This window comes from Williamsia muralis, assembly GCF_051487485.1.
Taxonomy (GTDB): domain Bacteria; phylum Actinomycetota; class Actinomycetes; order Mycobacteriales; family Mycobacteriaceae; genus Williamsia; species Williamsia muralis_B.
In genome coordinates, this window is sequence record NZ_JAHVCV010000007.1 from 112,539 (window position 1) to 170,209 (window position 57,671).

At 64.6% G+C, this 57,671-nt stretch carries 53 protein-coding genes and 1 pseudogene (1 of these 54 only partly in view); 30 read left to right on the forward strand and 24 right to left on the reverse strand.

The features are described 5' to 3' along the window. Positions 1–42 precede the first annotated feature (42 nt). From KXR83_RS19445 to KXR83_RS19455, 3 genes are all read left to right on the forward strand, one after another. A complete protein-coding gene (locus KXR83_RS19445) occupies positions 43–690 on the forward strand; it encodes an FMN-dependent NADH-azoreductase (protein ID WP_437426219.1) in 648 nt (215 codons plus the stop codon). Between the two features lie 112 nt (positions 691–802). Continuing rightward, positions 803–2,149 (forward strand): DUF6461 domain-containing protein, encoded by a 1,347-nt coding sequence (locus KXR83_RS19450; RefSeq protein WP_437426220.1) that lies wholly within the window; start codon positions 803–805, stop codon positions 2,147–2,149. Between the two features lie 322 nt (positions 2,150–2,471). Continuing rightward, entirely contained in the window at positions 2,472–3,665 is a 1,194-nt protein-coding gene (locus KXR83_RS19455) for a hypothetical protein (protein ID WP_437426221.1), read from the forward strand. A gap of 135 nt (positions 3,666–3,800) precedes the next feature. On the opposite strand, the gene KXR83_RS19460 is transcribed toward KXR83_RS19455, so the two are convergent. Then, the gene (locus tag KXR83_RS19460) at positions 3,801–4,010 is read right to left on the reverse strand and encodes a hypothetical protein (protein ID WP_437426222.1); all 210 of its coding nucleotides are present in this window, start codon (positions 4,008–4,010) and stop codon (positions 3,801–3,803) included. An 83-nt stretch (positions 4,011–4,093) separates the two neighbouring features. After that, a complete protein-coding gene (locus KXR83_RS19465) occupies positions 4,094–4,591 on the reverse strand; it encodes a MarR family winged helix-turn-helix transcriptional regulator (protein ID WP_437426223.1) in 498 nt (165 codons plus the stop codon). Positions 4,592–4,688: 97 nt separating this feature from the next. Here KXR83_RS19465 and KXR83_RS19470 point away from each other — a divergent pair, with 97 nt between their 5' ends. From KXR83_RS19470 to KXR83_RS19480, 3 genes are all read left to right on the forward strand, one after another. Continuing rightward, complete coding sequence (locus KXR83_RS19470) at positions 4,689–5,624, forward strand: NAD(P)/FAD-dependent oxidoreductase (protein ID WP_437426224.1); 936 nt, start codon at positions 4,689–4,691, stop codon at positions 5,622–5,624. A gap of 161 nt (positions 5,625–5,785) precedes the next feature. Beyond that, positions 5,786–6,298: a hypothetical protein gene (locus KXR83_RS19475; protein WP_437426225.1), complete on the forward strand. Its 513-nt coding sequence runs from the start codon at positions 5,786–5,788 to the stop codon at positions 6,296–6,298. Between the two features lie 91 nt (positions 6,299–6,389). Beyond that, complete coding sequence (locus KXR83_RS19480; protein ID WP_437426226.1) at positions 6,390–6,962, forward strand: hypothetical protein; 573 nt, start codon at positions 6,390–6,392, stop codon at positions 6,960–6,962. A 68-nt stretch (positions 6,963–7,030) separates the two neighbouring features. On the opposite strand, the gene KXR83_RS19485 is transcribed toward KXR83_RS19480, so the two are convergent. Further along, the gene (locus tag KXR83_RS19485; RefSeq protein ID WP_437426227.1) at positions 7,031–8,512 is read right to left on the reverse strand and encodes an SDR family oxidoreductase; all 1,482 of its coding nucleotides are present in this window, start codon (positions 8,510–8,512) and stop codon (positions 7,031–7,033) included. 111 nt (positions 8,513–8,623) lie between these two features. Beyond that, positions 8,624–9,310 (reverse strand): histidine phosphatase family protein, encoded by a 687-nt coding sequence (locus tag KXR83_RS19490; protein WP_437426228.1) that lies wholly within the window; start codon positions 9,308–9,310, stop codon positions 8,624–8,626. Between the two features lie 80 nt (positions 9,311–9,390). Here KXR83_RS19490 and KXR83_RS19495 point away from each other — a divergent pair, with 80 nt between their 5' ends. Beyond that, positions 9,391–10,266, forward strand: a complete 876-nt coding sequence (locus tag KXR83_RS19495) for a TIGR03621 family F420-dependent LLM class oxidoreductase (RefSeq protein ID WP_437426229.1) — start codon at positions 9,391–9,393, stop codon at positions 10,264–10,266. On the opposite strand, the gene atzF is transcribed toward KXR83_RS19495, so the two are convergent. From atzF to KXR83_RS19520, 5 genes are all read right to left on the reverse strand, one after another. Beyond that, positions 10,263–11,924: an allophanate hydrolase gene (gene atzF / locus KXR83_RS19500; protein WP_437426230.1), complete on the reverse strand. Its 1,662-nt coding sequence runs from the start codon at positions 11,922–11,924 to the stop codon at positions 10,263–10,265. The two genes, KXR83_RS19495 and atzF, sit on opposite strands and share 4 nt — an antisense overlap. After that, positions 11,921–13,924, reverse strand: coding sequence for a 5-oxoprolinase/urea amidolyase family protein (locus tag KXR83_RS19505; protein WP_437426231.1), 2,004 nt, complete (start codon positions 13,922–13,924; stop codon positions 11,921–11,923). The genes atzF and KXR83_RS19505 overlap by 4 nt, the downstream gene beginning before the upstream one ends. Before the next feature lie 3 nt (positions 13,925–13,927). Then, positions 13,928–14,587: an urea amidolyase associated protein UAAP2 gene (locus tag KXR83_RS19510; protein WP_437426232.1), complete on the reverse strand. Its 660-nt coding sequence runs from the start codon at positions 14,585–14,587 to the stop codon at positions 13,928–13,930. A 58-nt stretch (positions 14,588–14,645) separates the two neighbouring features. Beyond that, positions 14,646–15,506 carry an urea amidolyase associated protein UAAP1 gene (locus KXR83_RS19515; protein WP_437426233.1) on the reverse strand — a complete coding sequence of 287 codons (861 nt, stop codon included), beginning with the start codon at positions 15,504–15,506 and terminating at the stop codon, positions 14,646–14,648. A 64-nt stretch (positions 15,507–15,570) separates the two neighbouring features. Beyond that, complete coding sequence (locus tag KXR83_RS19520) at positions 15,571–17,133, reverse strand: amino acid permease (protein WP_437426234.1); 1,563 nt, start codon at positions 17,131–17,133, stop codon at positions 15,571–15,573. Between the two features lie 219 nt (positions 17,134–17,352). On the opposite strand from KXR83_RS19520, the gene KXR83_RS19525 reads away from it, so the two are divergent. Next, positions 17,353–17,970, forward strand: a complete 618-nt coding sequence (locus KXR83_RS19525) for a TetR/AcrR family transcriptional regulator (RefSeq protein ID WP_437426235.1) — start codon at positions 17,353–17,355, stop codon at positions 17,968–17,970. A 110-nt stretch (positions 17,971–18,080) separates the two neighbouring features. Here KXR83_RS19525 and KXR83_RS19530 read toward each other — a convergent pair whose 3' ends face one another. Then, a complete protein-coding gene (locus tag KXR83_RS19530) occupies positions 18,081–18,755 on the reverse strand; it encodes a response regulator (protein WP_437426236.1) in 675 nt (224 codons plus the stop codon). After that, positions 18,752–19,987: a sensor histidine kinase gene (locus KXR83_RS19535; protein ID WP_317712315.1), complete on the reverse strand. Its 1,236-nt coding sequence runs from the start codon at positions 19,985–19,987 to the stop codon at positions 18,752–18,754. Before KXR83_RS19535 ends, KXR83_RS19530 begins: the two co-directional genes overlap by 4 nt. A 161-nt stretch (positions 19,988–20,148) precedes the next feature. On the opposite strand from KXR83_RS19535, the gene KXR83_RS19540 reads away from it, so the two are divergent. Next, the gene (locus KXR83_RS19540) at positions 20,149–20,553 is read left to right on the forward strand and encodes a VOC family protein (RefSeq protein ID WP_062796745.1); all 405 of its coding nucleotides are present in this window, start codon (positions 20,149–20,151) and stop codon (positions 20,551–20,553) included. 14 nt (positions 20,554–20,567) lie between these two features. On the opposite strand, the gene KXR83_RS19545 is transcribed toward KXR83_RS19540, so the two are convergent. Then, positions 20,568–21,608 (reverse strand): sigma-70 family RNA polymerase sigma factor, encoded by a 1,041-nt coding sequence (locus tag KXR83_RS19545; protein WP_317712313.1) that lies wholly within the window; start codon positions 21,606–21,608, stop codon positions 20,568–20,570. 123 nt (positions 21,609–21,731) lie between these two features. On the opposite strand from KXR83_RS19545, the gene KXR83_RS19550 reads away from it, so the two are divergent. Together KXR83_RS19550 and KXR83_RS19555 are read left to right on the forward strand one after the other, a co-directional pair. Continuing rightward, entirely contained in the window at positions 21,732–22,535 is an 804-nt protein-coding gene (locus KXR83_RS19550) for a DUF72 domain-containing protein (RefSeq protein WP_437426237.1), read from the forward strand. A gap of 69 nt (positions 22,536–22,604) precedes the next feature. Then, entirely contained in the window at positions 22,605–23,567 is a 963-nt protein-coding gene (locus tag KXR83_RS19555) for a YihY/virulence factor BrkB family protein (RefSeq protein WP_399510358.1), read from the forward strand. 22 nt (positions 23,568–23,589) lie between these two features. On the opposite strand, the gene KXR83_RS19560 is transcribed toward KXR83_RS19555, so the two are convergent. The 3 genes from KXR83_RS19560 to KXR83_RS19570 all read right to left on the reverse strand — a co-directional run bounded on the left by KXR83_RS19560 (position 23,590) and on the right by KXR83_RS19570 (position 27,195). Next, entirely contained in the window at positions 23,590–24,813 is a 1,224-nt protein-coding gene (locus KXR83_RS19560) for an SfnB family sulfur acquisition oxidoreductase (protein WP_437426238.1), read from the reverse strand. Next, positions 24,810–25,928 carry a dimethylsulfone monooxygenase SfnG gene (sfnG, locus tag KXR83_RS19565; protein ID WP_437426239.1) on the reverse strand — a complete coding sequence of 373 codons (1,119 nt, stop codon included), beginning with the start codon at positions 25,926–25,928 and terminating at the stop codon, positions 24,810–24,812. Before sfnG ends, KXR83_RS19560 begins: the two co-directional genes overlap by 4 nt. A gap of 88 nt (positions 25,929–26,016) precedes the next feature. Then, entirely contained in the window at positions 26,017–27,195 is a 1,179-nt protein-coding gene (locus tag KXR83_RS19570) for an LLM class flavin-dependent oxidoreductase (RefSeq protein WP_437426240.1), read from the reverse strand. Positions 27,196–27,888: 693 nt separating this feature from the next. Between KXR83_RS19570 and KXR83_RS19575 the strand changes: the two genes are divergently transcribed. Further along, complete coding sequence (locus tag KXR83_RS19575) at positions 27,889–29,076, forward strand: ROK family protein (protein ID WP_174548728.1); 1,188 nt, start codon at positions 27,889–27,891, stop codon at positions 29,074–29,076. Between the two features lie 55 nt (positions 29,077–29,131). Here the strand turns inward: KXR83_RS19575 and KXR83_RS19580 are convergent, their stop codons facing one another. The 3 genes from KXR83_RS19580 to KXR83_RS19590 all read right to left on the reverse strand — a co-directional run bounded on the left by KXR83_RS19580 (position 29,132) and on the right by KXR83_RS19590 (position 32,052). After that, on the reverse strand, positions 29,132–29,986 hold the full coding sequence (locus KXR83_RS19580) for an ABC transporter permease (RefSeq protein WP_437426241.1): 855 nt from the start codon (positions 29,984–29,986) through the stop codon (positions 29,132–29,134). Next, the gene (locus KXR83_RS19585) at positions 29,983–30,966 is read right to left on the reverse strand and encodes a daunorubicin resistance protein DrrA family ABC transporter ATP-binding protein (RefSeq protein ID WP_023962413.1); all 984 of its coding nucleotides are present in this window, start codon (positions 30,964–30,966) and stop codon (positions 29,983–29,985) included. The genes KXR83_RS19580 and KXR83_RS19585 overlap by 4 nt, the downstream gene beginning before the upstream one ends. A gap of 279 nt (positions 30,967–31,245) precedes the next feature. Continuing rightward, the gene (locus KXR83_RS19590) at positions 31,246–32,052 is read right to left on the reverse strand and encodes a VOC family protein (RefSeq protein ID WP_437426242.1); all 807 of its coding nucleotides are present in this window, start codon (positions 32,050–32,052) and stop codon (positions 31,246–31,248) included. 150 nt (positions 32,053–32,202) lie between these two features. Between KXR83_RS19590 and KXR83_RS19595 the strand changes: the two genes are divergently transcribed. From KXR83_RS19595 to ehuA, 8 genes are all read left to right on the forward strand, one after another. Beyond that, positions 32,203–32,604, forward strand: a complete 402-nt coding sequence (locus tag KXR83_RS19595; protein WP_031333395.1) for a TOBE domain-containing protein — start codon at positions 32,203–32,205, stop codon at positions 32,602–32,604. Next, positions 32,604–33,392 carry a molybdate ABC transporter substrate-binding protein gene (gene modA, locus KXR83_RS19600; protein WP_437426243.1) on the forward strand — a complete coding sequence of 263 codons (789 nt, stop codon included), beginning with the start codon at positions 32,604–32,606 and terminating at the stop codon, positions 33,390–33,392. The genes KXR83_RS19595 and modA overlap by 1 nt, the downstream gene beginning before the upstream one ends. A 74-nt stretch (positions 33,393–33,466) precedes the next feature. Further along, positions 33,467–34,195 (forward strand): ABC transporter permease, encoded by a 729-nt coding sequence (locus KXR83_RS19605; RefSeq protein WP_437426387.1) that lies wholly within the window; start codon positions 33,467–33,469, stop codon positions 34,193–34,195. After that, complete coding sequence (locus KXR83_RS19610) at positions 34,192–35,259, forward strand: sulfate/molybdate ABC transporter ATP-binding protein (RefSeq protein ID WP_437426244.1); 1,068 nt, start codon at positions 34,192–34,194, stop codon at positions 35,257–35,259. Before KXR83_RS19605 ends, KXR83_RS19610 begins: the two co-directional genes overlap by 4 nt. Positions 35,260–35,620: 361 nt before the next feature. Continuing rightward, on the forward strand, positions 35,621–36,433 hold the full coding sequence (ehuB, locus tag KXR83_RS19615) for an ectoine/hydroxyectoine ABC transporter substrate-binding protein EhuB (protein WP_437426388.1): 813 nt from the start codon (positions 35,621–35,623) through the stop codon (positions 36,431–36,433). Between the two features lie 24 nt (positions 36,434–36,457). Next, positions 36,458–37,189, forward strand: a complete 732-nt coding sequence (gene ehuC, locus KXR83_RS19620) for an ectoine/hydroxyectoine ABC transporter permease subunit EhuC (RefSeq protein ID WP_437426245.1) — start codon at positions 36,458–36,460, stop codon at positions 37,187–37,189. Further along, positions 37,186–37,830, forward strand: a complete 645-nt coding sequence (gene ehuD / locus KXR83_RS19625) for an ectoine/hydroxyectoine ABC transporter permease subunit EhuD (protein WP_437426246.1) — start codon at positions 37,186–37,188, stop codon at positions 37,828–37,830. Before ehuC ends, ehuD begins: the two co-directional genes overlap by 4 nt. A gap of 37 nt (positions 37,831–37,867) precedes the next feature. Further along, positions 37,868–38,629 (forward strand): ectoine/hydroxyectoine ABC transporter ATP-binding protein EhuA, encoded by a 762-nt coding sequence (gene ehuA / locus KXR83_RS19630; RefSeq protein WP_437426389.1) that lies wholly within the window; start codon positions 37,868–37,870, stop codon positions 38,627–38,629. 23 nt (positions 38,630–38,652) lie between these two features. Here the strand turns inward: ehuA and KXR83_RS19635 are convergent, their stop codons facing one another. Further along, complete coding sequence (locus tag KXR83_RS19635) at positions 38,653–39,606, reverse strand: adenylate/guanylate cyclase domain-containing protein (protein ID WP_437426247.1); 954 nt, start codon at positions 39,604–39,606, stop codon at positions 38,653–38,655. Next, positions 39,603–40,847 (reverse strand): TetR/AcrR family transcriptional regulator, encoded by a 1,245-nt coding sequence (locus tag KXR83_RS19640; protein ID WP_437426248.1) that lies wholly within the window; start codon positions 40,845–40,847, stop codon positions 39,603–39,605. The genes KXR83_RS19635 and KXR83_RS19640 overlap by 4 nt, the downstream gene beginning before the upstream one ends. Before the next feature lie 158 nt (positions 40,848–41,005). Here KXR83_RS19640 and KXR83_RS19645 point away from each other — a divergent pair, with 158 nt between their 5' ends. Then, a complete protein-coding gene (locus tag KXR83_RS19645; RefSeq protein ID WP_099383417.1) occupies positions 41,006–42,214 on the forward strand; it encodes an acetyl-CoA C-acetyltransferase in 1,209 nt (402 codons plus the stop codon). Positions 42,215–42,259: 45 nt separating this feature from the next. Then, on the forward strand, positions 42,260–44,437 hold the full coding sequence (locus tag KXR83_RS19650; RefSeq protein WP_437426249.1) for a 3-hydroxyacyl-CoA dehydrogenase NAD-binding domain-containing protein: 2,178 nt from the start codon (positions 42,260–42,262) through the stop codon (positions 44,435–44,437). Positions 44,438–44,468: 31 nt separating this feature from the next. On the opposite strand, the gene KXR83_RS19655 is transcribed toward KXR83_RS19650, so the two are convergent. Beyond that, positions 44,469–45,299: an SGNH/GDSL hydrolase family protein gene (locus KXR83_RS19655; RefSeq protein ID WP_437426250.1), complete on the reverse strand. Its 831-nt coding sequence runs from the start codon at positions 45,297–45,299 to the stop codon at positions 44,469–44,471. Between the two features lie 318 nt (positions 45,300–45,617). Here KXR83_RS19655 and KXR83_RS19660 point away from each other — a divergent pair, with 318 nt between their 5' ends. The 6 genes from KXR83_RS19660 to KXR83_RS19685 all read left to right on the forward strand — a co-directional run bounded on the left by KXR83_RS19660 (position 45,618) and on the right by KXR83_RS19685 (position 52,390). Then, on the forward strand, positions 45,618–46,886 hold the full coding sequence (locus KXR83_RS19660; protein WP_437426251.1) for an ABC transporter substrate-binding protein: 1,269 nt from the start codon (positions 45,618–45,620) through the stop codon (positions 46,884–46,886). A 144-nt stretch (positions 46,887–47,030) separates the two neighbouring features. Then, a complete protein-coding gene (locus KXR83_RS19665) occupies positions 47,031–49,052 on the forward strand; it encodes an ABC transporter permease (protein ID WP_437426252.1) in 2,022 nt (673 codons plus the stop codon). Next, complete coding sequence (locus tag KXR83_RS19670; RefSeq protein WP_437426253.1) at positions 49,042–49,875, forward strand: ABC transporter ATP-binding protein; 834 nt, start codon at positions 49,042–49,044, stop codon at positions 49,873–49,875. Before KXR83_RS19665 ends, KXR83_RS19670 begins: the two co-directional genes overlap by 11 nt. Positions 49,876–50,021: 146 nt before the next feature. Further along, positions 50,022–50,735: an ABC transporter ATP-binding protein gene (locus KXR83_RS19675; RefSeq protein WP_437426390.1), complete on the forward strand. Its 714-nt coding sequence runs from the start codon at positions 50,022–50,024 to the stop codon at positions 50,733–50,735. A 47-nt stretch (positions 50,736–50,782) separates the two neighbouring features. Further along, the gene (locus KXR83_RS19680; RefSeq protein ID WP_437426254.1) at positions 50,783–51,475 is read left to right on the forward strand and encodes a TetR/AcrR family transcriptional regulator; all 693 of its coding nucleotides are present in this window, start codon (positions 50,783–50,785) and stop codon (positions 51,473–51,475) included. A 63-nt stretch (positions 51,476–51,538) separates the two neighbouring features. Beyond that, positions 51,539–52,390, forward strand: coding sequence for an alpha/beta fold hydrolase (locus tag KXR83_RS19685; protein WP_099383425.1), 852 nt, complete (start codon positions 51,539–51,541; stop codon positions 52,388–52,390). 36 nt (positions 52,391–52,426) lie between these two features. Here the strand turns inward: KXR83_RS19685 and KXR83_RS19690 are convergent, their stop codons facing one another. Then, on the reverse strand, positions 52,427–53,134 hold the full coding sequence (locus KXR83_RS19690; RefSeq protein ID WP_437426255.1) for an ANTAR domain-containing protein: 708 nt from the start codon (positions 53,132–53,134) through the stop codon (positions 52,427–52,429). Positions 53,135–53,375: 241 nt separating this feature from the next. Here KXR83_RS19690 and KXR83_RS19695 point away from each other — a divergent pair. Then, a pseudogene (locus KXR83_RS19695) lies at positions 53,376–54,297 on the forward strand (L,D-transpeptidase). A gap of 79 nt (positions 54,298–54,376) precedes the next feature. Here the strand turns inward: KXR83_RS19695 and KXR83_RS19700 are convergent. Next, on the reverse strand, positions 54,377–56,386 hold the full coding sequence (locus KXR83_RS19700; RefSeq protein ID WP_437426256.1) for a M13 family metallopeptidase: 2,010 nt from the start codon (positions 56,384–56,386) through the stop codon (positions 54,377–54,379). Between the two features lie 31 nt (positions 56,387–56,417). Further along, the gene (locus KXR83_RS19705; RefSeq protein WP_437426257.1) at positions 56,418–57,092 is read right to left on the reverse strand and encodes a PAS and ANTAR domain-containing protein; all 675 of its coding nucleotides are present in this window, start codon (positions 57,090–57,092) and stop codon (positions 56,418–56,420) included. A 546-nt stretch (positions 57,093–57,638) separates the two neighbouring features. Here KXR83_RS19705 and KXR83_RS19710 point away from each other — a divergent pair. After that, on the forward strand, positions 57,639–57,671 hold the start of the coding sequence (locus tag KXR83_RS19710; protein ID WP_437426258.1) for an ABC transporter permease. Its footprint extends 843 nt past the window's final position; only the first 33 of its 876 coding nucleotides appear in the window; the start codon lies at positions 57,639–57,641; its stop codon lies beyond the right edge, outside the window.

Genomic DNA, 57,671 nt, shown 5'->3' on the forward strand with positions numbered 1-57,671 from the left:
AACTTGCACGTTCAAGTTGCCAGCTCACCCAAGGAGAACCCCATGACCCTCTTCCGTCTCGACGCCAGCATCCGAGTCGAAGGATCACACAGCCGCGCAATTGCCGACATCGTCGAGCAGGAGTGGAAGGCGGGGCATCCCGACGACCGGATCGTCCGGCGCCACGTCGGCACCGAGCCGATCCCCGCGACGACCTGGGCTACAGCTGCCTTCGCCGGCTACACCCCTGAGGATCAGCAGTCGCCCGAGCAACGCGAAGCGCTCGGTGTCGCGGCCGAACTGGCTGATGAGCTCATCGCCGCCGACGCTCTGCTGTTCGCTGTGCCGCTGTACAACTTCGGAGTGTCCCAACACTTCAAGACCTGGGTAGACACCGTCATGACCGACCCGCGCTTCAGTCCGGCAGCCGCCCCGGTTCTCGCGGGCAGGCCTGCCGTCCTCGTGACGGTCCAAGGTGGCAACTACGCAGCCGGGACACCACGCGAGGGCTGGGACCACGCGACCGGTTGGATGGGTCGCATCCTCGCCGATGTCTGGAGCCTGGACCTCGAGATCGTCGAAACCGCGTTCACCCTCGTCGGTGAGAACCCGGCGCTCGATGAGTTCACGAATCTCGCCGCAACGCTTCGTAGCGAAGCCGAGCAGCTCGCTCGAAAGCACGGACAGGCGCTTGGGGCCGCTCGCGTTTGAGGTCAGAGATGCTGCGCGGGCAGCGATGTCGTGGGTCAAACCCACAGTCGTGGCTACCCACGCACGTGCGTGTTCTTCAGCGGCGTCAGGTGCGGTTCGCTAGCGTGGTCTTGTGGGGGAGCAGTTGATGGTCCAGACCTTGTCGGTGTCGATGGATTATGGGTATTTCGTGTTGTGTGATGGTGGTGATCCGCCGGCCAACGACATCGAGTTGCTGCGCCGCGCGCAGGCGCATCCTCCCAGCGCGAGTGATGGACGCAGCGTTCTGATTTCGAGTCCGCACCAAAACAACTTCGACATGATCATCGAGGTGCAGGTCTGGGACGAGCGGCCGCCGGAGGACCGGGATGCCTGGCAGCAGGTGAGCGAGAACCTGCTGCGCATCGCCGGCGCGGAACTGATGTATGTGTCGCCGACGATGGGCGAAGCCTCTTGCGTCGTTCCTCCTGGCCGTTACCTTGCGGAGGTCAGTGGCCGTGGATTTGTGAACTACGGGTGGCCTGGGTCGACTCAGCCTGGCGACCAGTGGAGAGTGCGACTGTGGCCCGCCGGCAGCGATCGGCCGCGCCCGGCCCAACAGTGGCACCAGCCTGGGTACGGAACCCCGCCCCCGGTGCCCTACCCGCAGCCTGCCAGCGGCACGATCACACCGGTGGCCGATTCCCCCGGCTACATTCGCGAGGCGGGCGTCGAGGACCTCTCCGATGAGCAACGCCGCTTCCGCGAGGATTACTACCGCCGGGGCGAGACCGTTCAGGCGCGCGGCGGGGAGTTGGTCACCAAAGACGATTTCGGTTGGTGGACCGAACAATTCGGCTGGTGGGAAAACGCCGGCTACTGCATCACCCTCTTTCGCGATCTGCCGGCATCGGAGGTGCTTGCGGGACTGCGTGCTGAGCCCTGCGGCCTCTCTCACGGCATCGCTGAACTCGCCGAAACCTCCGCGCGGCTGCGGGCCGAGCAGGGTGGTCGCCAGCTTGTGGTCGGTGTGGCTGATCTGGCCGACTGGGCCGGCTGGACCCTGATGGTCGAAGTAGGTGGCAACATCGGCGATACGCGCCGTTTGATCGGCCCCCTGTCACCGGGACGAATGATCGTCTCGAACTGGCGCAGCAGCGACGACCGTGCTCGGTTCAGTTACTGGAACGACCGAACTCTGATGTTCGGATTTGATCCCCACCATCCCGACGATCGTCACGGCGCTGACCGGGACGGGATCTGGTTCACAATGATGCAACAGATCGGATTGGACCTCGGCCAGCCTGCGGGGTCGGCGGGCACATTCGCACTGGCCGAACGCATACCCTCGATCAGCGGGTCCACACCGACCACATTCACCGACTCCACCTTCCTCCTCGGTCGGGTCACCTTGCCCGACAATGACGACCTCCGCCACTACGACGACCGTTTAGAGGCGGGGTGGATGCATCCCTACGACTGGGATGACCACAGAGAATAAGCCAGGCAACCGGCTTCTGGTCTGTGGCGGGGTTTTCGCCGGCGGCGTAGGCTGCCGATCATGAACTCGTCGCCACGTCGAAAGAATGTCTGCGTCTAACCCCGCACCGCGGAACCAGATTCCGACCGTCTCAGACCTCGTTGGACAGATTGCACTCCAGATTGGTGCTCGTACTCTGTTGCCGTTGAACCTCCTTAACACGATCCGCGTGCAAGGGTCGTCAGTTACGGTTCCGGACACCCAACTCAAGCTCAAAATAGCCGTTCACCACGTCGCCGACTACGGCTCATTTGCGGCCGGTTCAGGACCCCAGGCGGTAACTGTGACCATCTATCCCTTCCCCGCGGGACTGACCTCCACCGAGGCAACCCGCGACAGCGCGAGCACTCTTATTCCAGACGCCGAAGCAGAAGCATGGCTCCGAGTCCTCATCGGCGACGACCTAGCCGACTACGCCTACCACCTCCACACCAACGTCCAACCCAGACGTGATCGCACCCCGGTGCACCGGCACCAAAAGATCTTCGCGTCCTTCATCGACCGGCGCGGCCGCAACATCCTCGCGCCAGACAACTTCCGATGGCAACGCCTCAGTCACACCAGCCAGCAACTACCCCGCAAACTCGAACCATCAACGCACAACACCCAACTGATCAGACCGCTCGCCGAGTCCGGGCCGTTCACAGACGCTGAATTGGTTCGCGACCTCCGAACGAACCCCGACGGGACATGGCGAATACAACTCACCGGCGAGGACCTTGACCAACTCACTCCGGTGGCCCGCGACGCCGTCGAGCACGCCTACCAACTGTTCCGAATACGGGGCGCCATCGACACCAGACTGTGCCCCGAGCGTCTCATCGCCACCCCACAAGACGTGCAACTGCACTTCAAGTGGACACGAAACCCGAACACCTTCGCCATCACCACCAAGCTGCCCCAGACTGAGGCGGACCTCCGATCACCGGCCAACACCCCCGCCGCCTGGGCGTCCTATCAGGCTCTGTTCTGGATGGAAGAACTCGGCACCGGCTGGGTGCGATGGGCCCAGCGCACCCGCATCAACGACGTCATCCACCTCGGCCGCCGCCACGAGCCCGCGCGCGACGGCTACAGCCCCGGTGGACGGCTTCGGCCCCGAGTGGACAACCAAGGACTGGTGTCCATCCCGCACGGCGAGAACCTGGCCATGAACGCCACCACCAAGTTTCGGGCCGATCAACTCATCGCATGGCACCACGAGCTCGACATTCGCGAGAAGCCATACGCGCTCGCGGCCCACGCGGTCATCGCCTGGACCGACACCCCAGGTGTCGCATCACTGAACATCCTCGACGCACTCCCCACCACCCCTACCCGCAGCATCCGCCGGGCAGCGTTCCACGCCATCCACGACGCCGCCGACGCCGGCGCGCGGCTCATCACCACCACTCTCACCGCACCAGTACTGGCCGAGCTCGGATTTGCCACGGATACCGATGGCCAACGCGTCCTGGATGTACTGACGATGCCCTAAAGACGCCAGCCTCACGTCACCCATGCGGCGCTTACACGGATCCGCGAGTGCGCCCCCGTGTAAGCCTGGGCTATGTTTCGTCACTGGTGAGAGGGATCGGCAATTCCGAGCAATAACAATGGGCGCCCGAGCTTTTCATCCGTTTCGACGACGTTTGGTCACCAATCGCCAACCGCTGTTGAGCGCCAGTGCGGCCCCTACGAAACCGATCAGTGTCGGTGAAAAAATCTCGGGCTCGCCTGCGTGAGTAATGCCCCAGAACAGACCGAATGCGACGCCGCCGAGACCAATCACTAGGGCAACAAGATGGGCCGAATTGACCCGGGTGCGGCCGACGGTATGCATGCCTCCACACTCGCACGCCGCGGAGATGGTCGCTAATAAAGATTGTGTCAAGGAAGGTTGACAACCCGCTGGCAGGGGTGGTTTCAACCACCACGTGCGTTGTGCACGGTTGCTGTCAGGGTGGTGAGCGATTCGACGATTCGGTCACGGTCAAGTCCGAGTTTTGACAGCAGTTCGCCGTGGGCGTGGAGCTCGCGCGGGAACAGTTCGTCGACGAGCTTTGAGCCGTGTTTGGTGAGTTGCACAGTTGCCGAGCGCCGGTCAGTGGGGTGTGGTCGGCGCTCGAGGATGCCCCGCTTTTCGAGGCGGGTCAGCGTTTTGCTCACGCCCGCTCGTGACATGCTGAGGCGCTCAGCAAGTCGGGCGGCAGTCACTGATTCGACGCTGTAGCGAAGCGGCACAAGTAATCCCATGTCAGCAGAGGTCAGGCCACTGCCCTCGTACGCCTGCTCGACGGCACGATCGAGCGCAGCGGTGATCGCATTGATCAGTGCAACGATCTCCATCGCGGACGTGTCAAGATCCGGACGGTGCTCTTTCCACGCTCGAACGGTCTGCGACCGCAACGTCTCGTCCACCATGCCCACCTGACGCAGTTGTTAACCAGTTAACAATAATGGTAGCTTCGCCAGGCTGGTTCCGGTAAGTCCCCAGCCTGACTCCAGCGAAAGGTTCGGTATGAAGCATGACGTCCTGATTGTTGGGGGAGGGACTGCCGGTTTGAGCGCCGCCCTGGTGCTCGCGCGAGCGTGCCGGCGGGTCATGGTCGTAGACGCCGACCGACCACGTAACGCGCCCAGCGAACACCTCCATGGCTACCTGACCCGCGACGGAATGAACCCCGGTCAGCTGCTCGACATCGGCCGGTCCGAAGTACTCGAGGTCGGGGGCGAGATCCGCCAAGGCTGTGTCACCGCGCTGACAATAGAAGGCCCCCAGCGCTTCATGGCGAGGCTCGACGACGGTTCGACCGTCGAAGCCCGTGCTGTCCTGATCGCCACAGGGTTGCGCGACGAGCTCCCGAACATTGCTGGGATACAGGAGCATTGGGGAAAGCAAGTGGTGCACTGCCCGTATTGCCACGGCTACGAGGTGCGCGGTACAGCACTTGGCGTTGTGGGCGGCGATAACCGGCCATTCAGCATGCACCAGGCGGCGCTGGTTCGGCAGTGGTCCCACGACGTCGTGTTCTTTCCCAACACCATCACCATCGACCCGATCGAACACCAACGCTTGGCCGCCCGCGGCATCCGCATCGTCGAAGGTCAGGTCAACGAGGTCCTTGGGACAGGCGACGGACTCGACGTCATCCTCGCCAACGGTGAGAGGGTTCGCCGTTCAACCGTCTTCATCGGCCCCCGCTTCACCCCAGCAGCCGACCTACTGCACTCACTCGGCTGCGCACACGATGACTCCGGCTTCCCGACCACCGACAGCACCGGACTCACGAACATCCCCGGAGTGTGGGCTGCCGGCAACGTCAACGACTCCCCCGCCCAACTCATCAACGCCGCCAGCGCTGGCTCACGCGCAGCCATCGCACTCAACCACCACCTCCTCGCATACGACATCGACCATGCCGTCACCGGTATGGCCGCTCAGAAGAGCTGCTAAACAACGGATCTGAGCCGAGAATGTATTTATGTCGGCGCAGGGTCTCCCTAGCGGTCGGTACGGAAGAAGGCGAGCTGCTTAGCGCCTACCTCAGCGAGCAACGAGGTAAGCCGTTTGACCGACCACATCGAGAGATCACCTGCCCTGAAACACTTGTGGCCATGACCCGGCACCGTGCCTTTTCGCCCGCTCGCATCCTCGGCCACTGCGCGTGGTGGATCTTCGTCGTAGCTACATTGTTTGCCGGCGGCATCACCTGGACGGGCGTAGACCGTTACGTCCCGTTCGTCCCGGTGCTGCACGGGGCAGGGTGGATTGATATCCCGTCCACTGACGCTCCCGTGGTGATTGTCGATTTTGCTGGGACAGTGCACGACCCGGGAGTTGATCCCGAGATTGTGTCGGTGGTGGCGTTAATGGTGGTGCTCATCGCCGCTACGGTTGAGGCGATTTCAGTTCGGCAGGTTTTACCAGGGATGGTGACTGTTGCAGCGCCGTGCGTGGCGCTGGGATTGCTGTTGCTCGCCACTCCCGGTGTCCTGCAGAGCGTCAGCCTCGACACGCTCGCGACCATGGGCATAGTGCTGATTGCCGTTGCTGTGCGCGAAGTATGGGCTCGCCGGTTCGCCCCAAGCCCATCGACGTTGCCGCCCAACTCCATGGACACCGCCTAGTGACCGACCGGAAGTGACAGGCTGCGTTTGTGATTGACCACCATCCGGATACCTTCACAAGTTCTGCACAATTCTCCGATACGGTCCTCTGGTGACCGAACTCGCGCAGCTCAAACGGCCTGTGCCTCGGTGGTGGCGGATCTGGCAGGGGCCGGTGCTAGGAATCCTCGCCGCTGTTACGTGTGCGGTTGTCTTATGGGCTGCGATGGCTCCTGTCACGACTCTCATCTACGTCGTATTCGCCTTCTGGGCGTTGGTGGTCATCGGCATAGCTTGGCTGGTCTTCGCAGTTGTCGGATGGCTGCGATACGGAACGGTCCGCCGCAGCCTCATCGCGCCGGTACTTGTCGTCATGACTGCCGTGCTGGTTGTCTTCTCCGTCCCGTTTCATGTCGGGTTTGCGCTGTCGAAGAACCGTTTGACGGAACTTGCGGCGACGTGTCAACCCTCAGGAGCAGACAACCGGGCTGGCGTTTATGCCATTCGTCAAGTGGTCGCGATAAGCGATTCCGGAGGCCTCTTCTACACCGACGGCGGATTCATGGACGAAGTCGGAGTCGTCTACCTGCCCGGCGGCCCTACGGACACATTTCGAGCGCAATCCGAATCAATCGAACTCAGCCACGTATCTGGCGACTGGTATCGGTTCTCCGCAGGCTGGTGAGGGTTTCGACCAAACCACCCGCTGGAATGAATGCGTCCAGGCTCCTCCGGATCCGATCGTAAGTCAGATCAGACTGATCTTTCGGCCTCGCGCAGGATGTTCCTCATCATCGTGCGGTACACCGCGCGATGAGCAGGCAAGTGGGCATACCAATAGACACGTCCCACGATGCCACGCGGATAGAAGACCGTGCGCAGTTCGAGTTCACTACCGGATTCGGTTGCGGTGATACGGAACTCGAGCCACGAAGTACCGGGTGACCGCATCTGTGACCGTAGCCGCAACGTGTGTTCGGGCTCCACTGTCTCCACGCGCCACCATTCGAGGTCGTCGCCGGCGGCCGGCGTGCCCTGCCGGCTCGGGCTGCCGGACGATCCGGGTCCACCGACGGCCTTGTCGATTCGGGCGCGCAATTTCCAGGCCGGCGCCGTTCCGTACCAACCCTTTTCGGAGCCCAGCCCTTCGATCGCCTTCCACACAGCTGCCGCAGTCGCGACGGTGTGGCTGGTGTGGGCATCGACGTACGCCTCTTCACCGGCCCACTTGGGATCTGAGGGAATCGGTTCGGATGGGGCACATGCGGGCGACGCGTTCGACCACGGTGTCTCCACATCGCCGCGACCCACCCGGGCCAGAGCTAATTCGACTGAGGTGCGGTACGGGGTCAACCCGTCGGCCGGAGGTGCGATGACGTCGTTGATGTCGTGTTCGGAGACGATCGCGTCGTGCTCGAGCGACTCGACCAGTGGCCTGGCGAGTCCGCCGGGGATCGGGGTGACCGTCCCGACCCAGTTGCTCGCCAATGACGGTGTGAGGAAGGGGAGCACGATCATCCGTCGCTTCGCGAGACCTGCGACCTCGGCGTAGATCTGCATCATGTCGCCGTACTCGAGAACGTCGGGACCGCCGATGTCCCATGTGCGCGATTCGGGAACCTTCGCGGTGGCGGCCTCCATCAGGTAGTGCATCACGTCCCTGACGGCAATCGGCTGGATCTTGTTGTGCACCCACTTGGGGGTGGTCATCACCGGAAGACGCTCGGTGAGGTGCCGGATCATCTCGAATGACGCCGAGCCCGAACCGATCACCACGCCCGCCTGCAACACGATGGTCTCGATGCCCGAAGACATCAGAACCTCGCCGACCTCGGTGCGTGAACTCAGGTGCTCGGACAGTTGGACACCGGAGGGATGCAGCCCGGAGAGATAGACGATCCGGGACACCCCCGCCTTGCGTGCGGCCTCGGCGACGTTCTCCGCCGAACGGCGCTCCTCAGCGCTGAAGTCCTTGGAGTTACCCATCGAGTGCACGAGGTGGTAGACCACGTCGACGTCGGTGAAGGCATTCTCCAGCGACGCTTTGTCGCTGAGGTCGCCCTTGATCACCTTCGCGCTGCCGATCCAGGGAGCGCCCTTCAACTTGTCCGGGGTCCGTGCCAGGACCCGCACATCGTGGCCACGTTCGATCAGGCGTGGTGCAAGGCGGCCGCCGATGTAGCCGGTGGCGCCGGTGACCAGAGCGCTGGGTGTCGAACTGGTGGCGGGCTGCATGAGCGCTCCGATGGTTGGGATTCGGGTTCGTCCCGAGACCGTGATCGTCTCGGTTCAAGAGTTACTGACGACGGAATGCCCAGGTCGAGAGATCTCAAACGCGAAGGTGTTCTAACGCATGGTGACGAGCGGCCGTTTCCCCTGATCATCAGGAGTATCGGCGTGTGCGTGATCATTCACCGACAAAACGTTGATACCGGTGCTGCCCACGATGAGCTTGGTGATCGACGCGTTGACCATGGTGCGGGCGATGACGGGCCAAGTCTGCGAGTCCACACCCCACAACTCCGCGACGACGGCCGCGATGGTGCCCGCCGAGGACGCCGCGAGCGCGACCTGACCAGGGCCCGCGAACGTCGCGATCTCCTTGAGTGCCTCGCGGATCGACTCGCGGTATTCGGCATACGAACCGGCCCCCGTGCTGTGGCCGTCGGCAGCCCAGGCCAGCAGCGCCTTGTCGAGGTCGCGCTGAAAGTCGCGCTGAGCGTCGGCGGCCTCGGCCGACGTGCCCACGGGTGGCATGTCCCGGCTGGTCAGGTGAGTCAGGTCGTATTCGTTCCAGCCCGCATTCACGACGGGCTCGGGAGCAGTCCCATCCTTGAACTGCGCGACGATCTCCTGCACTGTCTCCAACTGCCGAGCCAGATTTCCCGACGCCGCGAAATCGAGCCGGCCCACGCGCCGCGCGAGATGCTTGCCCACGTTCCGTGCCTGCTCGCGCCCGAGATCGGTCAGACTCCCGTAACCGTTCTCGTCATGACCGGCCTGACCGTGACGCACCAAGTAGATGACACCCATGGGCATCATCTTGCCGTGCGGTGGGCCGCACCCCGGCATCGGTCGCGCCGAGGTGCGTTGATCGTCTCTAATGGTGAGTCATGAGCAGTTCTCGAGACTTCCGGTTCGGGGTGAACTTTCTGGCCCGAGGGACGGCCGATGAGTTCCTGGCCCAAGTGCGGCACGCCGAACGGTGTGGTGTGGACGTGGTGTTGCTTCCTGACCATCTGGAACTGGGTGCGCCGTTCCCCATGTTGGTCGCGGCCGCAGCTGCCGCACCGACCGTTCGGGTGGGCAATTTCGTCCTCAACGCGGGCTTCTACCGGCCGGCTCTGCTCGCCCGCGACATCGCCGGGGTCGACCAGCTGACGGGTGGACGCGTGGAGATCGGACTCGGCGCTGGCTATGTGGAGGCGGAGTTCGAAGCAGCGGGTATCCCGTTCGGGTCGCCCGGACAACGTGTCGACCACATGCGCGACATGGTGATCGAACTGAGACGACTCCTCGGTGATCCGGCTCGCACGCCGCCCTCGGTGCAGACCCCACCTCCGATCATGGTCGCCGGCACGGGAAACCGGGTGCTGACGATCGCTGCCCGCCATGCGGACATCGTTGCCCTTGCGGGTCTCGCCGACGACGAGGCGCTCGCCGAGCGCGTGGAATACATTCGGCGCCAGGCGGGTTCGAGGTTCGGTGACCTCGAACTGAACCTGATCATCTTCGACCTCGCCATCGACCGAGAGCCCGACGTCGACACGTTGCGTCACCACAACCGCGATGCCACCGATGGCGAACTGCTGCGCCAACCCAACGCGCTGCACGGGTCTCACGACGAGGTGGTCACCCGCATCCGGCAACTGCGAGAGCAATTCGGGATCACCTACCTGACGCCGATCGAGCCGTCGTCGGCAGATCTGGACGCGTTCGGCCGGGTGATCTCAGAACTGCGTCAAGGTCCGGCGGAAGCGAACCCCTAGCGTTCGAGCCAATGGGTGGCGGTCAGTGGTTCGGCCTCACCCACTGACTGGTGGTCGCACCCGAAGCCCACGGTCCAGCGACCGTCCGAGAGTTGGACCGGCCCCAGCATCATCGGCGACGGGAGTTCACCGAGGAACTCGCCGAGTGCTGCCGGCGAGAGAGCCCACAGCTCACCGCGAATGGATGTGCCGGCCAACTCATCGCGGACGAGCCCCGGCTTTGCGGGCTCGGTGTCGAGGGCGACGAGCCGGTACGCCTCCGCTGTCGCGGCGTATCCGGCCCAACGCGCACCTTTGTCGGTGAGCTGACCCATCAGTGGCTGACCGCGCAGATGCGCGCCCACCACGAACACCTCGGTGGCCTTGGCGCCCGCCCGTTCGGGCCAGGAAGGGGCTGTTGTAGGCGATCCCGTGCCGATCCGGCCGGCGATGTCGAGCACCACTGCGTCATCGTAGGCCCGGCCCACCACTGTGACGCCGAATTGTGCTGCCGAGCCATCGCTTTCGATGACCTCGCCCGCCGGGACGGACACCGCGCAGAGGTCGAACAGGTTGCAGAAGTTGGTGTAGGTCCCCATCGTCGCGTTGACGCCGACGGGATCGGCCTCCACCTCGGCCAGCGTCGGATGCATCGGGGCAGTCGGGATCAGCAGTGCGGTCGCGTCGCCCAGCACCGACATGGCGCGCTCGCCCAGAGCCTGTACGCGGCGGCGATCCGACAACAGGTCGGTGGCGCTGAACCGGTCGGCCGGGCCGATGATCGCAGCGACCGTCGGGTCCACGAGGTCGGAAGAAGATGCCACTGAGATGAATTCGCCCACCGCGTCAAAACGCTCGGCGACCAGGGCGCCTTCGTACAAGAGCTTGGCCGCCGCCAGGAAGTCCGACAGATCGATTCGCTTGATCCGCACACCCGCGTTCTCGGCGTGTTCCACCGCGGTGTGGAAGGCCTCCTGCCACCGTGCATCGAGAGCGGGCAGCGTGGCCGGCACGGCGACGACTGGGCTGTCGGGAGCAGCGAAATGCGTTGACGCCGGCCACGCAGCACCTCCGGCCATCACCCCCATCGCGCGATTGGCGAGGTCCAGATCCGCGGCGAGGATGGTCACACAGTCATAGCTGGCGCAGGCCGGCACCACACCCGCGGTGCTGACCACTCCGATGGTGGGCTTGATGCCGACGATGCCCTGCAGGCCGGCGGGCACCCGTCCCGATCCGGCGGTGTCGGTGCCGATCGCGATGTCGACGAACCCCAGTGCAACAGCCACGGCCGAGCCCGAGCTCGAGCCCCCGGATATGTGGTCGGGTCTGCGTGAATCACGCACGGCTCCATAGGGACTGCGCGTGCCGACCAGACCGGTCGCGAACTGGTCGAGGTTGGTCTTGCCGATGACCACCGCTCCGGCGGCGCGAAGGGCGGCGACCGATGCGGCATCCTGTTCAGGTCGGTACTCATAGCCCGGACAGGCGGCGGTCGTCGGCAGCCCGGCGACATCGACGTTGTCCTTGACCGCAAGCACCACCCCGGCCAATGCGCCTCCCGCAGCGATGGAGGCAGCATGTTCTGTTTCGACGTCAGCCTGATCGCGCAAGGTGATGAACACCTCCGGCCGATCGGCCGCGGCGATCTGGGCGTAGATGTCGGCTATGCGTGTCACGCGACTTTTCCTGTCTTCGTGGCGAACTCGCCGCCGTCGGACCAACGCTTGCGCTCCTCGGCGCGCGCCGTCTCCATCGCTGTCCGCTCGACCTTGATGTCGTCGGCGTTGTCGGTGAGGAACTGCTGATGCTCGGCCAGTGAGAACGTGCCGTCGGTGATCTCCACATGTCCTCGGCCGGCGGCCATGTCGGCCCGCAGATCGAGCAGCTCGTCGGCACTGACGGGGTACCAGCTGATCTTGTCGAAGAACCGCAACAGCCATGGGTGCTCGGGCTCGAACCCTGCTGCCTCGAGTGGGTGCCGATGGTTCCACACCTGGGTGGTGCGGCCGACGAACTGGTAACCGCCGGGGCCCTCCATGCCGTAGATGCACATGTAGGCGCCGCCGATGCCGACCGCGTTCTCCGGGGTCCAGGTGCGAGCCGGGTTGTACTTGGTGGTGATCAGACGGTGTCGTGGATCGAGTGGAACGGCAACGGGGGCACCGAGATACACATCGCCCAGGCCGAGCACGAGATACTCGGCGTCGTAGACAATGCGGTACACGTCGTCGACGGAGCTGAGCCCGTTCATCCTCCGGATGAACTCGATGTTCCACGGGCACCAGGGCGCGTCGGAGCGAACGCCCAGCATGTACCGCTCGATCGCCTCGCGGGTCGCCGGATCGTCCCACGACAAGGGCATGTGGACCGTGCGGCTCGGCACCACCAGCTCGGACGCCGAGGGTAGCTGGGCTTCGCATTCGATGAGCCAGTCGAGCAGTACCGATTGCCGCATCACGGTGGCGTCGACCTTGACCTGAAGTGACCGGATGCCGGGAGTGAGCGAGACGAGTCCGGCGGGCCGGTCGGCCTCGATCCGTTGTGCCAGGGCATGCACCCGTGCTCGGAGCGCGAGATCAAGCGTCATGTCGCCGTATTCGACGAGGACGTTGTCGTCGCCGCTTCGGCGATAGGTCACCTCGGTGGTGCCGTCGGCGGTTCGGGTGGATCCGAGCACTCCGTCGTCGAGATCGGTACCGGACGACAGAACGGTGACCATGTTCGAGCGCCGAGCCGTTCCCAGTGCGGCCGAACTCGCCACCGAGGCAACGCGCACCGGTACGAACCGGACGGTGTCGCCCGGTTTGAGCTGACCCATCTTCCAGCGGTCCGCCGTGGTGACGGTGACCGGGCAGACGAAGCCGCCCAGGCTCGGCCCATCGGGACCGAGCAGGATCGGGGTGTCACCGGTGAAGTCGAGCGCGCCCACGGAGTAGGCGGTGTCGTGGATGTTGGACGGGTGAAGTCCTGCCTCGCCGCCGTCGGTTCGTGCCCAGCGTGGCTGCGGTCCGAGCAGGCGGACACCGGTGCGGTCGGAGTTGAAATGCACCTCGTAGGCGGTGTTGTACAGATCCTCGATGTCCTCCGGGGTGAAGAACTCAGGAGCGCTGTGTGGTCCGACGGTGACGGCGAGTTGCCAATTGTTGGTCAACGCCGGCTTCTCGTCGATCAGGATCCGGCGAGGAGACCCGGCGGCTGACGTCTGCGCCCGAGCCAGCGTGTCCCCGTCGGTCAGAGAACGTCCGTCTTTCCCGCCGAATCGCCCGAGTGTGAACGTCGCGCGACTCTCCAGGTACAGCTCGGCGTCGATGCCGCCCGCAACGGCGATGTACATCCGCATCCCGACGCCGCCTGCCGCACCGACATCGAGGATCTGACCCGCTTTGACCTCGATCGGTGACCACTGCGGTACCACCTCGCCGGCCGCCGTCACCGGCACAGGTGCACCGGTCACCGCGACGACGGTGTCCTCGTCGAACCTCAATTGCGGCCCCATCAGGGTGCATTCGAGGCCGGGCGTTCCTTCTGCGTTGCCCACCGCGATGTTCGCGAGCCGGAACGACAGATCGTCCATGGGTCCGGACGGCGGCACACCCACCTGCCAATACCGGATACGGCCCGGCCAATCCTGAATGGTGGTCTGCGGGCCCGCCCGCAGTACCGAGATGCTCGACATCTGTTACGCCTCTGGTCGTGTCACGATGACCCGCACCGAGGTGGGGTCGAATCCGTTGCAGGGGTTGTTGATCTGGGGGCAGTTGGAGATCAGCACCAGGGTGTCGACATCGGCGCGCAATGCGACTCGCCGTCCCGGCGCCGACAAACCGTCGACGATGCCCAGTGAGCCGTCGGGATCCACCGGCACATTCATGAAGAAATTGACGTTGCCGACCATGTCCGACTTACCCAGCCCGTGTTGCGCCCCACCGATCAAGAAGTTCTCCACACAGGCGTGCTGATGTTTGGTGTGGTGGCCGTAGCGAAGAGTGTTCGACTCCTGTGAGCACGCACCGCCGACGGTGTCGTGGTTGCCCACCTCGTCGGCGACGATGGTCATCATCGGGGCCGAATCATGGTCGCGGATCACGGTTCCGGTGATGAGGAAGATGTTGCCCTGCGCGGCGATGGTGGTTTGGGCGGAGTAGCGGATGGTGTGATCGGTGCCGCCGAAGAACAGAGTGTCCACGGCCTGGTTCCCGTGCAGATCGACGATGGTCAGTACATCGCCGGCTTCGACGATGCCCGACCACGGTGCGCGTTCGCCGATCTCGTGGTCGAGGATCACCTGTCCGTCGACGAGGGCGAGGTCGCGAGCCGATGCCGTTGTGGCAGAGGTCATCACGGTGTCCTTTCAGAGGGTGTGCGGGAGAGCTGTACGAAGTGCGCGAGCGCGGGCATCACCAGTGGGCTGCGTCCCATACGTCTTCGGAGTTGAGCACTGCGCGCTGGTACTCCGGGTCTGTGTCGGGCAGGGAGTTCAACGCGGAATCGAGGTCGCCCGGCGCCTTCCACGCCAAGATCTCCAGTGGCCCCACATCGAAACCGGGAGACGGGTCGAGAGGGTGGGCGGTGTTGACGATCGCGACGGTGCACGGGAGATGCAGGAGCAGATCTACGTGCTTGTCGCGGCCGGCGGAGCCCTTCGACGTCAGTGTTCCGTCGGCCTCCACCACGATGCTGTGGAAGAACGACAGGGACGGAACCACGTCGGTGGGGCTCAGACCGTGCTTGGCCGCCGCCAGCGTGAACATCTCGCGACCGGCCGGCGACGTCGAATGAACAGCGCCGGCACCATATTTCGCGACGTTCGCGGCCAGGGTGCTGGTACCGCACAGGGCGTCGTGATGGCCGGAGGTGTCGGCGACGATGGTCGCGAGTGCACGACCCTGATCACTGAGAAGCGGGTGACCGGCGCCGAGATAAGCCTGCCACGGCACCTTGACCGTGTCGGCGACATTGAGCCGCTCCCAGGGTGCATCAGCGCGCCACAGGAGGATGTGCGCACATCCGGTGCCGGCCACATCGCGCAGTCGCAGGCGTGTTCCGCGGGCAAGAACCTTCACCGTGTAACGCCCGCCGGGAACAGTCTCCGCCCAGGTCATGTCCTGCGCGTCGACGTTGTCGGGCAACGGAGTCCACGTCGATGCCGGCACCACCGGCATCGAGTCGGTGATGGTGGCGGCCTGTGCCCGCGCGTGTTCACGGGCGCCAGCAGTGGTGCCGGTCGAACCGGTTGTCGACTCGGTGGACGTTGTCATGACGGAGTTCCCTTTCGGTGAGAGCTGTTCGCGGACAGCCGCATCGCAGCGGCCAGGCCGGGGGTCAGATGGGCTCTGCGGGTGCGGCGACCTTCACGGGCATCGGATGCTTCTTGCCGTGTGGGAAGCAGGCGATGCCGAGGAGGATGGCCACCGCGATGCAGATCGGACCCGCCCATTTCAGGATGGGCATCTCGCCGGCCGGATCGAAGATCTCCGACCGCGGCCATGCCAGGTTCACGACCATGGCGAGCCCATAGATGACTGCGAGGAGGTTGATGGGAATCCCGAACCGGCCCAGGCTGAACAGTTTCTTGCCCTCGGCGTCGACGATGGGGGTGCCATGCGGCCAGCCCTTGAGGCGTCGCCACAGCATCGGACCCGTGACGGAGAGGTAGGCGAGGTAGATCAGGATGATGCAGACGCTGGCGAGGGTCGCGAAGATTGCCGAGTTGCCCACGTTGACCACCAGGACGCCGATGCAGAGAACACCGATCAGGATCGACGGGGCGATCGGGGTGCCGGTTCTGGGGTTGACGTGCGAGAGGATCCGGGATCCGGGAAGCCGGTCGTCGCGGGCCATCGAGAACATCAGCCGGGAGCATGCGGTCTGAATTGCCAAGGTGCAGATGAAGATCGCCACCACGACGTCGCACAGCAGGACCTTGCCCCAGAACGATCCGAGCACGGAGTCGAGGACGTACGGCAGGCCGCCGACGGCCAGTTCTTCACCGAGACTCGGTGCTGCCATCAGGGCGCCGAGCAGCATGAGCCCACCGCCGATGGCCGAGACGGTCAAAGCCAAGCGGATGGTCCGCGGTGCTACGCGCCGGGGATTCTTGGTCTCCTCGGCGAGCTCGCCCGCCGAGCCGAAGCCGACCATCACGTAGGCGGCCATCAAACCGGAGACGATGAAAGCCCAGACGTACCCGGGTTGTTCGCCGGGAATGCCGGTGTCGAACACCACGTCGGGGCCGCGCTCGGCATGGGTGAACAGAGCCAGGATCACGGCGATGACGCCGACGATCTCGCACGTGACACCGATGCTGTTGACTCGGCTCATCCAGTTGACGCCGATGCAGTTGATGATGGTGGTGATCACCAGCAGGATCGAGCCGAGCAGTACAGCGTTGGACGCGCCGCTGGTGCTGGTGAGGGCAGGGTCGGAGCCGATGAGCTGGAAGCCGGTCCAGATGGACGGCATCACCACCTGCAGCGCAATCGCTGCGGCCGAGGCGGTGACGATCTGCGCGAGGATCATGAACCAGCCGCCGAACCAGCCGATCACCTCGCCGCCCACACGGCGTGACCATTGGTAGATGGCCCCCGAGATGGGGAAGCGAGCGGCGATCTCGGCGAAACACAGAGCCACCAGGAGTTGACCGACGTAGACCGCGGGCCAGGTCCAGAAGAATGCCGGACCGCCGAACGAGAAGCCCAGTCCGAAGAGCTGGAAGATGGTTGTCAGGATGGAGACGAAGGAAAATCCCGCCGCAAAGGACGCGAATGTTCCCAGCGAACGATGGAGCTGCTGGGTGTAACCGAACGCGGAGAGATCGTCGGAGTCGCCGTTCTTGGTGACGCCGCCGCTCACTGGTGCCGAAGGTGGTTGCGCAGTTGCGGTCATGGGAGATCTTCCTGGTAGTGGGCCCATGAGCCCGGTTTATCTGTCAGGTGATAGATAAACCGTTCGCTATTTCTGTCGAGTGACAGGTTTGTTACCCCGAGGCAAACGAGTGCAACAACTGTGTTTCCGAATGCGCACTTGCCAGGTCAGGTCCGTTCGTCTCCCGAGCCGCGCTGCGACGGCGGATCGGCCGCGGCGGATGACAGTAAGGTGCTCTGTGTGAGTTCGGTTTCGACAGGGCCAGGACGCCCGAGGTTGGTGGAGCAGCGTCGCCGTGGGGATACCGCACGGGACGAGATCCTCGACGCCGCCGGAGAACTCTTCACCACACGCGGATACTCCGGAACCTCCACCCGGATGATCGCGGAGGCCGTCGGGATTCGGCAGGCCTCTCTCTATCACCACTTCAAGACCAAGGACGACATCCTCGAGGCGTTGCTACAGAACACCGTGGCAAGGGCGCTGGTCACGGCGCAGCAGCTACGAGAGGCCGTCGGCGAGCCGGCGCTCGAACGTCTGCAGTCGCTCGCCAGATTCGACGCCGCCCAGCTCGCGGGTTCGAGGTGGAACCTCGGCGCCCTGTATCTCCTGCCGGAGTTGCGCACCGATCGGTTCGCCGAATTCCGCCAGGCGAGAACAGATCTGGCCCGTATCTACGCCGCGTTGGCAGGGGAGGTACTCGGTGACCCCGAAGATCCGCGTCGACACCTGCCGTTCCGGCTTGTCGAGTCGGTGATCAGCATGCGTTCCGATGAGATGGCCGGCGCGCTCGGCGCCGACTCCCTGCACGAGATGGTCGACCTCTTGGTCGACACCATCGCACTCGTCTTGAAGTAGTTGCCGCAGCGACGAACTCGCAGGATTTGTATTCAGGTGCAGGAGTTGCAACCCCCTGCGCCGAGACGAAAAGCCTGTGTCTGTGGACGGCCGAACGCGCGACGTCGAGTTCAGAGCACCTCACCGGGTAACGCGTCGTGAACCAGGAGCGCGATCTGCACCCTGTTGTTGAACGCCAGCTTCTCCAGGATGTGCGAGATGTGGCTCTTGACCGTGGCGATGGACACGAACAATTCTTCGGCGATCGCGGCGTTCGACATCCCACGCGCGACCGCGATGGCCACGCGCTGCTCGCCGGCGGTCAGCAGATCGAACTGTTCTGTTGCCTTCGTGCGGCGATCGCCGGGGTCGGTGAAGCGCACGATCAACTTGCGGGTGATCGACGGTGACAGGATCGGTTCGCCCGCAACAACTTTGCGCAGAGATGCGATGAGGTCGGCGGGTGGGGTGTCCTTGAGGAGGAAGCCGCTGGCGCCGGCCTGCAGCGAACGCAACACCAGGTCGTCGGTATCGAAGGTGGTCAACATGATCACCTGTGGCGGCTCGGCCATCGAGCGCAACGCGATGGTGGCCTCGAGCCCGTTGACCTTCGGCATCCGGATGTCCATCAGCACCACGTTGGCGTCGGTCTCCGCCGCAAGCGCTGTGATCGTGGACCCGTCCGCGGCTTCGCCGACGATGTCGATGTCCGGCTGCCCCGACAGCATCGTCCGCAGACCCGCGCGCACCAGCCACTCGTCGTCCACGAGCAGCAGGCGGATGGGGGATGGGGCCTCGGTGCTCACAGGCTGCCCGCTTCCCATGGCAGGCGAGCGGTCAGCACGAAGTTGCGCTCCACGACGCCATACGACAACTCGCCGCCGGCGAGCGTGACCCGCTCGTTGATGCCGACAAGACCCGATTTGGCCCCGGGGATCGGTTCGATGGCCGAATTGGCAGCCATCGACAGTGGTTGGTGAATCCTCACACTCAGCCCATCTCCGGGTCCGCCGCTGATGTGCACGGTCACCGGTACAGCACCCGCGTGTTTACGCGCATTGGTCAAGCCCTCCTGAACAATTCGATAGGCGGCCCGGCTGACCACACCCGGTACGTCGTCGAGGTCGCAGATGTCGATGGTCGCGCGGATCTGACTGCCCGCCTCCTCGGCTTCGCCGAACAGGGTGGGCAACGTGCTCAGCGATCGGGTGGGCTGAGCAAAATCCTCGGACTCCTCACGAAGCATGGCGATCACGTCACGCAGGTCGACCAGCATCTGATGGACGCCGGCGCGGATCACCCCGGCCGCCCGGCGGATGTCTTCCGGTGGTGCGTCGGGCCTGAACTCGAGCGCGCCGGCATGCACGGACAGCAGGCTCATCCGGTGGGCGAGCACATCATGCATCTCCCGCGCGAGCCGTTCGCGTTCGGTGGCCCGAGCATTGGCGATCCGCTCGCGCTGCTCGGCCTCGACGGTTCGCGCACGCTCGGCCAGCGAGATCAACAGCTGCCGACGGTTGCGGACCATGGTTCCCCACCCGACAGCCACCGCAGCCATCAGCGCCCAGAACACGAGCACGGCGAGCAGCGACTCCTGCCCTTCCGGGTACAGCCAGCGGTTTGTCAGGGCCGCAACAAAGCTGGCCAGGGCCACCGAGACCGCGTATCGCATCGGCTTGTGGACGGCGAGCGAGAACACCGCCAGCAGAGCGACTCCGCCGATGGCCGAGGTGAATCCGGAGGCGACCGTCGCGACGATTGCCAGGGCCAGCGGCCATCGGCGCCGCCACACCATGGCCACGCAACCCGCCACCCCGACGGCCAGGTCGGCCACGATCACGCCGGAGATGTTGTCCAGACGTGGGCTGATGGCAACAACACCGATTGCCGCGGCCAGCAGGATCATCAGTACGTCGATCGCGATGTCGCGTTTGCTCCGCCGGCCGATCAAGGGGTGGGGATCGGTCTCCAGTTCGGCGCGCACCGCACCGGGCATCCAGGCGCCCCGAGCCGTCAGATCATCCCATCCATCCGTCACAGCAGCCCACCGGTTCGCATCGCCCGATCATGCGCTTCGCAGTGGCACCGGTGCATCAGGCGAAAGGCGGAAGTTCGACGGGCGATGAGTTTTGCTTGCGGGCGATGTCTGTTGTGGTGTCCGCTTGATGCACAAAACAACCCTGGATCGGAGTCATCATCATGTCCCGCATGCTGTTCCTCAACACAACCGCCACCGACATCCCCGCGACGCGCAAGTTCTTCGGAGAGCTCGGATTCGAGTTCAATGAGACCTTCAGCGACGAGAACACCCTGTGCCTGGTGATCAACGAACTCACCGTTGCCATGCTGATGACGCCCGCCCGGTTCCAGGACTTCATCACCGGAGGCATCGCCGACACCAGCAAAGAGCGTGAGGTGCTGATCGCCATCTCCGCCGAATCCCGTGAAGCCGTGGACACACTCGTCGACAAGGCACTGGAGATCGGTGGCTCCAAGTGGATGGACGCGCAGGATCACGGGTTCATGTACGGACGTAGCTTTCTCGACCTCGACGGTCACGTGTGGGAGGTCACCTGGATGGATCAGTCCGCCATATCGGGTTAGGACGGCATTTCGGGCTAGCTCGGCATCTCTGGCTGGCCCGGTTCTTTCTCCGACTCCGACGGGCCGGGAGGCACCGCAGGCAGTCCGAACCGGGCGAAGTCGGCCTCCATGGTGTCGGAGAAGAAAGCCACCACATGACCGACGCCATCGGCGGTGATGTCCAGGACCTGCAATTGGAAGGGCCTGTGCACACCGTCGGCGTCGATCATGTACAGCCCGAACGCGGGCTGGCCGTTGGCCACCGCCGGCAGCAGCACCATGTCGCCGGCTGCCTTGGCCGGGCAGTTGGAACCGATGAGCGTACCGATGACCTCCGGGCCCTGGTACCAGCCGGTGAACGGTGGCATCTCCCAGATGGCCTTGTCGGTGAACAACGCGACGATGGCATCGATGTCGTACGCCTCGAAGGCGTCGACCCACTTCTGCAAGAGTTCTCGCTGGGCGGCGTCTCCGGGCTCGACCACCGAATCGCGCTCCGGCGCAACCTCTTTGAGCTGGGCTCGAGCGCGCTGGAGCAGGCTGTTCACCGTTGCGGTGGTCAATCCCAACGTCTCGGCGACCTCGGCGGCGCGCCATTGGAGTACGTCACGGAGGATCAGGATCGCGCGTTGGCGCTCGGGGAGATGCTGGAGCGCAGCGATGAACGCCAGACGGATGGATTCACGGGAACCCACGACGGTGGCGGGGTCCGCGGTCTCTGACAACGTTTCGTCGGACCCGGCAAACGGCTCGAGCCATGGCACCTCGTGGTCCTCGAGGAGAGTGCCCTGAGGATCTGACGACTCGCCGCCGAGTCCCGAGGGCAACGGCCGGCGCTGCTTGGACCCGAGAGCGGTGAGGCAGGTGTTGGTGGCGATCTTGTAGAGCCACGTACGCACCGAAGCGCGGCCGTCGAACCGGTCGTAGCCACGCCAGGCGCGGATGAACGTCTCCTGGAGAAGGTCTTCTGCGTCGTGATGTGAACCCATCATCCGATAGCAATGTGCAAGCAGTTCACGTCGGTACGGTTCGGTGACTTGCAGGAAGTCAGAATCTACCGCGGCCTCGATAGTCATGGGGAAAAGGTTACGGGAGCGGTCTGACAACAACCAGGGTTCTTAGGCCATCGATTGCGCCAGGTTGGGCGGTTTTCGGGTGTCCGGTCGAGCGATGGCCGCCGCTCGTGTAGAGGTTGGGGAATGATTCGAGTCGGCACCTCGGGGTGGGTGTATCCGCCATGGCGAAGAACCTTCTATCCGGAGGGCCTGGCCCAACGCCGCGAACTCGAGTACATCTCCCGGGTTCTGAACTCGGTTGAACTCAACGGGTCCTTCTATTCTCTGCAGCGGCCGACCAGCTACCTGAAGTGGGCGGAGCAGACGCCCGACGACTTTCTGTTCTCGGTGAAGGGCCCGCGCTTCGTCACCCATATGAAGCGGCTCGTCGACGTGGACCAGCCGCTGGCCACCTTCTTCGCGTCGGGCGTGCTGGCACTCGGACCCAAACTCGGACCGATCCTGTGGCAACTGCCGCCCAATCTGCCGTTCGACGCAGACGCACTCACGGCGTTCGCGCATCTGCTGCCGCGCACCACCACCGAAGCAGCCGAACTCTCCACTGGACACAGTGACCGCATCGCCGACCGGGCCTGGACCACAACCGACGCGGAGCGGCCGATCCGTCACGCCCTCGAGGTCCGGCATCCGAGTTTCATGACACCGGAGTTGCCCGACCTGTTGCGTGAGCTCGACATGGCGCTGGTGCTCGCCGACTCGGCGGGCAAGTTCCCCGTGATCGACGAGGTGACATCCGACTTCGTCTACGCCCGCCTGCATGGCGACACCGAGCTCTACACCAGCGGCTACACCGACGAGGCGCTCGATTCGTGGGCCGAGCGGTTCCGGGCGCGCGCAGTGGACCGCGATGTGTTCGTCTACTTCGACAACGACGCAAAGGTCAGGGCACCGTACGACGCGAAAGGGCTGCTCGACCGCTTGCTGTGACCTGGCTCGGGTAGCGTTGTCGCTGCGCTCAACAAGCGATGGCGCGCCAGGCAACGACTGGGGTGCATGATGATCGAGCGTTTGGACAAGCTGCAGAGGCGGCACCCCGTCTTGGGTTTCGGCATCGCCGTGATCTACAAATACGCGGACGACCAGGGCGGATATCTCGCCGTTCTGATGACGTACTACGCGTTCCTCGCGCTGTTCCCCTTGTTGCTGCTCTTGACCACCGGCGTCGGCATAGTGCTCGACGACAATCCCGAGTGGCAGGCGAAGGTACTAGATTCGGCCCTCGGCCAGTTCCCGGTGATCGGCCCGCAGCTCGGCGAACCGCAGGAACTCAGCGGTGGCACAGCGGGAATCGTGATCGGCATCCTCGGTGCCCTGTACGGCGCCTCGGGTGTCGGCCAGGCGGCCCAGAACGCGATGAACACCGTGTGGCAGGTGCCGCGCAACAACCGGCCCAACCCGATTTTCTCCCGGTTCCGCAGCCTGCTCCTGCTGACCGTGCTGGCGATGACGTTGGTGGGCACGGCGGTGTTGTCGACGTTCGCCGGATTACCCGGATTCCTTGGGCCTTTGGAGGGGGTGACCATCGGTCTTCTGGCCGTGGTCATCAACTCGGCGGTGTTCACCATCGCCTACCGTCTCAGTACCAGCAACGACGTGAGCTATCGCGATGTGTTGCCGGGCGCGGTCGCGATGGCGATCTTCTGGCAGCTGTTGCAGACATTCGGAACGGTGTACGTCACCCAGGTGGTGAAGAACGCGAGCACCACCAACAGCGTGTTCGCCGTGGTGCTGGGCCTTCTCGCGTTCTTCTATCTCACCTCCATCGCCGTGGTGTTCACCGCGGAGATCAACGTGGTGAGAGTGCATCACCTGTACCCGAGGGCCCTGCTGACACCGTTCACCGATGCCGTCGACCTCACCCACGGCGACCGGAAGACATACACCCGTCAAGCAAAGGCCCAGCGAGCCAAGGGTTTCGAACACGTCGATGTCACGTTCCGCAAGAACGACGACACCTGAGGCCCGTTCGGCGCTCCTAGCGTCAGATGACCCCGTGCAGCGGCGGTGGTGTGTCGTGCAGCAACGAGCGACCGATGTGCTGATACTTCCACCGCGCCGGGTCGTGCAAGGTGTGCGTACGCGCGTTGCGCCAGAAGTGATCCAGACCGAGATCTGCTGCGGCGCTTCGCGTTCCTGACACCTCGAAGAGCGCGCTCGACACCTCGTTGGAAGCCCGGTCGGCAACGATCTTCGCCGTCGCCACCGCAATAGACGCGGCGGCGGCTCGCTCTGCTGTCGCGTCGGCCTCGGCGACGAACGTGGCGTCCACCGCCTCGCCGGCGCTCTTCAGGGTTGCCTCGGCGGAGATGACCTCCACAGCCAATTCGCCGACGCGCTGGATCACCAGCGGATCGTCGATGGCACGATCGACATTTGCCTCGAACCACGGGCGGCTGCGGTTGCGGACGAATTCTGTTGCAGCAGAGAGCGCTCCGCGGGCGATGCCGGCGTCGATGGCCACGTGCAGCAGCTGGGCGAACGCACCGTACCCGGCCGGGGCGCCCACCGCGCGAGCCCGGGCGACCAATTGGTCGCGGCGCAGGGACACACCTTCGAACGTGATGGTGCCGCTGCCCGTGGTGCGTTGGCCGAGTCCGTTCCAGTCATCGACGATGCGGACACCGGCGGCGTCGGCGGGAATGAATGCCACGTACTCGCCGTCCTCGAGCCCCGTCTTGTGGTCGGGGTCGTCGAGCCGTGCCAACACCGCGAGCGTATGGGCGTACAGCGATCCCGTGCAGTAGTACTTCGAGCCGTCAAGACGAAGTACACCGCGGTCCGCTCTGACCGTGGTGGTGATGTCGGCGACGGTCTTGCCGCCCCGCTCGGACTGCGCGTTCGCGATCCGGCTACCGCCCAGCACCGCCTCGAAGAGATCGCGCTGTTGCGGTGGATCAGCGGCCAGGCGAAGCAGATTCAGATACACGAAGTGGCTGTGCGGGATCTGCGCGATGTTGGGATCGGCTGTGGCAAGGATGCGGACCACCTCGGCCACGATGCTCGGCGGTAGATCTGCACCACCGAAACGGCTCGGCACCGTGATCGCCAGCAGTCCGCTCGCCGAGAGTTGATCGATCTCGCGATAGGGCAGTTTGCGGTCGCGATCGCGCGCCACCGCGCCGGTGGCGAAATGTGCGGCCAGGTCGTGGGCCACCGACAGTGCCTGCTCGGCAGTGTCGATGCGAGAGGCGATCGCGGTGCTCACGATGCGCCGACGCCGGCTTCCGCATCGGCCGCTTCGAGTTCACGAACCAGCGGCAGCACCTTGGCACCGAAGTACTCGATCTCTTCCTGGAAGTGCAGGAAGCCGCCGAGGACCAGGTCGACGCCGAGTCGCTTGTAGGCGACGATCCGCTCGGCGACCTGTTCCGGCGTGCCGATCAGCTTGGTCTTGAACCCGTCGTTGTACTGCACGAGGTCTTCGAAGCTCGACTCGGCCCACATCCCCTTGCCGTCCGACGTGGACGCGCCGGCCTGTTGCACCGAATCCCGGAACCCCTCGACTGCAGGACGATTGGCCTTCTCGATGATCTCCCGGAGGGTGTCCCGGGCCTCGGCCTCGGTGTCGCGGGCGATGATGAACCCGTTCAGCCCGAACTTCACCTCGCGGTCGTGTGCCCTGGCGACCGCACGCAGGTCGTCGATCTGCTCGGTGACACCGTCGAAGTCCTTGCCATTGGAAAAGTACCAGTCGGCGAAGCGTCCGCCATTGCTGCGGGCCGCGGTGGAGTTACCTCCCTGGAACAGTTCGGGATTGGGGCGCTCGGGTGTGTTCAGTGGCTTGGGCTTGAGGGTGAAGTCACGGATCCGGTAGAAGTCGCCACCGTAGTCGACATTGTCCTCGGTCCAGATCTTGCGGATGACCTCGAGGAACTCGGCACTTCTCCGGTAACGCTCGTCGTGCTCGAGCCAGGGCTCACCCAGCGCCTTGAACTCTCCGGCGAACCATCCCGACACGACGTTGATGGCGAACCGGCCGCCCGACAAATGGTCGGCGGTGGCCCCGAACTTGGCCAGCACCGCCGGGTGCCACAGGCCGGGATGGATGGCGGCGATGACCTTGAGCTTCTCGGTGGCCCCCAACAGTGCAAGGCTGAAAGCTGTTGATTCGTGCTGGAACTCGGCGCCGTAGGACGCCATGTACCGAACCTGCGACAGTGCGTACTCGAAGCCGTTGTTCTCGGCGGTCTGGGCCAGCTTCTTGTTGTACTCGAAGTCCCAGCTCGTCCGCTGTTCGATGTCACTTGTCACCAGGCCGCCACTGACGTTGGGGACCCAGTAGGCGAACTTGATCTGATCGGCGATGCTCTCGGTGCTCACGGTTTGCTCCAATGGTTCTGCGGGAGGGGACAATCGGATTCGGTGAAGGCGGGTTAGGCGAAGGCGGGCTGTGTGAAAGCGCAGCCCGTCAGGACGCGCCGGCCGGGGACAACGACGGCAGGAAAGCCCCCCGGACAGGCTCGGATACCCGGTCATCGGCACTGAGCAGGCCGCGCCGGATGAGCCTCGGGCGCACGCCCTCTCCGAAGTGGTAGGCCTCTTCCACGTGGGGGTAGCCGGACAGGATGAAGTGATCGAGCCCCAGAGCCGCGTACTCCGCGATGCGGTCGGCCACCTCATCGTGCGAGCCGACCAGCGCCGTGCCGGCTCCGCCTCGGACAAGCCCGACGCCGGTCCACAGGTTCGGATAGATCTCCAGCGAACGGGCATCGGTACCGCTGCTGAACGCGGCGCCTCCGCCGTGCAGTTCGAGCATGCGCCGTTGCCCTTCTGATTCTGAGCGGGCGAGGTTCTGCTGGGCTCCGGCGACCACCTGAGGGTCGAGTGCACCGAGAAGCCGGTCGGCTTCGGCCCACGCCTGTTCCGCGGTGTCCCGCGAGATCACGTGCAGCCGGATGCCGTAGGAGAGTTCACGACCCTCGTCCGCGGCGAGCCTGCGGATCCAGTTGAGCTTCTCGGCGACGGCGTCCGGCTTCTCACCCCAGGTCAGGTAGGTGTCGGCGTACTTGGAGGCGACGGTTCCCGCTGCCGGGGAGGAACCACCGAAGAACACCGGCGGAAGCGGATCGGGCTTACGGGCCAGGTGAGCGCCCTCGACCCGCAGATGCTTACCGGTGAAGTCCACCGGGCCGTCGGAGGTCCACAACTGCCGGATGATGTCGAGGTACTCGCCGCACCGCTCGTACCGGGCCTCCTTGGACAGGAAGTCGCCGAAAGCGCGCTGTTCCGACGATTCACCTCCGGTGACCACGTTGAGCAGGAGCCGTCCCTTCGACTGCCACTGATAGGTCGCCGACATCTGTGCCGACAGGGTCGGGCTGGTCAGGCCCGGTCGCAGGGCGACGAGGAACTTGAGGGTGTCGGTGGTGTCCAGCAGCATCGCGGTGGACAACCACGCGTCCTCGCACCACAAGCCGGTAGGCGTGAGGACCGCTTCGAATCCGTTGACCTCGGCGGCGCCGGCGAGCTGATTGAGATAACGCAGGTCGGCGGGCCGGTCTCCGGACATGTCAGAACCGTGACCACCCGCCATCAGATTCCGTGAGTCGCCATACGTCGGCAGGAACCAGTGGAAATGCAGGGACACGGAGGACGCCTTTCTGTTTGTCTGGCGATTCGTCTGGATCGACCCGTGGTCGACGACGCAAAAGCCCGGAGTTTCGAACACAGTGTGGGCGGCGTCGACGCGGCGATCCCAGGGTTCGGATCGGTGTGATTCCAAGTCGGCGATCGCCGCTGCCGCGGGGCTATTCTCGCCGGTGAGCGCGGTGTCGACCTGCGTTCACATCGTCACGTCCACGACCCCGGTCCGTTGGACAGGTGTCGGCGCCGCTGCTACTTTGACCTTCATGACGAGCAACGGCCACCACATCCCGGAGGTCACCTATGTGACCACCGCGCTGGGATGTCGTCTGCCTTTCGCTCGTGTCCTCTGTTGTCGAATGTCCTGACCCGAACCGCCGCGCTCGCGGCATTTCCTTCAGACATCTCCCCGCCCCGGCCATCGTTGGTCCTGGAGGCGACAACTCGATGAGGACCTTCGATGACTGCAACACTTGACCACCGCATAGCAACACCTGTTCGCCCGTCTGCTCGACCGAGTGGCCCGGAGACGCAGCGCAGCGGAGCTCGACCCAATGCCCCGGAGACGCAGCGCAGTGGAGTTCGACAGGGCGGCCCGGCCGGATCGCGGATCGGTTCGCCTGCTCGGCCCGCTCATCCGCAGCCCGCGCCCGGCCAGAAGCCGGCGCCCGCCAAGTTCGGCGGAACCCGCGCCGGTATCCACGTCGCGACGCCTCAGCTTCATCTGTCGACCAAACCGGCGGCAGTTGTCCTGCGAGCGGCCCGGCTGCACGGCCCCGTGTTCCGCGACGCGGCATCGGCCGCATCGGGTTTGAGTATCTCGACGGTGAACCGTCAGGTCAGCGCGCTGCTGAAGGCCGGCCTACTGCGCGAGCGCGCCGACCTGGCACCCGCAGGCGCAATCGGACGTCCCCGCCTCCCGTTCGAGCTGAACACCGCCGAATACCTGACGGTGGGCATCCACATCGGTCTCAAGGTCACCTCGATCACCACCCACGACCTGTTCCACCGCGTGGTGGGCGCCATCCAGATCCCGACCCCGGCTGCCGACACCCCCGAGCAGACCCTGACGTCGATCGGGTTGAGCGCGAAACGTTTCCTCTCTCGCTGGCAGAACAAGCGCGTGCTCTGGGCCGGGGTGGCGCTGGCCGGCCGGGTCGACAACGGCGGACGTGTGAGCCATTCCCGGTTGAACTGGCAGTCCGCGCCCGTCGGCGAGGTCCTGGCATCGGTGATCGGTCTGCCCATCTCGGTGGCCTCGCACGTCGAGGCGATGGCTGCCGCGGAACTCCTGCTCAACCCCCAGGCGGAATTGCTCGTCGATCCAGGTCAAGAAGGCGGCAGCTTCGTCTACTTCTACGCCCGGGAAACGGTGGGTATCGCCTTCACCGTCGGCGGCAGCGTGTACACACCCACCGCCGGGCCGCCGGAGATCGGACATTTCCCCGCGGGCCGCACCGAACTCCTCGACCCCCACCGCACCGGTCGCCTCGAGCCGACCGTGAGCGACACCGGTGTGGTCGACGCCGCGATTGCTGCGGGCTTGACCATCGAGACCGTCGAAGACGTGCACCAGCTCGCTGCCGCAGGCAACGACGTGGCGCGCGCCATCCTGACCGAGCGGGCCGAAGTACTCGGCCGTGCAGTCGGCCTCATCTCCGACATCTTCAACCCCGACCACGTTGTACTGGGCGGGCAGGCGTTCACGGACGCGCCTTCGACTCTGCCCGTGGTGGCCAGAGCTGTTCGCGAGACCTCCGTGTCCGAACGTCGCGACGTGCGCGTGTCACGGTCGGGCGCCACCGTGCAGCAGCAGGCCGCCGGCGCGGTGTCGCTTGATGCGATCTACAGCGATCCGATCGAGGCTCTGTCCCGGAGTCTGTGAAACGCAATCGAGCGGGCCGGATGACCGGCCCGCTCGATGTACTCACAGGGTGTTGTCAGTCCGTGGTGCGCTTGCGGTAAGCGCGCAACGCGAACGGCGCGAAGATCAGCGTGAGTGCCACCGACCACAGCACCGTGGAGAGTTCCGGGTTCTGAAGTGGCCACGGGGCATCGGCCGGCGCCGCCGGACCATTGCCCCACAATTCGCGCATCGCCTGGACGAGTGACGAGATCGGGTTCCACTCAGCGATGGTGCGCAACCAGGTGGGCATGGGCTCTGTGGGCACAAAAGCGTTGGACAAGAACGTGATCGGGAACAGCAAGGTGAACATCACGCCGTTGACCGCTTCTGGCGACCGCATCACCGAACCGATCAGGATGCCGAACCAGATCATGGCGAACCCGAACACGAGCACCAGAGCAAAAGCCAACGCGGCCTTGGCGATGCCTTCGTGGATGCGCCATCCGATGAGCAGACCCGTGATGGCCATGACCACGATGCCGATCGACGAGTGGATCAGCGCGGCAACCGAACGTCCGACCAGAACGGACGACCGTGCCATCGGCAACGACCGGAAGCGGTCGATGATGCCCTTCTCCAGATCGTTGGTGAGACCGAGCGCGACGATGAACGCAGAGAAGGCAATGGTCTGGCCCATGATCCCGGGCAACAGCCACTCTTTGTAGTCGAATCCGGAGCCAGGACTGATCGACGCACCGAACACGTACGCGAACAGCAGCACGAACATGATCGGCTGCACCGTGACGTCGGACAGCATCTCCGGCTGGCGCTTGGTGTGCAACAGGTTGCGCCGCACCATGACCAGGGATTCCCGGACCAGATCAGGCCGGCCTGCAGTGGATTTCGGGGTGGAGCGGCCGGTATCGGCCGGTGAAGTTGTGGTGGTCATGACTTGTTCTCCTCGTTGTCGGCGTCCTCGGCGCGGTGTCCGGTGAGGGAGAGGAAGACGTCGTCCAGGCTCGGGCGGGTGAGTCCGATGTCGTCGACTGCGATCTCACTGCGTTCGAAGATCCCGGCGATCCGGGTCAGGTCGGCGAGTCCATCGGCGCTCGCGGTGAGCTGCCGTGCGGACTCCTCGACGAACACCTCGCCGCTGTTCTCGCGCAGCAACCGGGTGGCTTCTTCGAGATCGTCGGCATGCGAGACCGTGATGACCAGACTGGCCTGTCCGGCTTGTTCCTTGAGTTGTAGTGGCGTGCCGGCGGCGATGATCTTGCCTCGGTCGATGACAACGATGTCGTCGGCGAGCTGGTCGGCCTCTTCGAGATACTGCGTGGTGAGCAGCAGTGTGGTTCCGTCGTTCACCAGCGATCGCAGTACGTCCCAGAGTTCCTGGCGGCTGCGCGGGTCGAGGCCGGTGGTGGGCTCGTCCAGGAAGAGCACCGGCGGCGAGGCCAGGAGGCTGACCGCGAGGTCGAGCCGGCGGCGCATACCTCCCGAGTAGGTCTTGACCACGCGGTCCGCGGCGTCGGTCAGCGAGAACTGCTCGAGCAGTTGGTCGCCGGACCGGCGTACGTCCTTGCGGGGAAGCCCGTAGAGGCTGCCGATCATCCACAGGTTCTCGCGGCCGGTGAGCAATTCGTCGACCGTCGCAGCCTGTCCGGTGAGGCCCATGTTGCTGCGGACGAGATCCGGGTTCTCCCGTACGTCATATCCGGCGATGCGAGCAGTGCCCGACGTCGGCTGACTCAGTGTTGTCATCATGCGGACCGTGGTGGTCTTGCCCGCGCCGTTGGGCCCGAGCAGTCCCAGGACGGACCCCGGTGGAACTGAAAAACTAACTCCGTCGACAGCGCGGACGCCGTCGAATTCTTTGACCAGGTCGATGGCTTCGATCGCCAGGTCGGTGGCCCCCGTGGCAGTTGTCATGCGGGTAACCGTATCGACCGACTCTGACATCGGGCCAGCGCTTTTATCGCCGAGCTGGGTCACGGAACACTCCTCTGGTGGATGGATGCCGAATCGGACAAATCCGGCTTCCGGTGGTCTTCTGTCCTGATCAGCTGATCTGATGGTTCATGTTCAAGTGCGCTTGAAGTCAAGGGCTCGTCCCCCCGGCGGTCTGTTCATCTTGTATTCGTCTGCGACGGCGGCTTTCCGTCGCCCTGTGTCGGACTTCATCGCCGAGGCCCGCACGCGGCGGTCGGTTCAGGCGACCTGTTGCAGTTTGATCATTGCCCCGAACGGGTCGCCGATCGTGGCGAGCCGCCCGTACGGGGTGTCTTCCGGCGCGGCCACCACGGCCCCACCGAGTTCGACGGCCTTGGCAACGGTTGCGTCGACGTCCTCGGTGCCGATGTAGATGGCCCAGTGCGAGGGGACCTCGGACGGCAGGTAGCCGGAGGCGTCCATGATCCCGGCGTAGCCCTCGCCAGGCCCCCTGTCGGGCAGACTCAGCTGGCTGTATCGGAACTCGTCCGTGTCCGAGAGACTGACGACGGGTTTGCCGAGCACCTCGCCGTAGAACTCGACGGCTCGTGGGTAGCCGGTGCTCTGCAGCTCGAAATACGTTGCTGCACCGGCTTCCATGTGCAACTCGAAGCCGGTGTGCCGGCCTGGTTGCCACAAGCCGAACACCGCGCCGTGCGGGTTCGCCCCTGTCTCGGGGTCCCCGCCCGGGTCCGTCACGATCGCCATGGTGCCCTGCTCCGGTATCTCCATCGGATCTTGGAGCACGCTGCCACCCGAGGCGGCGACGCGTTTGACGGCGGCCGCGATGTCGGAGGTCTGGAAGTAGGTGCACCAGAAGTCAGGCATTCCCGGATCAGGTTTCGGACCGAGGCCGGCAATCAGCTTGCCCTTGTGGGTGAACTGCGAATACCCGCCGAAGCGCTCGTCCATCTCGGTGTGGTCCCAGCCGAACAGTCGGCCGTAGAAGTCCGCGGCAGCGCCGGGGTCGGTACTCGACAGGTCGAACCAGACCGCAACGCCGTCGGAGTGGGTGGGAACTGGCATTTTTGGCTCCTCGGAAGTATGGAAAAGGATCTCGGAAGGTAGACACACGGCGCCGCCAGAACTCATCGCGTCGGCGGCGAACCGGCCCCCGCTCCGCAGATGCGGCTGCACACGATTGACAGCGCCGCACGTGCGGCGGACCATCATCTAATGGGTGATCTCAAGATCCGCCAGGCGGCAGAACTCCTCGGCCTCAGCGACGACACGGTGCGCCGGATGATCAGCGGGGGACAGCTACCCGCCCATGTCGACGGCAGCGGTCGTCAGGTGGTCGACGGCGCCGACCTGGCCAAGGTCGCGCGGGACCGGGCACCCAGCGTCGTGTCGACCGATGCACCGGTGGCGCGTTCGGCCCGCAACCGATTCGTGGGCCTGGTCACCGACGTTCGCTCCGACCCGGTGATGAGCCAGGTGACCTTGCAGTGCGGACCGTTCGAGGTGACCTCGCTGATGAGCACCGACGCCGTCAACGAACTCGGGCTACGGCCCGGGGAGGTCGCGACAGCGGTGGTCAAGGCCACCACGGTCATCGTCGAGACCAGGAGCAGGTGATGGGCCGGCGGAGGTCCACGTCACCGGCTCGACTCACCGAGTCTCTCGGTGTGGTGTTCGCTGCCGTACTGGTGGTCGCAGGGTGCTCGACCAGCGGCACAGAAGACGGACAAGTCGGCGAAGCCGGCCTCACCGTATTCGCTGCAGCCTCGTTGAAGAGCAGCTTCACGGCATTGGCCGACGAGTTCTCCGAGACGCACGGCGGCGTCGACGTCTCCCTGAACTTCGACGGCTCGCAGGCGCTGGTCACGCAGATCGAACAGGGCGCCGACGCAGACGTCCTGGCCACGGCCGACGAGAAGAGCATGGCAAAACTGGGGGAGAAGGTGACAGATCCGCAGATCTTTGCCACCAATGTGCTCACCATCGTCACCGCGCCGGGGAATCCGAAGAACATCCGCACCCTGGCTGACGTGACGAAAGACGGTGTCACGACGGTCATCTGCTCGGTGAGTGTGCCCTGTGGCAGCGCTACAGCCCTGGTTGAGAAGGACACCGGAATCGACATCAAGCCGGTGAGTGAGGAAACGGCGGTGACCGGGGTGCTCAGCAAGATTCAGACGGGGCAGGCCGACGCCGGACTGGTGTACGTCACCGACGCCGTCGGCGCGGGTGACTCGGTCACCACTGTCGCCGACCCCGCCCTAGCCGCGGTGGTCAACGCGTATCCCATCGGGGCAGTCGCCGAGTCGGAGAACGCGCCTCTGGCACAGCAATTCGTCGACATGGTCACTGGTCCGCAGGGGTCGGCGGTACTCGAGCGAATGGGCTTCGGGCCGGCGAGGTGAAGGCTTCGCAATCCGGTCTCAAAGCCGTTCCGGCATGGTTGTACGTGCCGGCCGCCCTCGGTATCGCACTGGTGATGCTGCCGCCCATCGCATTGGCGGTGAACACTCCCTGGGACCATTTCTGGGACAACATCACCTCCGAATCATCCGTGGACGCACTGGCGTTGAGCGTGCAGACGGCCGCGATCAGCACCGTCCTGTGCATCCTTCTGGGCGTTCCGATGTCGATCGTGTTCGCGCGGCGTGGTGGCAGCACGGTGCGCGTGGTGCGTTCGGTGGTGCTGCTACCTCTGGTCCTGCCGCCGGTGGTCGGGGGAATCGGTCTCCTCTACGCCTTCGGGAAGTTCGGCCTGGTGGGCGAACATCTCTCGGCCATCGGAATCGACATCGCATTCACCACCTCGGCAGTGGTGCTGGCGCAGACCTTCGTGGCACTTCCCTTTCTCGTCATCAGTCTGGAGGGAGCGCTGCGCACCGTCGGGGCGCGATACGAACAGGTGGCGGCCACGCTCGGGGCCTCGCCAACCCGCACCCTGCGGAAAGTGACCATGCCACTTGTGTTTCCGGCTTTGCTCTCCGGAATGGTGCTGGCGTTTGCCCGTGCACTCGGCGAGTTCGGCGCGACGATCACGTTCGCGGGCAATCTCCAGGGTGTCACCCAGACTGCGCCGTTGGCGATCTACGTCGAGTCGATCAGTGAACCGGAGCAGGCGCTTCCCCTCTCCGTGGTGCTCGTTGTGGTTGCGTTGCTCGTCGTGGTGGCCGTTCACGTGCGCGATTCGCGGCGGACGGCTGTGCTGTGACCGGCGATCTGATGGCGTCGCTGCGCAATGAGTTGCCGGCCATCGACGTGGAACTGACTGTTCCTCAGGGTCATACCGTCGCCGTCATGGGCCCCAACGGTGCCGGCAAGAGCACACTGATGAATCTGCTGGCCGGATTGTCGAGGCCGAGCGCCGGACGAATAGCCCTGGGATCGCGAGAATTATTCGGTGGCAGCACTTTCATGCCTCCACACCGACGCGACGTGTCGATGCTGACGCAGCAGGGACTGTTGTTCCCACACCTCACCGTGAGGCAGAACGTGGCGTTCGGACCGTCGGCAAGGCGCCTGCCAAGAGCTCAGGTCAGGGCTCGCACCGACAAGTGGCTCGATGCAGTCGGCGCCACCGAACTCGCCGATCGCAAGCCGGCGCAACTGTCCGGAGGTCAGTCACAGAGGGTGTCGCTGGCGCGCGCGCTCGCCACCGAGCCGTCGGTGCTGCTGCTCGACGAGCCTTTCAGTGCACTCGATGTGGATGTGGTGCACCGCATCAGGTCGATGCTCCGACAGATTCTCGCGGATCGCGCGCGGATCACGGTGCTGGTGACCCACGACGTCGCTGACGCCGTGACGCTCGCCGATTCGGCGATCATCTTGGCCGAGGGACGGATCGTGGCGCGTGGCCCCGTCCGTGACTTGCTGGCCAGCCCGATCAACCAGTTCTCGGCCCAACTCGCCGGACTCAATCTGGTGAGCGGAGTCTGGAACGGCGACGTCCTGGAAGCGGCCGGCTTTGCGGTCTCCGGATTGCCCGATGCGCCGATCGCGCCGGGAAGTGCTGTGATGGCAGCCTTTTCGCCGCGCGCTGTCGCCGTCTATCGGGAGCGGCCCAGCGGCAGCCCGCGCAACGCCGTGAAAGCCGTTGTCATGCAGCTCGTTCCGCAGGGTGACCTCGCGCGGATCGACGCCCGGGTTGCTGACGGGACAGTCCTCACGGCGACCGTGACCTGGTCGGCCGTCACCGAGCTGGGACTCGTTGCCGACGATGAGGTGTTCCTGGTGATCAAGGCGAGTGAAGTGACCGTGTACGAGAGTCGGCACTGACACTCTCACTCTTTCGCGTTGGTAATGAATTGCTTTCTTGCGGCGTGTCCTTTCGGTGGTCGCCTGTCCATGGTCGGCATGCGCCCACACTGATTCTCGGGCATCAGAATATTCCGACACACATCGGTGATGCATCGAAAGGTGTTACGTTCACTCAACCGGAGAGAACGATGAGACTGCAGTAGTCGGGTGGGTGGCATGGCGTTCGTCGGCGGGGAGGGTACCTGCGTGTCGGCGGCTGCCTGTCTGCGCACCCGACAGTGAGCGGAAGGCCAGGCAGATGGCGTTGAACGTGTTGAGCAAGCGTGTAACCAGCAGGTGTGCAATCACATTCGCCGTGGTCACCCTTACGGCGGGAACCATGGCGGCGTGCACGTCGACCGATTCCGGTGACGACTCGAACCACCTGCAGGAACTCAAGGACAAGGGTGTTGTCACCGTGGGGTTCGCCGGTGAGGCGCCTTACTCGTTCGAGCAGGACGGCAATCTGACCGGTGCCACGGTGGCACTGCACCGAGAGATCTTCGGAAACCTCGGAATCGAGACCGTCGAGGGCGTGAACGCCGATTTCGGTTCTCTCATACCCGGATTGCAGGCCAATCGGTTTGATGTCGTGAGCGCCGGCATGTCGATCCTGCCGCAACGCTGCGAGCAGGCCGCGTTCGGTGACCCCGAGTTCAACTACACCACCGCACTGATGGTCACGCAGGGCAATCCCAAGGGGCTCAAAGACATGCAGTCGGTCAAGGACAGCGGCGCCCGATTGGCCACCATGACCGGCGCGGTCGAGTCGGACTACGCCGAAACCCTGGGGATCGAGAGCACGCAGGTGGCCACGCCGCAGGACGGGATGGATGCCGTCACCTCGGGTCGTGCGGACGTCTTTGCGCTGACTGCCATCTCGCTCAACTGGATGAAGACCAACAACCCGGGTGCGCCGGTCGACGTCACCGAGTCGTTCGTGGCGAACATCGACGGGAAGCCGCAGGTGGGTGCTGGTGCCACGGTATTCCGCACCGACGACAAAGAGTTGCTCGAGGCGTACAACACCGAGCTGGCGAAGATCACGTCGGATCCGCAGAAGTACCTGGATCTGGTCGGCGAGTTCGGCTTCACAGAAGAAGAACTGCCCGATCCCAACCTGACCACTGCCCAACTGTGTGAGGGCGTTTGATCCCGACCGGAGCGGTATCTCTCCGTGGGTGAGAACTTCGACACCTTCCTGGATGCATGGCCTCGCATCCAGGAAGGCATCCTCACGACGATCTACCTGACGCTCGGCGGCGCTGCGCTTGCCTTTGTGTTGGCCCTCCTGCTCGGCCTCGCGGCAGGGAACAAGTACGTGCTGGTCAGAGGTGTCTCCCGCACCATTGTGGAGTTCTTTCGAGGCACCTCCCTGCTGGTCCAGTTGTTCTGGCTCTTCTACGTGTTGCCCCTGCTCGGATTCCAGCTCGAAGCGATGTTCTGTGGGATTCTCGCCCTGGGCCTGAACTACGGCGCGTACGGCGCCGAAGTGGTCCGTGGATCCATTGCGGCGGTACCTGCCGCTCAGTGGGAAGGCGCTGTGGCGCTCAACTTCTCACCGTGGCAGCGGCTCCACCGCATCATCTTCCCGCAGGCCTGGGTTCAGATGTTGCCACCGCTGAACAACCTGCTGATCCAATTGCTGAAGGGCAGCGCGCTGGCCAGTTTTGTTCTGCTGCAGGATCTCACGTATCAGATCGAGCAGCTCCGACGAGGGACCGGCGACACGGTGTTCGCGTTCGGGATCGGTCTGGTCCTGTACTTCTGCATCGCCTACGTGCTGACGCTGGTGATGAACCTGCTCGAGGTCCGCGCGAAGTCGCGTCTCGGGGCGGGCCCATCGATGCGCGAGGTCCTTCGGCTGCGCCCTGAGCGGCCCGGCGAGAGCATCGGGGTGGGCCGATGAATGCGCAGTGGAGCTGGGAACGGGCGTTCGACTCGCTGCCGGTGCTGCTCGAAGGGTTCCGGATCACGTTGCTGGCCACCGTGCTGGGCTTCCTGATCGCGGCGGTGCTGGGATTGGCCATCGCGGTGGTGCGGCACAGCGCTCCCACAGTGGTGACGGTTCCGTTGCGCATGGTCACCGAGTTCATCCGCCTCACCCCACTCGTGGTGCAACTGCTGTTCGCCTACTACCTGCTGCCGCAGTTCTCGGCGTTGCAGATCGGCATCGTTGTACTCGGTATCCACTACTCCACCTACATGGCCGAGGTCTATCGCGCCGGCATCGACGCGGTACCACCGGGCCAGTGGGAGGCAGCGCACGCACTGTCGCTGCCGACGGTGCGCAAATGGCGGGCTGTGGTGCTGCCACAGGCAATCCGCAAGACGACACCCGCACTGGGGAACTACGCGATCTCGATGTTCAAGGACACCCCGTTCCTCTTCGCCATCACCGTGGTCGAAATGGTCACCGCGGCGCAGCAGTACGGCGCCAAGACCTTTCAGTACCTCGAACCGATCACCATGGCCGGGGTCATCTTCCTCATCGCCAGCTACCCCACATCCGTCCTGATCAGAAGACTGGAGAAGCACCTTGCCTACTGAGGGCACGTCGGGCTCGGCGCGCGACAACAACACACCGATGATCCTGTTCGACAAGGTCGTCAAGAAATACGGCGACCATGTGGTGCTCGACCACCTGGACTTCCGGGTCACCCGGGGCGAACGGGTGGCCCTGATCGGACCCAGTGGCTCGGGCAAGACGACCATCCTCAGGCTGCTGATGACCCTTGAGACGCTGGACGGCGGAGTGATCTGGGTCGACGGCGCGCCGCTGACCCACCAATACAAGGGGGGCAAGCTGGTTCGTGCGTCCGAGAAGCACCTGCGTGTGGTGCGCGCCAAGATCGGCATGGTGTTCCAGCACTTCAATCTGTTCCCCAACATGACTGTGCTGCAGAACATCACCGAGGCCCCGATCCACGTGCTGGGCCTGAGCAAACCGGAAGCGACCAGCAGGGCGCGCGAACTGCTCGAGACCGTCGGACTGTCGGACAAGGAGAACGCCCACCCGACAAAGCTCTCCGGTGGTCAGCAGCAGCGCGTGGCGATCGCGCGGGCGCTGGCCATGGACCCCGACGTCTTGCTGCTCGACGAGGTGACGTCGGCGCTCGATCCCGAACTGGTGGCCGATGTGCTCGGGGTGTTGCGCACGATCGCCGAGACGACGGAGATCACGATGTTGATCGTGACCCACGAGATGGGCTTCGCCCGCGATGTGGCCGACCGCGTGCTGGTGTTCGACGCGGGCAAGATCGTGGAAGAAGGCGACCCCGTCGACATCTTCACCAACCCCCAGCAGGAACGGACAAAGACGTTCCTCAAGGCAGTTCTGTCCAAGTGAAGGAGTCGCTCACCGGCGAACGGTCAGGATTCAGTGATGTTCGCCGGTTTCCGATTCGGTTCCAGGCTGCGCGCACGTAACCGCTTGTAGCCCCGCACATTGAGCGGGCCGACGGACTTGAAGAAGAACCGCTCGTCGTCGACGGCATTCGCAAACGTGGTGTCGGTGAGTACTGTGCCCGGGCGCGCCGAGCTGGTGAGGCGAGCGGCGATGTTCACCGGCTCGCCGAAGACGTCGCCGAGTCGTGTCAACACGGTTCCGAGGGCAACACCCACCCGCAGCGGCGGCAGGCCGTGTTCGGCCGAGAGGTGTTGTAACGCAACGGCGATCCCGGCGCCCGCCACCGGATCCTCGGTGGAGAACATCACCGCATCGCCGAGCGTCTTGACAACGTGACCACCGCGCGAGTTCACCACCTCGAACGCGTTCGTCTCGAACGTCTCGAGGAGATCGTCCAGCTCCTCCATGCCGATCTTGCGTGAGAGGCTGGTGTAGCCGACGATGTCGACGAAACCGATTGCCATGGTGCGATTTTCGCCCTCGCTCATGGAGAGCGCATTCTGCAGTGCGGCAGACAGGTGGCGACGCCAGATCAGGATCTGCACCCGCTGAACTGCCTGGAGCATCTGGGCGAGGTCTGGACTGTCGGCGGCGCGCATCCGTTCGGCGATGTGATGTGCCTGCCATTCGGCCAGCCGAGACATCGTCTGGCCGAGCGCACGTGCCATCCCGATCTCGAATTCCTCGGGCTGTGCCTCGTCGAGGCCATGGACGAGTTGTAAGGCCTGGACGTCGTCGGCGGTGAAGAGGGGCTCGTCGGTCTTGTCCATGGCGAACCCGAAAGCGGTCCACACCCGGTCGGCGAAATCGGTAGGGATGTTGAGTGCGGCGGTGACGTCCTCACGGGTGAACAGCCGCTTACCGCCGAGCAGGAGCGATTCGATCGCTTCAGCGGAGACATCCGGCTCGTCGGTCATGACATCGGCGTCCGAGAGGGATCAGCTGCCGGAACCATGGGCAGGCCCAGTACGCCTTTCATCAGGTACGCGAGCAACGCAGGCATCTCGGGCCGAGTCCAGTTGCGACGCAAGCGCATGGCGTCATTGGCGATGGTCAGTGCTGCGTGCACGGTCAGTGCGGCCTCCGGGCCTGGAAGGTCGGTCTCGATCTGCTCGACCAGGTTCACCCATCGTGCCACGTACCGGCGTTGATAGAGGATGAGTTCACCATTGTCGAAACCTTCGAGCACGCTGCGACTGTTGAACGAGACCGACAGGTCCGGAGTGGACGTGAGGACCTGGATGTAGGAGTCGACGAGCAGGGACAGCAGGGCCGCGGGATTGTCGGCCACCGAGTACGCAGCGATCGCACTGGCCTCGAGGCGGTTGGCGCTGCGCTGGCTGATCGCGATCAGGATGGCCTGTTTGCTCGGAAAGTGCTTGTAGACACTGGGGCCGGTGATACCGACGGCCTCGCCGATCTCGTCAACACCCACCGTGGCGAATCCGCGCCGCCGGAACAGTTCGGCAGCCGCGTCGAGGATCTCGTCGCGTCGGCCGGCGGGCTCGGCGAGACCCGCAGGCAACGGTTCGATCGCGGTCGCGTGATCGGGGGTCATCTCCACCACCCGGCCGACCAGCGTCACCAGCCGTGCGATGGCGCGTGAGTTCGAGATGCGGGTGCGGTGTACGGACACACTGCCGTTGACGCTGAGGATGGTCCACGCCAGCTGGTCGACATCGCGTGGGGACAGGTCGGTGCGGTGACCGAAGACCGCCCCCGACCACCGGTGCAGCACGGTGCGTGTGCGCCGGGCGACCTCGTCGTTCTGCTCTGGGGACAGGTGGGCGGTGGACCACCGCCAGAGCGCTGCCGAGTTCGGATTGGTGACCCCGAGCGCACACAGCTTCTCGATGGCCTTGCCGATCGGGATCTGGCCGTCCGCCGCAGGGGAGAGGGCGGTGTCGGTGCATTGCTCGATGTCCTCGACACCCGACATCACCGCGGCGAACAGGATCGCCTGTTTGTCGGCGAAGTGACGGTAGATGGAGGGGCCCGTGACTCCCGCGGCCTTGGCGATGTCCGCCACCGAGACGTGGTCGTACCCGCGCACCAGGAACAGTTCGGCCGCGCGGTCGACCAGCTGGCGCTTGCGATCGGCGGGCCGACTCTGGCGCTGGGGGCGCGAGACGGGTGTGACGTCGGGGTTGGTGGACATTGTGAATCCACCCTAGCTCATGAAGGCGCTATTGAATGCTGCTCTGTACTCGGGGTATGGTCAAATAAGTTACAGCGCGTTAGCCTCATGAAGCTGGAGGAATATCAGCGAGGCGAGCGCCCGCGAACATCGCAGTTCATTTGAAAGGAAACCTCAGCGTGACTGATGCATACATCTACGAGGCCATTCGTACGCCTCGTGGCAAGCAACGTAAGGGCTCGCTGCACAGCGTGAAGCCCGTCGACCTCATCGTCGGCCTCATCAACGAACTCAAGGTCCGCTTCCCGGACATGGATCCCGCCGACATCGACGACGTGGTCCTCGGTGTGGTTTCCCCCGTCGGCGAGCAGGGTGCGGTCATCCCGCGCACCGCCGCCCTCGTGGCAGGACTGCCGGACACCGTGCCGGGCACCCAGATCAACCGCTTCTGCGCCTCCGGCCTCGAAGCCACCAACCTCGCGGCCCAGAAGGTCGCGTCGGGTTGGGACAACCTGGTCATCGCCGGCGGCGTCGAGTCCATGTCGCGCGTGCCCATGGGCAGCGACGGTGGCGCGATGTTCACCGACCCCGCCACGGCCTACGACCTCTACATCGCCCCGCAGGGCATCGGCGCAGACCTGATCGCCACCATCGAAGGCTTCTCCCGTGAAGACGTCGACGCGTACGCCGCCGAGTCGCAGGCGCGCGCCGAGGCCGCATGGTCGGGCGGATACTTCGCCAAGTCGGTTGTGCCGGTCAAGGACATCAACGGCGTCACGCTGCTCGACCACGACGAGCACCGTCGTCCCGGCAGCACTGTCGAGAGCCTGGGCAAGCTGAAGTCGGCCTTCGAAGGCCTGGCCGCGATGACCGGCTTCGACGACGTGGCGCTGCAGAAGTACGTCAACGTGGAGAAGATCAATCACGTTCACACCGGCGGTAACTCGTCCGGCATCGTCGACGGTTCAGCTCTGGTGCTGGTCGGCAGCGAAGAGGCGGGCAAGCGCGCCGGCCTCACCCCGCGCGCCCGCGTCGTTGCCACCGCACAGACCGGCAGCGACCCCACGATCATGCTCACCGGACCCACCCCGGCCACCGAGCTGGTGCTCAAGAAGGCCGGACTCACCGTCGAGGACATCGACGTGTTCGAGCTGAACGAGGCGTTCGCCTCGGTTGTCATGAAGTGGCTCAAGGATCTGAAGATCCCGCACGAGAAGACCAACGTCAACGGCGGTGCCATCGCGATGGGCCACCCGCTCGGCGCAACCGGCGCAATGCTGGTGGGCACCGTGCTCGACGAGCTCGAGCGCACCGGCGGCCGCTACGGCCTGATCACGTTGTGCATCGGTGGCGGCATGGGTGTTGCCACCATCATCGAGCGTGTCTGACCTCCCGGACATCTTCCCCTTCGCCAGAAAGAGCTTTGAATACCTATGACTGACAACATGATCGGCTGGGAGCAGGACGGCGACGGCGTCGTTGTGCTCACCATGGACGACCCGAACCAGGGCGCCAACACGATGAACGACCTCTACACCTCGTCGATGGCCGCGACCGTCGACCGGCTCGAGGCCGAAAAGGACAACATCACCGGTGTGGTGCTGACCTCGGCGAAGAAGACCTTCTTCGCAGGCGGCGACCTCAAGGACATGACGTCCGACCGTAAAGGCACGGACAAGGCTGAGCTGGCCACCCAGATCACCAACCACACCAACGGGATGAAGGCGGTGCTGCGCCGGCTCGAGACCCTCGGCAAGCCCGTGGTCGCGGCCATCAACGGTGCCGCACTCGGTGGCGGCCTCGAGATCGCGCTGCACACCCACTACCGCGTTGCTGCCGACGTCAAGGGCATCAAGATCGGTCTGCCCGAGGTCACCCTGGGCCTGCTGCCCGGCGGCGGCGGCGTGGTCCGTACGGTTCGTCTCCTCGGCCTCCAGAACGCGTTGATGAACGTGCTGCTGCAGGGCCCGAGTTTCAACGCCACCAAGGCGAAGGAAACCGGTCTTGTGGACGAGGTCGTCGGTTCGGTCGACGAGCTGATCCCCGCTGCGAAGGCGTGGATCTCGGCGAATCCCGAAGCGGCACAGCCGTGGGACAAAAAGGGCTACAAGATGCCCGGTGGCTCACCGACCAGCCCGTCGCTGGCCCAGATGCTCCCGGCGATGCCCGCCCTCCTGCGCAAGCAGCTCAAGGGTGCCCCGATGCCGGCGCCGCGTGCCATCATGGCTGCCGCGATCGAGGGTGCATACGTCGACGTCGACACCGCGGACATCGTGGAGACGCGCTACTTCGTGTCGCTGGTGACCGGCCAGGTCGCCCAGAACATGATCAAGGCGTTCTTCTTCGACCTGCAGGCCATCAACGGTGGCGCCTCGCGTCCCGAAGGCTTCGAGAAGTACACCGCCAAGAAGGTCGGCGTCATCGGCGCCGGCATGATGGGTGCGGCAATTGCGTATGTCTCGGCCAAGGCCGGCATCGAGGTCGTCCTCAAGGACATCAACATCGAGGCCGCCGAAAAGGGCAAGAACTACTCGGTCAAGCTGGAGGAGAAGGCTCTCTCGCGTGGCAAGACCACCCAGGAGAAGTCCGACGCGCTGCTCGCCCGCATCACCCCGACCACCGATGCGGCCGACTTCAAGGGTGTCGACCTGGTGATCGAGGCCGCGTTCGAGTCGGTCGAGGTCAAGCACCAGGTGTTCCAGGAGATCGAAGACATCGTCGAGCCCGACGCGGTCCTCGGATCCAACACCTCCACGCTGCCCATCACCAGTCTCGCCGAAGGCGTGAAGCGGTCCGAGGACTTCATCGGAATCCACTTCTTCTCGCCGGTCGACAAGATGCCTCTGGTGGAGATCATCAAGGGCGCCAAGACCTCTGACGCCGTGCTGGCGAAGGTCATCGACTACACCCTGCAGATCCGCAAGACCCCGATCGTCGTCAACGACAGTCGTGGATTCTTCACCTCGCGGGTCATCGGCACCTTCATCAACGAGGCCATCGCGGCTGTCGGCGAAGGCGTGGAGCCCACGTTCATCGAGCAGGCGGGCGCACAGGCCGGCTACCCGGCTCCGCCGCTGCAGCTCATGGACGAGCTCACGCTCACCCTGCCGCAGAAGATCCGCAAGGAAACCGAGAAGGCACTCGCCAACGAGGGCAAGCCGGTTCCTCAGCACGGTTCCAACGCCGTGGTGGACAAGATGGTCGACGACCTCGGTCGTCCCGGACGCTCCGGCGGCAAGGGCTTCTACGAGTACGACGAGAACGGCAAGCGCGTCCGCATCTGGCCGGGTCTGCGTGAGGCGTTCAACTCGGGCACCAAGGAGATCCCCTTCGAGGACATGAAGGAGCGGATGCTCTTCGCCGAGGCCCTCGAGACCGTCAAGTGCTTCGACGAGGGTGTGCTGGAGACCGTGGCCGATGCGAACATCGGCTCGATCTTCGGTATCGGATTCCCCGCCTGGACCGGCGGCGTGATCCAGTACATCAACCAGTACGAGGGTGGCCTGCAGGGCTTCGTCGACCGCTCACGCGATCTGGCATCGAAGTACGGCAAGCACTTCGAGCCGCCGCAGTCGCTCGTCGACAAGGCAGCCAAGGGCGAGAAGTACTGACGCTTTCGGTGATCGAGGACTGACCGACAGGTCAGCGACTCAGCTCGTCACGGCCCGGTTCCCGCAAGGGGGCCGGGCCGTTGTCGTACCCGCCGGTGGGTGGGCGGACGGGGGCCAACTCGGGTCGTTTGGGCGACAACCCGTCGCCGAGTGACCTGCCCCGCATGCGCCGAATGATCCAGGGAATGAAAAACGTTCGGGCCCAAAGTGCTTCGCGAGCGATGACCTGGGCTGCGGTCAGCTCGGGTCGTGGTGGCAAGGGGGCACCCCAATCAGGCTCGCTGTCAGGAAGATTCAGCGCATATGCGGCCCCGGCCGCAAATCGATCATGACCGAACGGCGATGCGTGCAGCCGGTCGGGTGACCAGGACCGCGGGTCGAGAAGCACTGGGGCGCTGACGAGGTCGACGAGAACGAAGTCGTAGCTGTCGGCGAACTCGCGCATCATCTGATTGACCGCCAGAAGGCGTGACTCGATCCGTCGCGCGATGGGAACCGTCCTGGCCATGTTGGGATAGGTGGAGATCAACACGGTCGCCGAGGTCCGGGCGAGTTCACGATAGATGAAGTCGAGGTCGCGGCGGACCTCTTCGAGGCCGGTGCTGGCAAGTACGTCGTTCATCCCGAGAGGCGCGGCGATCAGGTCCGGTTCCATCGCGAGCGCGGGGTAGAGCTGCTGATCCCGGATCTGGCGTGTGCGGCGTCCGCGCACCGCGAGATTGGCATAGCGGAAATCGGGGTTGTCCCGGGCCAGGCGTTCGGCGAGCCGGTCGGCCCATCCGCGGTATCCGGTGACGTCGTCACCGTCGCACATTCCTTCGGTCTGGCTGTCGCCGATGGCCACAAAACGTGAATAACTCACCCTGACATTTTATGTGGCGACCCCACTCATTCCAGTGCGCCGCTCCGCGCGCACCGCGTCAAGCTGCACGGTTATAGCTCAGAGTCGGGCATTTCGGGCGGGATCGCGGTTTATCAACAGGCCTATTTCTGCGACCGAATTGCTCCCGAATTCACCTTGACACCTTTGTAAGGCAGGGGCTACTTTTCGAGTGGCCCAGATCACACCCCGGACTGGGCACGCCGAATGCACTCGCATCCGGCGCACATCCCGTGTAACTCGGAGGGCCTGGCCCGGGCTTGTCAGCCGTGGCCACATGCCGCCGGGAAAGGCATTGAAATGCGCAAGAGAACCAGCCGGATGGCGGCAATATTTGTCGCGGCGGCGTGTGTCTTTTCCGTCGTCTCCTGTAGCGACGACAGCGGGTCCGACGAAGGCGGCACCACTGCGGCCGCACCGTCGGAGAGCGGTACCAAGGCGACCGGCACTCCGATCAAGGTCGGATTCCTCAATCCGTCGAACGGGCCGATCACCCAGCCGGGAGTTGAGGTCGGCCAGAAGGCCGCGGTCAAGTACATCAACGAGTCACTCGGTGGTATCGACGGCCATCCGATCGAGGTCACCAGTTGCGCGGTGGACGTGTCCGCGCCCGAGTCGACCATCGGTTGCGCCAATCAGCTTGTGCAAGCGGGTGTCTCCGCGGTCGTCGACGGCTACGACGCCGCGTCCAGTGCCGCACTGCCCATCCTCAAGTCGGCGAACATCCCACTCGTCGGCCAGATCCCATTCGATTCGGTGACCGGTTCTTCAGCAGACAACCGCGTCTACTTCGGCCCGCCGCAGGCTTCCTTCCTGGTGGGCGTGATGCAGTCGCTCAAGGCGCAGGGAAAGAATTCCCTGACGCTGGCGAATGTGGACGTCGCAGCCGCCCGGCAGACATTCGAACGCATCCTGATGCCGCTGGGCCAGCAGCTCGGCCTGGACGTCAAGAGCGTCTACTACTCGCCGACCAACCCGAACTACACCGCACTCGCATCCACGATCAACTCCGGTAACCCCGATGCCGGTGGTCTGATGACGTCGCAGACCGACGCCAACTGCACCAAGCTCGCGCAGTCGCTCAAGTCCGTCGGCTTCAAGAACACCATGTTCCTCGCTGCCTGCACCGAGTTCATCGAGACGATGGGTGCGCAGGCTGTCGGCGCTCAGACGTACTCGCCGATCTGGCTCGAGCCGGCAAAGGACTCGGCCCCGGCCGAGATGCAGGAGAACCTGGACATCACCAAGAAGTACGTGGATGAGGCAGGCGACTCCGGCGGCTTCTACGCCTACGGCACCTTCTCGACGTTCGTCGACTTCGCCCGGACGCTGAACACCGCCAAGCCGGCCGAATACACCGGTCCGTCGATTCTCGCCGCACTCAAGGCCGTGACCGACTACCAGAGCTGGTTGGGCCCGAAGCTCAGCTGTGGCAAGGCGACCTCGCCGAACTGCACCACCGAGATGTTCGTCTTCGAGGTGGTCGGTGACAAGAAGACCGAGCCCGTCGGCGGCGGACTGACCCAGCCCAACCCGGCTGCACTGCAGGCCATCCCGGGCGCCAGCTAGTCGATCCCGCTCCACAACAGCACAAACCACTGGGGGGTGGATCGCTCGAGACACTCGAGTGATCCGCCCCCTGGCCTTGATGCCTTGATCACGCGCACATTCGCCTTGTCACGCAGATCCACACAGTGAGGTGGGCAACGACCCATGAGTCAATTCCTTCAATTCGTCGTCCTCGGCCTGGCGGTCGGGTCGGTCTACTCCGTGTTCGCCACATCGCTGGTGGGCATCTATGCGGCCACGGGCGTCATCAACTTCGCGCAGGGTTCCATCGCCCTGTGGGCGGTGTACGTGGTTGCCGCGCTGCGCACCGACGGAACGTATGTTCTCCCGATCGGGAGCATCAGCCTCGGCAGTGAAGACAGTCCGACGCCGATGGTCCTCGCCATCGTGATCGGTGTGGCCAGTGCTGCGCTGTGGGCGCTGGTCGCGCACTACCTGATCTTTCGGCCTCTACGCCGCGCCCCTGTACTGGCGCAGGTCGTAGCATCGGTCGGCCTCATGCTGTTCCTCCAGGCGCTCGTGGACCTGCGGTTCGACACCGAATCGCTGATGGCACTGCCGATCCTGCCGCAGACCACTTTCGAGCTGGCCGGGGCCGTCATCAACGTCAGCGACCTCCTGCTCGCAGTCGTGGCGATAGTCATCGCGCTGCTCTTCTGGGCCTACTTCAGCCTGACCACCTTCGGCGTGGCCACCCGCGCCGGCTCCGAAGACGAACTGGCGGCGCGCCTCGCGGGGTACTCGCCCGACCGGCTCGCCGCCATCGTGTGGGTAATCACCGGTGCGGCTTCGGGTCTCATCGTGGTGCTCGGTGCCTACACCATCGGCTTGGATGCGACGAGCTACACGTTCTACATCATCCCGGCACTGGCCGTCGCACTCGTCGGAAGGCTGACGTCGTTCGGGGTCGCCTGTGTCGCAGGCCTTGTGCTCGGTGCGTTCCAGGCCGTAATCCTGTGGGCCGGCACCCTTGATTGGTGGCCGACATGGGCGCAGACCGGTGTCGGCGACGCCGTGCCGTTCATCGTGGTGGTGATCGCGCTGTTCCTCCTGGGCGGCAAGATCCCGTCCCGTGGCTCGCTCGGTGAAGCCAAGATGCCTGCGGTCTTCATTCCGAAGATCCGCCCGATCCCGGTTGTGCTGACGATCGGCGCCGTGGTGGCCGCGGTGCTGTTGACCTCTGGCAGTTGGCGTTTCGGCATCGTGACGTCGATGATCCTGTCGTTGATCGCGCTGTCGCTGGTGTTGCTGACCGGCTACCTCGGTCAGATCTCGCTGGCGAGTATGGCCTTCGCCGGTACGGCAGGGTTTGCCCTGTCGAAGGTGACGACGAACTGGGGTGTTCCGTTCCCGCTGAGCATCCTGCTGTCGGCGCTGATCGCCACCGCGCTCGGAGTGGTCGTCGGCGTTCCCGCCCTGCGCATCCGTGGTGCCCAGCTGGCAGTGGTGACGCTGGCCGCGGCGCTGGCGATCCAGAGTTTTGTGTTCAACAACCCGTCGATCACACCCTTCGAAGGCAACCTGATCTCCGATCCGAAGTTGTTCGGCTGGGACCTGTCGGTGCGCCAAGGTGCCGAACTCACGACCATCGAGTTCTCGATGATGGTCCTCGTGGTGGTGACCGTGCTGACCCTCATCGTGATGCGGTTCATGGCAGGCGCCACCGGACGCGCCTTCCTGGCCGTACGTTCGAACGAGCGGGCCGCCGCGTCGGTCGGAATCAACGTCGCCGCAACGAAACTGCTCGGCTTTGCCCTGTCGGCGTTCCTGGCCGGGGTGGGTGGATGCCTCATCGGATACAGCCGCGGACAGCTGTCGGCGGCGTCGTTCACGGTGATCATCGGGCTGACCCTGCTGGCGATGACCTACGTCGGCGGGATCACGTCGGTGTCGGGTGCCTTCATCGCCGGCATCATCGGACCGTTGGGTGTCGGGTACGTATTCCTCACCCAAACAATCGATTTCGGTCAGTACTACCAGATCATCGCCGCCGGCAGCCTGCTGCTGATGGCTGTGCTGAACCCCGTCGGAGTCGTCGGAGCCGTCAGGGAGACCGTCGACCACATCAAGGCCAGGGCCGGGAAGAACCGGAACACCAACACGTCCGGACCGGACAAGTCGTCGGTCGCACCAACCGAACCGAAAGCGAGCTCTCATGTCGGCTGAAGCACATGGCGCACTGCTGCAGGCCCGCAATCTGTCGGTGCGGTACGGCGGCGTCGTCGCCAACGACAACATCACCCTCGAAGTCGGCGCCGGCGAGATCGTCGGACTGATCGGGCCGAACGGCGCAGGCAAGACCACCTTCGTCGACGCCGTCACCGGTTTCACCAAGTCGACCGGTGAGGTGTCGATGGCGGGCGTGCGGATCGACGGACGCCCTCCACACCGGCGACGGGGGACGGGAATGGCCCGAACCTGGCAGGCGGGTGAGCTGTTCGCCGACCTGACCGTGGCCGAGAACCTTGCGGTTGCGGTGCAAAAACCGGGACTCAAGGCGCTGGTCACCGACGTCCTCACCGGCTCAAAACCGCCGGCCGACACGATCGGCGACGCACTCGCGATGGTGGGTCTCACCGACGCCGCCGACAAGCGTCCGAGTGAACTGGCTTTGGGCCAGCAGAAGTTGGTCGGTGTGGCCAGAGCGCTCGTGGGAGGCACCAGTATGGTGCTCCTCGACGAGCCGGCCGCAGGTCTGGACACCCATGAGAGTCGTGACTTCGGCAACGAGCTTCGCCGGATCGCCGCCAGCGGAATCGGTGTCCTGCTCATCGACCACGACATGTCACTGGTCCTCGATGTGTGCCATCGCCTGTACGTGCTCGACTTCGGCAAGGTCATCGCTGCGGGTCCCCCTCAGGAGATCCGCGACGACCCCAAGGTCGTGTCGGCATACCTGGGCAGTGCCGAGGTAGAGGCCGAAGTAGAGATCGACGAGAACGGACAGTCCGAGGCTTCGCCTGTACTGCAGAAAGGTACGGCACAGTGACACATTCAGCTGGGACGAATCCTTCGGGGACCGATCCTTCTGGCACCGACCCGTCGGTGCCCAACACTTCCGCGACACGTCCTGCCGGGGCGCATGCAACCGGAACCGACAAGGGCGCCCCCACAACGAGATCCGGTGAGCCCGTTCTGACCATCGAGGGCCTCAACGTCGGGTACGGCGGTGTGCCGGCCGTCCGCGACTTCAATGCCAGCTTGCGCGCGGGGGAGATACTGGCGCTGCTCGGGCCGAACGGTGCCGGAAAGACCACGACTCTGCTCGCGACGATCGGTGCGTTACCCATGTTGTCGGGCAAGGTCACTGCACTCGGACAGCCGCTGGACAAGCGCGTCGAGCGCAACGCCCGCCGCGGTGTGACGATGGTGCCGGACAACCGTGGGGTGTTCCACAAGCTCACGGTCTCGGACAACCTCCGATTGTCGAAACGCAAGAACGGTGCCGAGCTGAGCGACGTCTTCGAGTACTTCCCGAAGCTCAAAACCCTCAAAGGTCGTCGCTGCGGCAATCTCTCGGGTGGCGAGCAGCAGATGCTCGCCCTGGCCAAGGCGCTGCTGGCCAGACCGAAGGTGTTGCTCATCGACGAGCTCAGCCTGGGACTGTCGCCGATCGCCGTGAAAGATCTCTTGCCCCGTCTGCGCACCATCGCCGACGAGCAGGACATGGCAGTGGTCCTGGTGGAGCAGCACATCGACCTTGCGCTCGCGATCGCAGACTCGGCGATCGTGCTGCACCACGGCCGGGTTGCGCTGTCCGGGGCCGCAAGTGACCTCCGAGGACAACGAGACAAGGTGGAGGCGGCATACTTCGGCCGGGTCGACGGCGACGTCGCGGCCACGCCCTAAACGCCGATTCGGTGGATGCGGCGTCAGATTCGCGTGGAGGAGGGGCAATGCCGAAGGCGAGCAGCCAGAAGCGTGGTGGATCTCCTGCCAAGCCGAACCCAGCAAAAGCCGCTGCCCGCAGCACGCGGAACCGTCCCACCGATTCCGAACTGCTCGACGCCGCGTTGTCGGTGATCGCGGACGTCGGCGCCGAACGCGCAACGATGGACATGATCGCCGACCGGGGTGGTACCTCACGGGTGACGCTGTACGCGCACTTCGGATCTCGTGATGGGCTGGTGGACGCCGTCATCGACCGGGAGCTGGATGCGTTGACCGCATGGATGTTCGCCGCGTACGACGAGGGTGAATCCATGGCCTACGGTGACCGGGCGAAGTATGCGGTCGAGTCGCTGTTCGAGTACGCCCGGAAACAGCCCGAGGGTTTCCGGGTACTGCTCACCAACCGCGCCGACGACAACGTTCCCGGTCGCAGGCTCTTCGCAGCCCTGGAACCGCGCATCGCGCAACGACTCCGGGCCAACTACGCCGAACGCGGGGTGGAGGTGCAGGCCAGCGCCGACACCCTGGCCTCGCTGCTCCTCGGGATGAGCCTGGATGTGGCATACCGCGCGGTGATCGTGTCCGGCGCGGGAATCGACGCGGCGTGCGACCTGGCGGTGACGGCATCGCTCGCGGTACTGCGTTCGGTGGAGGTCCGCCAACTCCATGCGATCGACGAGTCACTCGCAACGCGATGACTCGGCGCGACGAGAACCGACCGTGCGCACCCGCGAAACAGGAACACGTTCTAATCTAGAGCGGTGGACGTGACATATGAAGAGAGCAAAAGGGAACTGCAGACCGACCAAGGGGTACTGCGGTACCACGAAGCGGGGTCGGGTCCGCCGCTGATCCTGCTGCACGGCTCGGGACCAGGTGTCACCGGCTGGCGCAACTACCGCGGCAACATCGGTGTCTTCGCCGAGACCCATCACTGCTACGTGCTCGAGTTCCCGGGCTTCGGGGTCAGCGACGCGGTCAAAGGGCACCCCGTGCTCACCGCCGGATCGTCGGTCATCCGGTTCATGGATGCTCTCGGTATCGAATCGGCGCCGGTGATCGGCAACTCCATGGGTGGTGTGGTCGGGGTCAACCTCGCCATCAAGAAGCCTGAGCGGGTCAGCAAGCTCGTGACCATCGGCGGCGTCGGCCCCAATGTCTTCAGCTCCAGCCCCAGCGAAGGACTGCGCTTGTTGCAGGAGTTCACCGACGGGCCCGACCGGGACAAGCTGGTGCGGTGGCTGACCGCCATGGTCTACGACCCAGCGCTCATCACCGAAGAGCTCATCGAGGAGCGCTGGGAAGCGGCGATCAACCCGGACGCCCAGGAGACCGCGCAGATGATGTACGGCTCAGCAGCTTTCGCCATGCAGCAACAGTTCATGGCCGCATCGGACACGCCGCCCTACTGGTCGATGATGCACAAGGTGTCCTGCCCGACCCTGCTCACCTGGGGTCGCGACGATCGGGTGAGTCCGCCGGACATGTCGATGGTGCCCATGCGGCTGATCCCGAACGCCGAGCTGCACATCTTCCCGAACTGCGGCCACTGGGTGATGATCGAGGCAAAGAAGGCCTTCGAGGGAGCGGTACTCGACTTCCTGGGTCGATGAGCCGAGTCGCCGGCAACCCGGTTTGCCGCTATCTGGTCAGTGGGCGTCGGGTCCGGCGGTGACCACCTGAAGGGCGATCTCCGCGAGCTTGACGTTGGCATCCTGTGACAGTCGTGCCAGCAGGCGGAAGGCCTCGTCGGGGTCGAGTCCGTACCGTTCCATGATCATGCCCTTGGCCTGACCGATGATGTCGCGGTTGGTGAGAGCGGCGCGGATCTGGTCACGTTCGCGAACGGCCGAGAACGCGATCGCGGCGTGCGCGGCGAACAGCGAGCCAATCGACACCGACTCGTCGTCGAACGCATTCGGCGTCGAACTGTGCAGATTGAGGGCGCCGAAGTTCTCGTTCTCGATGTAGAGGCAGAAGCAGATCATCGACTTGATGCCGAGCTCGTTGGCGCCGGCGGCGAACGCGGGCCAGCGGGAGTCGGTGGCCATGTCGTCGATGCGGACGGTTTCTTCGCTGAGTGCCGAGCGGATGCAGGGACCCTCACCGAGTTCCTGCTGCAACTCGTCCGACTTGCCTGCCAGGTCACCGATCATCACGGGTGTCTGGACCTGGCCTTTGCCCGTCACGAGCGTGACGCTGGCGTACTCCGCGCCGGGAACCGACTCGACGGCCGACTTTGAGATAGCATGCAAAATGGACTCGGTGTCTTTACTCTCCGAACGCAAAAGCCGCGCCACGTCGGCCATCTGGGCCGACAGGGCGGTGGACGGTGGGTAGATCTGCTGTGACTCCATGTGACCTCATCCTCGCAATGCCGTTTCCCGACGACAGGGAAAGCCTACTTTCCGATGTCAAATTGCCGCGTCTCGACTGACGTGATCATACTGCCCCGCAAATAGCTGCGACGTGGGAATACTTGGCGAGATGGTGATGTGAACGACGACTCTCGCAGCCGGTTGGGGCCGTTGAACAAAGGACACCGTGTCGAGTATGTTGGGCGTTCTGGCGCGCGGGGGGATCGACCGAAGGAATTACATGAAGATCAAGGCAACCAGCCGTCGCGGCCTCGGCCGAGTGACGGTCGCCGTGGCGGTGGCAGCTCTGTGTGTGGGCATCTCTGCGTCCCCCACGGGAGCCGAACCCCTGTGGCCCGGTGGCCCCGAGGTCCCGGGCGTTTCCACACCCTCAGCTCCCAGCACCACCCCGAGCACCCCGAGTACCTCGTCGAGCGAAGACCGCCCACTCGGCCGGGCGAACTTCTCCACACCATCGCTCGATCCCGCCGACGGTGAGACCGTCGGCGTGGCGCAGCCCGTGGTGATCAGGTTCCAAGACGCCATCGACGACAAGAAGACCGCAGAGAAGGCCATCCGCGTCACCACCAGTCCAGAAGTGAAGGGCCACCTCTACTGGGTGGGCCACAAAGAGGTTCGGTGGAAGCCCGAGGGATTCTGGCCCGCCGGCACCGAGGTGACTGTCGAAGCCGGTAGTGCCACATCGAGTCACGATCGGCAAGTCGTGGGTGGCCACGGCCGACGACAACACCCACACCATCACCGTGGCCGTCGACGGTGAGACGGTACGCACGATTCCGATGTCGATGGGGTCGAACGACAACCCCACACCCAACGGGATCTACACCGTGGGCGAACGATTTGCCGACATGTACATGGACTCCTCGACCTACGGGGTGCCGGTCGATTCGCCCGACGGCTACCGCACCTACGTCGAGTACGCGACGCGCATCTCCAACAGCGGCATCTTCGTGCACGCTGCACCTTGGTCGGTGGGACAGCAAGGCAATACCAATGTTTCGCACGGGTGTCTCAACGTGAGCACCGAGGACGGCCGCTGGTTCTTCGAGAACGCACCCAAGGGCGCACCCGTCATCGTGCAGAACACCATCGGCGGAACCGTCGACCCCACCGACGGCCTCACCGACTTCACCACGCCGTAGACCCCGATCTTGGTGGGTTCGGGCGAGTGAACCCGCAGGTCGCGCTCACCGGAACCCACCAAAATCGGGACGGCTGGGGTCACCAGATTCGGACGCGGTCCCCGTCGTCGAGATATAGGGCGTCGTCGGGGCTGACATCGAAGGCCTCGTAGAAGGCATCGATGTTGCTGATCACCCCGTTGCAGCGGAACTCCGGCGGTGAATGCGGGTCGATCGACAACCGGCGGATCGCCTCGGCGTCACGGGTTTTGGTGCGCCAGACCTGAGCCCACCCGTAGAACACGCGCTGCAGACCGGTCAGTCCGTCGATCACCGGGGCCGGCTTGCCGTCCAACGCGATCTGGTACGCCACCAACGAGATCGACAGCCCGCCGAGGTCGCCGATGTTCTCGCCGATGGTGAACTCGCCGTTGACCTTGTACTTCTCGTCGAGGCCCTTGGGCGTGAAGTTGCCGTACTGGTCGATGAGTTTGCGTGTGCGGGTACCGAACTCGGCACGGTCGTCGTCGGTCCACCAGTCGACCAGGTTGCCATCGCCGTCGTACTTGGCACCTTGATCGTCGAACCCGTGGCCGATCTCGTGACCGATGACCGCGCCGATGCCGCCGTAGTTCGCCGCATCGTCGGCCTCGGGATCGAAGAACGGCGGCTGCAGGATGGCTGCGGGGAAGACGATCTCGTTCATGCCGGGGTTGTAGTAGGCGTTGACCGTCTGTGGGGTCATGAACCACTCGTCGTGGTCCACCGGGGCGCCGATCTTCGCGAACTCCCGGTCTTCTTCGTAAGCGCTTGCGCGAGCGATGTTGCCGAACAGGTCATCCCGTTCGATGCGCAGCGACGAGTAGTCCCGCCAGGTCGCCGGATAACCGATCTTCGGGGTGAACTTCTCGAGCTTGACCAGTGCCTTCTCGCGGGTCTGCGGGCTCATCCAGTCGAGGTCGCTGATGTTGCGGCGATAGGCCTTGACCAGGTTGTCGATCAGAACGTCCATCCGGGCCTTGGCCTCGGGCGGGAAGTGCTTGGCCACATACAGTTTGCCGACAGCGAATCCCAGGCACTGCTCCACCAGTCCGACCCCGCGCTTCCAGCGGTCGCGGATCACCTCCGAACCCGTCAGGGTCTTGCCGTAGAAGGCGAAGTTCTCGGCGACGAACTCGTCGGACAAATACGGCGATGCCGAATGCAACAGCCGCCACTGCGCCCATGTCTTCCACTCGTCGAGGTCGCGGTCGGCCCACAACGCCGCCACACCTTCGACGAAAGTCGGCTGCCCGACCACTACTTCGCCGAAGGTGGTCGCAGCTTCGGTGTGTAGCCCCGAGATCCAGGATTCGACGTCGAAGCCTGCTGCCTGGTCGGTCAATTCGGCAAAGGAGCGCAGGTTGTAGGACAGGTCGGCGTCGCGGCGGCGTACCACGTCCCAGTGCTGCGCGGCAATGGCCGTCTCCAGATCCACAACCGTTGCCGCACGCGCTGCCGCGTCGTCGAAGCCGGCGAGAGAAAACATCTTCTCCACGTGTGCGCGATAGGCGGCCACGGTCTCGGCGTGGTTGTCCTCGCGGTAGTAGGACTCGTCGGGCAGACCGATTCCGGACTGCGTGATGTGGATCAGGTACCGATCGGACTTCTTGGCGTCGGTGTCGACGTAGTACCCGAAGAGCCCGCCGATGCCGCGGCGTTGCTGCGCGCCGACGAGACGGGCCAACTCGGTGCGGTCCGCGGCGGCGGCCAGATCGTCGAGGTCGCCGCGAATCGGCGAGATGCCTACTTCGTTGATGCGGGACTCGTCCATGAAACTGGCAAAGAGGTCGCCGATCTTCTGGGCGTCGCTCCCCGGTGCCGGATCGTTCTCCGCGCATTCGGTGATCAGGTCGCGGACGTTCTCTTCGGCGCGGTCGCGAAGAACATGGAACGCGCCGTCGACGGGACGATCGTCGGGGATGACGTGCTCGCGCAACCATGCCCCGTTGACGTGCTCGAACAGGTCATCCTGCGGACGCACCGATTCATCGACCCAGCTGAGGTCGATCCCGGACCTGGGGTCCGACGCGTCGGCGGTGATGGAAGGGGTATCGGTGGAAGAAGTCACCAGACCATCCTGGCACTAGAGCCAGTTTTCGTCAGCCGACGGCCGGTTCGGCATCCTGATGGGCATTGAGCAACAGGTGGTCGAAGCTTTGGCGAGCCGCATCGTCGATGGTCACCGCGCCCGAGGCCGCAGCGACGATGTTCTGGGCCAGGGTTCGCAATTTTGTGTTGGTCTGCTGTGAGCGCCAGGTCAGCACGTCGAAGGCGCGGTCGGCCGGGATGCCGTAAACCAGCATCAACATGCCCTTCGCCTGCTCGATCACGGCCCGCGATGCTGCGAAGTTCTTGACCGCCGCGTCCATCGTCTCTTTGAGCTCGTTGTCGTGGCCGTCGGAGAGGTCGACGTAGAAGCCCTCGGTGCCGGTCACAGCGCCCGACTCGTCCAGCATCTGGTCGCCGATGACCAGCACGTGCCGGACCCGGCCGCCGCGGTCGATGATGCGGTGGCGGCTGCTGAAGGGCCGTCCGTCTCGGACCAGGCCGTCGATGGCCTGGGCGACCCGCTCGCGGTCGTCGGGATGCTTGTGGTCGAGCAGGAACTGCGTGGTGGGATTCACCTCGCCGGGGAGGTACCCGTGAATCGCGGCGACCTCATCGGACCACTCCCAACGCCGCTCTCTCGCGTAGAAGCGGAAACTTCCCACCGTGTGTGGGGTGCCACCCAGGACGTGCTCGATGGACTGGCCATCGGTGGGATTGTTTTCCATGTAGAAGCTCCTCGGCCAACGTGCGGACAGAGTTGTAGAACCGTCGCGCTGTGGTGCAGGTTGGCGGCTAACTGAGGCCCACTATCTGGAGCTAAAGATTTTTTAGCATGAAGATGCGATCCATCGCCACACGCCCCGCGGTCTCGCCCTAACTGTCGGACGCACCCCGCTCACCGCGTGTGATGCCGTTTTGCGGGCCGGTCGACGACGGCGCGAGCCGATGCCGGGCCTACTACATGCGCGCCGGGGCGTAAAGAGTTGGGAGCCGGCGAACTGTATCTCGGCCTGCCCGCTGCCGACGGGGCTACTGTGACGCAGTGTTCACGACGACCCTGGTGCGACGGCTTGCGGTGGATCTGTGCCGCGTCAGCGCCCAGAGCTGTTGTCGATAGCCATGTTCGAGCGCGGTTGCGGCTTGTCGGCCGACGCCTGAGCGCGTTCTCCCGTCCGTCCTCCTGATCCATCCTGCCGGCGCGGTCCTCGGCCGCCTCGGGGATCGATCGTCTCCCGCTCGATACGAGCCTCCATGTCACCAGGGGTTTTGCAGTGTCAGTAGTGCCAGCCATCTCCGAACCGACC

Coding starts and splice junctions, on each gene's coding strand:
- KXR83_RS19445 (WP_437426219.1), top strand. CDS start 43: ATGACCCTCTTCCGTCTCGACGCCAGCATCCGAGTCGAAGGATCACAC.
- KXR83_RS19460 (WP_437426222.1), bottom strand. CDS start 4,010: ATGCATACCGTCGGCCGCACCCGGGTCAATTCGGCCCATCTTGTTGCC.
- KXR83_RS19465 (WP_437426223.1), bottom strand. CDS start 4,591: ATGGTGGACGAGACGTTGCGGTCGCAGACCGTTCGAGCGTGGAAAGAG.
- KXR83_RS19470 (WP_437426224.1), top strand. CDS start 4,689: ATGAAGCATGACGTCCTGATTGTTGGGGGAGGGACTGCCGGTTTGAGC.
- KXR83_RS19475 (WP_437426225.1), top strand. CDS start 5,786: ATGACCCGGCACCGTGCCTTTTCGCCCGCTCGCATCCTCGGCCACTGC.
- KXR83_RS19485 (WP_437426227.1), bottom strand. CDS start 8,512: ATGCAGCCCGCCACCAGTTCGACACCCAGCGCTCTGGTCACCGGCGCC.
- KXR83_RS19490 (WP_437426228.1), bottom strand. CDS start 9,310: ATGGGTGTCATCTACTTGGTGCGTCACGGTCAGGCCGGTCATGACGAG.
- KXR83_RS19495 (WP_437426229.1), top strand. CDS start 9,391: ATGAGCAGTTCTCGAGACTTCCGGTTCGGGGTGAACTTTCTGGCCCGA.
- KXR83_RS19505 (WP_437426231.1), bottom strand. CDS start 13,924: ATGTCGAGCATCTCGGTACTGCGGGCGGGCCCGCAGACCACCATTCAG.
- KXR83_RS19510 (WP_437426232.1), bottom strand. CDS start 14,587: ATGACCTCTGCCACAACGGCATCGGCTCGCGACCTCGCCCTCGTCGAC.
- KXR83_RS19515 (WP_437426233.1), bottom strand. CDS start 15,506: ATGACAACGTCCACCGAGTCGACAACCGGTTCGACCGGCACCACTGCT.
- KXR83_RS19520 (WP_437426234.1), bottom strand. CDS start 17,133: ATGACCGCAACTGCGCAACCACCTTCGGCACCAGTGAGCGGCGGCGTC.
- KXR83_RS19540 (WP_062796745.1), top strand. CDS start 20,149: ATGTCCCGCATGCTGTTCCTCAACACAACCGCCACCGACATCCCCGCG.
- KXR83_RS19545 (WP_317712313.1), bottom strand. CDS start 21,608: ATGACTATCGAGGCCGCGGTAGATTCTGACTTCCTGCAAGTCACCGAA.
- KXR83_RS19550 (WP_437426237.1), top strand. CDS start 21,732: ATGATTCGAGTCGGCACCTCGGGGTGGGTGTATCCGCCATGGCGAAGA.
- KXR83_RS19555 (WP_399510358.1), top strand. CDS start 22,605: ATGATCGAGCGTTTGGACAAGCTGCAGAGGCGGCACCCCGTCTTGGGT.
- KXR83_RS19580 (WP_437426241.1), bottom strand. CDS start 29,986: ATGACCACCACAACTTCACCGGCCGATACCGGCCGCTCCACCCCGAAA.
- KXR83_RS19585 (WP_023962413.1), bottom strand. CDS start 30,966: ATGACAACTGCCACGGGGGCCACCGACCTGGCGATCGAAGCCATCGAC.
- KXR83_RS19590 (WP_437426242.1), bottom strand. CDS start 32,052: ATGCCAGTTCCCACCCACTCCGACGGCGTTGCGGTCTGGTTCGACCTG.
- KXR83_RS19595 (WP_031333395.1), top strand. CDS start 32,203: ATGGGTGATCTCAAGATCCGCCAGGCGGCAGAACTCCTCGGCCTCAGC.
- modA (WP_437426243.1), top strand. CDS start 32,604: ATGGGCCGGCGGAGGTCCACGTCACCGGCTCGACTCACCGAGTCTCTC.
- KXR83_RS19605 (WP_437426387.1), top strand. CDS start 33,467: ATGCTGCCGCCCATCGCATTGGCGGTGAACACTCCCTGGGACCATTTC.
- ehuB (WP_437426388.1), top strand. CDS start 35,621: ATGGCGGCGTGCACGTCGACCGATTCCGGTGACGACTCGAACCACCTG.
- ehuD (WP_437426246.1), top strand. CDS start 37,186: ATGAATGCGCAGTGGAGCTGGGAACGGGCGTTCGACTCGCTGCCGGTG.
- ehuA (WP_437426389.1), top strand. CDS start 37,868: ATGATCCTGTTCGACAAGGTCGTCAAGAAATACGGCGACCATGTGGTG.
- KXR83_RS19635 (WP_437426247.1), bottom strand. CDS start 39,606: ATGACCGACGAGCCGGATGTCTCCGCTGAAGCGATCGAATCGCTCCTG.
- KXR83_RS19640 (WP_437426248.1), bottom strand. CDS start 40,847: ATGTCCACCAACCCCGACGTCACACCCGTCTCGCGCCCCCAGCGCCAG.
- KXR83_RS19650 (WP_437426249.1), top strand. CDS start 42,260: ATGACTGACAACATGATCGGCTGGGAGCAGGACGGCGACGGCGTCGTT.
- KXR83_RS19660 (WP_437426251.1), top strand. CDS start 45,618: ATGCGCAAGAGAACCAGCCGGATGGCGGCAATATTTGTCGCGGCGGCG.
- KXR83_RS19665 (WP_437426252.1), top strand. CDS start 47,031: ATGAGTCAATTCCTTCAATTCGTCGTCCTCGGCCTGGCGGTCGGGTCG.
- KXR83_RS19670 (WP_437426253.1), top strand. CDS start 49,042: ATGTCGGCTGAAGCACATGGCGCACTGCTGCAGGCCCGCAATCTGTCG.
- KXR83_RS19680 (WP_437426254.1), top strand. CDS start 50,783: ATGCCGAAGGCGAGCAGCCAGAAGCGTGGTGGATCTCCTGCCAAGCCG.
- KXR83_RS19690 (WP_437426255.1), bottom strand. CDS start 53,134: ATGGAGTCACAGCAGATCTACCCACCGTCCACCGCCCTGTCGGCCCAG.
- KXR83_RS19705 (WP_437426257.1), bottom strand. CDS start 57,092: ATGGAAAACAATCCCACCGATGGCCAGTCCATCGAGCACGTCCTGGGT.